General features: G+C 53.4%; 46 protein-coding genes, 12 tRNA genes, 2 rRNA genes, 1 pseudogene and 1 riboswitch (1 of these 62 running past the window's edge). Of the genes and pseudogenes, 10 read left to right on the top strand and 51 right to left on the bottom strand.

Going from position 1 to position 57,671, the window contains the following annotated elements; translation table 11 throughout:
• The 5 genes from FE783_RS24690 to FE783_RS24670 all read right to left on the bottom strand — a co-directional run.
• Positions 1-3, bottom strand: the 5' portion of a protein-coding gene (locus FE783_RS24690) for a hypothetical protein (protein WP_138882053.1). 585 nt of this gene lie to the left of the window's left edge; only the first 3 of its 588 coding nucleotides appear in the window; it begins with the start codon at positions 1-3; the stop codon falls past the left edge of the window.
• A 167-nt stretch (positions 4-170) separates the two neighbouring features.
• A complete protein-coding gene (locus tag FE783_RS24685) occupies positions 171-734 on the bottom strand; it encodes a hypothetical protein (RefSeq protein ID WP_138882052.1) in 564 nt (187 codons plus the stop codon).
• A 234-nt stretch (positions 735-968) separates the two neighbouring features.
• A complete protein-coding gene (locus FE783_RS24680; RefSeq protein ID WP_138882051.1) occupies positions 969-1,766 on the bottom strand; it encodes a DUF2935 domain-containing protein in 798 nt (265 codons plus the stop codon).
• A 94-nt stretch (positions 1,767-1,860) separates the two neighbouring features.
• Positions 1,861-3,114: an MFS transporter gene (locus tag FE783_RS24675; protein WP_138882050.1), complete on the bottom strand. Its 1,254-nt coding sequence runs from the start codon at positions 3,112-3,114 to the stop codon at positions 1,861-1,863.
• Positions 3,115-3,244: 130 nt separating this feature from the next.
• Positions 3,245-3,901 carry an ArsR/SmtB family transcription factor gene (locus tag FE783_RS24670; protein WP_138882049.1) on the bottom strand — a complete coding sequence of 219 codons (657 nt, stop codon included), beginning with the start codon at positions 3,899-3,901 and terminating at the stop codon, positions 3,245-3,247.
• A gap of 114 nt (positions 3,902-4,015) precedes the next feature.
• On the opposite strand from FE783_RS24670, the gene FE783_RS24665 reads away from it, so the two are divergent.
• Positions 4,016-4,555: an RDD family protein gene (locus tag FE783_RS24665; protein WP_238403246.1), complete on the top strand. Its 540-nt coding sequence runs from the start codon at positions 4,016-4,018 to the stop codon at positions 4,553-4,555.
• Positions 4,556-4,631: 76 nt separating this feature from the next.
• Here FE783_RS24665 and FE783_RS24660 read toward each other — a convergent pair whose 3' ends face one another.
• The 4 genes from FE783_RS24660 to FE783_RS24645 all read right to left on the bottom strand — a co-directional run bounded on the left by FE783_RS24660 (position 4,632) and on the right by FE783_RS24645 (position 10,449).
• The gene (locus FE783_RS24660; RefSeq protein WP_138882048.1) at positions 4,632-6,800 is read right to left on the bottom strand and encodes a hypothetical protein; all 2,169 of its coding nucleotides are present in this window, start codon (positions 6,798-6,800) and stop codon (positions 4,632-4,634) included.
• A 63-nt stretch (positions 6,801-6,863) separates the two neighbouring features.
• A complete protein-coding gene (locus tag FE783_RS24655; RefSeq protein ID WP_138882047.1) occupies positions 6,864-8,042 on the bottom strand; it encodes an ABC transporter permease in 1,179 nt (392 codons plus the stop codon).
• Positions 8,039-8,749, bottom strand: coding sequence for an ABC transporter ATP-binding protein (locus FE783_RS24650; RefSeq protein WP_138882046.1), 711 nt, complete (start codon positions 8,747-8,749; stop codon positions 8,039-8,041). Before FE783_RS24650 ends, FE783_RS24655 begins: the two co-directional genes overlap by 4 nt.
• A gap of 2 nt (positions 8,750-8,751) precedes the next feature.
• Positions 8,752-10,449 carry an efflux RND transporter periplasmic adaptor subunit gene (locus FE783_RS24645; protein WP_138882045.1) on the bottom strand — a complete coding sequence of 566 codons (1,698 nt, stop codon included), beginning with the start codon at positions 10,447-10,449 and terminating at the stop codon, positions 8,752-8,754.
• A 181-nt stretch (positions 10,450-10,630) separates the two neighbouring features.
• On the opposite strand from FE783_RS24645, the gene FE783_RS24640 reads away from it, so the two are divergent.
• Positions 10,631-11,083 carry a CPBP family intramembrane glutamic endopeptidase gene (locus FE783_RS24640; protein ID WP_138882044.1) on the top strand — a complete coding sequence of 151 codons (453 nt, stop codon included), beginning with the start codon at positions 10,631-10,633 and terminating at the stop codon, positions 11,081-11,083.
• A gap of 251 nt (positions 11,084-11,334) precedes the next feature.
• Positions 11,335-12,198 (top strand): helix-turn-helix transcriptional regulator, encoded by an 864-nt coding sequence (locus FE783_RS24635; RefSeq protein WP_138882043.1) that lies wholly within the window; start codon positions 11,335-11,337, stop codon positions 12,196-12,198.
• Between the two features lie 44 nt (positions 12,199-12,242).
• Here the strand turns inward: FE783_RS24635 and FE783_RS24630 are convergent, their stop codons facing one another.
• The gene (locus FE783_RS24630) at positions 12,243-13,559 is read right to left on the bottom strand and encodes an ABC transporter substrate-binding protein (RefSeq protein WP_138882042.1); all 1,317 of its coding nucleotides are present in this window, start codon (positions 13,557-13,559) and stop codon (positions 12,243-12,245) included.
• Positions 13,560-13,851: 292 nt separating this feature from the next.
• The gene (locus FE783_RS24625) at positions 13,852-14,766 is read right to left on the bottom strand and encodes a nucleoside hydrolase (protein WP_338015899.1); all 915 of its coding nucleotides are present in this window, start codon (positions 14,764-14,766) and stop codon (positions 13,852-13,854) included.
• A 151-nt stretch (positions 14,767-14,917) separates the two neighbouring features.
• On the opposite strand from FE783_RS24625, the gene FE783_RS24620 reads away from it, so the two are divergent.
• Positions 14,918-15,694, top strand: a complete 777-nt coding sequence (locus FE783_RS24620) for a helix-turn-helix transcriptional regulator (RefSeq protein ID WP_158302009.1) — start codon at positions 14,918-14,920, stop codon at positions 15,692-15,694.
• A 106-nt stretch (positions 15,695-15,800) separates the two neighbouring features.
• On the opposite strand, the gene FE783_RS24615 is transcribed toward FE783_RS24620, so the two are convergent.
• The 4 genes from FE783_RS24615 to FE783_RS24600 form a co-directional block, all read right to left on the bottom strand.
• A complete protein-coding gene (locus tag FE783_RS24615; RefSeq protein ID WP_138882040.1) occupies positions 15,801-16,583 on the bottom strand; it encodes a sugar phosphate isomerase/epimerase family protein in 783 nt (260 codons plus the stop codon).
• A gap of 26 nt (positions 16,584-16,609) precedes the next feature.
• Positions 16,610-17,272 (bottom strand): TetR/AcrR family transcriptional regulator, encoded by a 663-nt coding sequence (locus FE783_RS24610; protein WP_138882039.1) that lies wholly within the window; start codon positions 17,270-17,272, stop codon positions 16,610-16,612.
• A gap of 72 nt (positions 17,273-17,344) precedes the next feature.
• Positions 17,345-18,364, bottom strand: coding sequence for an ABC transporter permease (locus FE783_RS24605; RefSeq protein ID WP_138882038.1), 1,020 nt, complete (start codon positions 18,362-18,364; stop codon positions 17,345-17,347).
• Entirely contained in the window at positions 18,361-19,116 is a 756-nt protein-coding gene (locus FE783_RS24600) for an ABC transporter ATP-binding protein (protein WP_138882037.1), read from the bottom strand. The genes FE783_RS24605 and FE783_RS24600 overlap by 4 nt, the downstream gene beginning before the upstream one ends.
• Positions 19,117-19,282: 166 nt before the next feature.
• Here FE783_RS24600 and corA point away from each other — a divergent pair, with 166 nt between their 5' ends.
• Positions 19,283-20,233 (top strand): magnesium/cobalt transporter CorA, encoded by a 951-nt coding sequence (gene corA, locus FE783_RS24595; protein WP_138882036.1) that lies wholly within the window; start codon positions 19,283-19,285, stop codon positions 20,231-20,233.
• An 81-nt stretch (positions 20,234-20,314) separates the two neighbouring features.
• On the opposite strand, the gene FE783_RS24590 is transcribed toward corA, so the two are convergent.
• A complete protein-coding gene (locus FE783_RS24590) occupies positions 20,315-21,352 on the bottom strand; it encodes a BMP family protein (RefSeq protein ID WP_274381458.1) in 1,038 nt (345 codons plus the stop codon).
• A gap of 230 nt (positions 21,353-21,582) precedes the next feature.
• Positions 21,583-21,671: riboswitch (cyclic di-GMP riboswitch) on the top strand.
• A 90-nt stretch (positions 21,672-21,761) separates the two neighbouring features.
• Here FE783_RS24590 and FE783_RS24585 point away from each other — a divergent pair.
• On the top strand, positions 21,762-23,474 hold the full coding sequence (locus tag FE783_RS24585; protein ID WP_158302007.1) for a methyl-accepting chemotaxis protein: 1,713 nt from the start codon (positions 21,762-21,764) through the stop codon (positions 23,472-23,474).
• Between the two features lie 574 nt (positions 23,475-24,048).
• On the opposite strand, the gene FE783_RS37675 is transcribed toward FE783_RS24585, so the two are convergent.
• From FE783_RS37675 to FE783_RS24560, 6 genes are all read right to left on the bottom strand, one after another.
• Positions 24,049-24,198, bottom strand: a complete 150-nt coding sequence (locus FE783_RS37675) for a hypothetical protein (RefSeq protein ID WP_158302006.1) — start codon at positions 24,196-24,198, stop codon at positions 24,049-24,051.
• 24 nt (positions 24,199-24,222) lie between these two features.
• Positions 24,223-25,821, bottom strand: coding sequence for an NTTRR-F1 domain (locus FE783_RS24580; RefSeq protein WP_138882033.1), 1,599 nt, complete (start codon positions 25,819-25,821; stop codon positions 24,223-24,225).
• 227 nt (positions 25,822-26,048) lie between these two features.
• Positions 26,049-26,771: a hypothetical protein gene (locus tag FE783_RS24575; RefSeq protein ID WP_138882032.1), complete on the bottom strand. Its 723-nt coding sequence runs from the start codon at positions 26,769-26,771 to the stop codon at positions 26,049-26,051.
• Positions 26,768-27,481 carry a fluoroquinolone export ABC transporter permease subunit gene (locus FE783_RS24570; RefSeq protein ID WP_138882031.1) on the bottom strand — a complete coding sequence of 238 codons (714 nt, stop codon included), beginning with the start codon at positions 27,479-27,481 and terminating at the stop codon, positions 26,768-26,770. The genes FE783_RS24575 and FE783_RS24570 overlap by 4 nt, the downstream gene beginning before the upstream one ends.
• On the bottom strand, positions 27,478-28,332 hold the full coding sequence (locus tag FE783_RS24565) for an ABC transporter ATP-binding protein (protein WP_138882030.1): 855 nt from the start codon (positions 28,330-28,332) through the stop codon (positions 27,478-27,480). Before FE783_RS24565 ends, FE783_RS24570 begins: the two co-directional genes overlap by 4 nt.
• On the bottom strand, positions 28,329-28,955 hold the full coding sequence (locus FE783_RS24560) for a TetR/AcrR family transcriptional regulator (RefSeq protein ID WP_138882029.1): 627 nt from the start codon (positions 28,953-28,955) through the stop codon (positions 28,329-28,331). The genes FE783_RS24565 and FE783_RS24560 overlap by 4 nt, the downstream gene beginning before the upstream one ends.
• Positions 28,956-29,097: 142 nt before the next feature.
• Here FE783_RS24560 and FE783_RS24555 point away from each other — a divergent pair, with 142 nt between their 5' ends.
• Positions 29,098-29,784 (top strand): hypothetical protein, encoded by a 687-nt coding sequence (locus FE783_RS24555; RefSeq protein ID WP_138882028.1) that lies wholly within the window; start codon positions 29,098-29,100, stop codon positions 29,782-29,784.
• Positions 29,785-29,790: 6 nt separating this feature from the next.
• Here FE783_RS24555 and FE783_RS24550 read toward each other — a convergent pair whose 3' ends face one another.
• The 4 genes from FE783_RS24550 to FE783_RS24535 all read right to left on the bottom strand — a co-directional run bounded on the left by FE783_RS24550 (position 29,791) and on the right by FE783_RS24535 (position 33,323).
• Entirely contained in the window at positions 29,791-30,072 is a 282-nt protein-coding gene (locus tag FE783_RS24550) for a hypothetical protein (protein ID WP_138882027.1), read from the bottom strand.
• A gap of 22 nt (positions 30,073-30,094) precedes the next feature.
• Positions 30,095-31,375 (bottom strand): ArsB/NhaD family transporter, encoded by a 1,281-nt coding sequence (locus tag FE783_RS24545; protein ID WP_138882026.1) that lies wholly within the window; start codon positions 31,373-31,375, stop codon positions 30,095-30,097.
• 153 nt (positions 31,376-31,528) lie between these two features.
• Positions 31,529-31,861, bottom strand: coding sequence for a hypothetical protein (locus FE783_RS24540; protein WP_138882025.1), 333 nt, complete (start codon positions 31,859-31,861; stop codon positions 31,529-31,531).
• Positions 31,862-31,895: 34 nt separating this feature from the next.
• Entirely contained in the window at positions 31,896-33,323 is a 1,428-nt protein-coding gene (locus tag FE783_RS24535) for a hypothetical protein (RefSeq protein ID WP_138882024.1), read from the bottom strand.
• A gap of 234 nt (positions 33,324-33,557) precedes the next feature.
• On the opposite strand from FE783_RS24535, the gene FE783_RS24530 reads away from it, so the two are divergent.
• Both FE783_RS24530 and FE783_RS24525 read left to right on the top strand, forming a co-directional pair.
• Positions 33,558-33,896, top strand: a complete 339-nt coding sequence (locus FE783_RS24530; protein WP_138882023.1) for a DUF1801 domain-containing protein — start codon at positions 33,558-33,560, stop codon at positions 33,894-33,896.
• Between the two features lie 46 nt (positions 33,897-33,942).
• Positions 33,943-34,446: an SRPBCC family protein gene (locus FE783_RS24525; RefSeq protein ID WP_138882022.1), complete on the top strand. Its 504-nt coding sequence runs from the start codon at positions 33,943-33,945 to the stop codon at positions 34,444-34,446.
• 54 nt (positions 34,447-34,500) lie between these two features.
• On the opposite strand, the gene FE783_RS24520 is transcribed toward FE783_RS24525, so the two are convergent.
• Positions 34,501-34,827: a VOC family protein gene (locus tag FE783_RS24520; RefSeq protein WP_138882021.1), complete on the bottom strand. Its 327-nt coding sequence runs from the start codon at positions 34,825-34,827 to the stop codon at positions 34,501-34,503.
• 364 nt (positions 34,828-35,191) lie between these two features.
• Positions 35,192-42,928, bottom strand: coding sequence for an S-layer homology domain-containing protein (locus FE783_RS24515; protein WP_138882020.1), 7,737 nt, complete (start codon positions 42,926-42,928; stop codon positions 35,192-35,194).
• Positions 42,929-43,164: 236 nt separating this feature from the next.
• Between FE783_RS24515 and FE783_RS24510 the strand changes: the two are divergent.
• A pseudogene (locus tag FE783_RS24510) lies at positions 43,165-43,738 on the top strand (DUF1572 family protein).
• A gap of 197 nt (positions 43,739-43,935) precedes the next feature.
• Here the strand turns inward: FE783_RS24510 and FE783_RS24505 are convergent.
• The 23 genes from FE783_RS24505 to FE783_RS24395 all read right to left on the bottom strand — a co-directional run.
• Complete coding sequence (locus FE783_RS24505) at positions 43,936-44,376, bottom strand: type I restriction-modification enzyme R subunit C-terminal domain-containing protein (RefSeq protein WP_238403243.1); 441 nt, start codon at positions 44,374-44,376, stop codon at positions 43,936-43,938.
• A gap of 226 nt (positions 44,377-44,602) precedes the next feature.
• Positions 44,603-46,432, bottom strand: a complete 1,830-nt coding sequence (glmS, locus tag FE783_RS24500; protein ID WP_138882019.1) for a glutamine--fructose-6-phosphate transaminase (isomerizing) — start codon at positions 46,430-46,432, stop codon at positions 44,603-44,605.
• Positions 46,433-47,023: 591 nt separating this feature from the next.
• Positions 47,024-48,364: a phosphoglucosamine mutase gene (gene glmM / locus FE783_RS24495; protein ID WP_138882018.1), complete on the bottom strand. Its 1,341-nt coding sequence runs from the start codon at positions 48,362-48,364 to the stop codon at positions 47,024-47,026.
• A 50-nt stretch (positions 48,365-48,414) separates the two neighbouring features.
• Complete coding sequence (locus FE783_RS24490; protein ID WP_138882017.1) at positions 48,415-49,677, bottom strand: CdaR family protein; 1,263 nt, start codon at positions 49,675-49,677, stop codon at positions 48,415-48,417.
• Positions 49,670-50,491 (bottom strand): diadenylate cyclase CdaA, encoded by an 822-nt coding sequence (gene cdaA, locus FE783_RS24485; protein WP_138882016.1) that lies wholly within the window; start codon positions 50,489-50,491, stop codon positions 49,670-49,672. The genes FE783_RS24490 and cdaA overlap by 8 nt, the downstream gene beginning before the upstream one ends.
• Before the next feature lie 227 nt (positions 50,492-50,718).
• Positions 50,719-51,330: a zf-HC2 domain-containing protein gene (locus tag FE783_RS24480; protein WP_338015898.1), complete on the bottom strand. Its 612-nt coding sequence runs from the start codon at positions 51,328-51,330 to the stop codon at positions 50,719-50,721.
• A gap of 89 nt (positions 51,331-51,419) precedes the next feature.
• The gene (gene sigW / locus FE783_RS24475; protein ID WP_138882015.1) at positions 51,420-51,992 is read right to left on the bottom strand and encodes an RNA polymerase sigma factor SigW; all 573 of its coding nucleotides are present in this window, start codon (positions 51,990-51,992) and stop codon (positions 51,420-51,422) included.
• Positions 51,993-52,025: 33 nt separating this feature from the next.
• Entirely contained in the window at positions 52,026-52,937 is a 912-nt protein-coding gene (locus FE783_RS24470; protein ID WP_238403242.1) for a DMT family transporter, read from the bottom strand.
• Positions 52,938-53,068: 131 nt separating this feature from the next.
• On the bottom strand, positions 53,069-55,864 hold the full coding sequence (ppc, locus tag FE783_RS24465) for a phosphoenolpyruvate carboxylase (protein ID WP_138882014.1): 2,796 nt from the start codon (positions 55,862-55,864) through the stop codon (positions 53,069-53,071).
• Positions 55,865-56,195: 331 nt separating this feature from the next.
• Positions 56,196-56,266, bottom strand: a tRNA-Gly gene (locus FE783_RS24460).
• 3 nt (positions 56,267-56,269) lie between these two features.
• Positions 56,270-56,343, bottom strand: a tRNA-Pro gene (locus FE783_RS24455).
• A 20-nt stretch (positions 56,344-56,363) separates the two neighbouring features.
• Positions 56,364-56,440, bottom strand: a tRNA-Arg gene (locus tag FE783_RS24450).
• A gap of 9 nt (positions 56,441-56,449) precedes the next feature.
• Positions 56,450-56,524, bottom strand: a tRNA-Gly gene (locus FE783_RS24445).
• 12 nt (positions 56,525-56,536) lie between these two features.
• Positions 56,537-56,617 (bottom strand) — tRNA-Leu (locus FE783_RS24440).
• Positions 56,618-56,628: 11 nt separating this feature from the next.
• Positions 56,629-56,701, bottom strand: a tRNA-Lys gene (locus tag FE783_RS24435).
• Positions 56,702-56,717: 16 nt separating this feature from the next.
• Positions 56,718-56,789 (bottom strand) — tRNA-Gln (locus tag FE783_RS24430).
• Between the two features lie 12 nt (positions 56,790-56,801).
• Positions 56,802-56,877 (bottom strand) — tRNA-Thr (locus FE783_RS24425).
• A gap of 15 nt (positions 56,878-56,892) precedes the next feature.
• Positions 56,893-56,968: transfer RNA gene (locus tag FE783_RS24420), tRNA-Val, on the bottom strand.
• Positions 56,969-57,037: 69 nt separating this feature from the next.
• Positions 57,038-57,109, bottom strand: a tRNA-Glu gene (locus tag FE783_RS24415).
• Positions 57,110-57,134: 25 nt separating this feature from the next.
• Positions 57,135-57,207 (bottom strand) — tRNA-Thr (locus FE783_RS24410).
• 1 nt (position 57,208) lies between these two features.
• Positions 57,209-57,284 (bottom strand) — tRNA-Asn (locus FE783_RS24405).
• 10 nt (positions 57,285-57,294) lie between these two features.
• Positions 57,295-57,411: ribosomal RNA gene (gene rrf / locus FE783_RS24400) — 5S ribosomal RNA — on the bottom strand.
• A 131-nt stretch (positions 57,412-57,542) separates the two neighbouring features.
• Positions 57,543-57,671 (bottom strand): 23S ribosomal RNA (locus FE783_RS24395); the annotation flags it as partial.

Below are 57,671 nucleotides of genomic sequence, written 5' to 3'. Positions count from 1 at the left end.
CATCCGACACCTCCAATCTATATAGACGGACTATTGCTAGAAAATGTTTCCATATAGGCTATCGATCCGTCGGACAAGGGTATAGCAAAGCGACGTGGCCACAAGCCGCGCCGCTTCTGAGTAACACGTTTTCAGGTCCGGATTAATAAATTACCGTTCATTCTTAATGCTTATTCTTGCAGCGACGAGCCGATCACAAAGACCGCCGCGCAGAGCGCAAATACAATCAGCAATGCTTTCCACTTCTTAATTTCCGTCGTTCCGAAAAAGGTTGTTGCGCTTTCGCGGCACAAGTAGAACAGCAGGAAGCCGTTCCACAACACTCTTATCCCGTATTTGGCGTAAGTCATTCCGACTCCCTGCCTGGGTATTCCCCATTGTTCGGTTAAGCTTGCTATGGAAATCATCACATTAATGTTGCGCGCCACGGCATAGGCAAAGTAAAACAAAGTAAGCCACCAGCCCCATTTTTTCCCGAGCCACATTCCGACGGTCGCGGCTAAGCCGAGCAGACCTAAAAACCCGATTCCCCCTTGCAGCAGCATGGTCGACATTCCGAGCGTGGAGGATGCCTCGGTGAGCTTAGTGAAGACCAGCAGTTGGGAAATAAGCAAAGCTCCGCTTCCAAGCCCGGTCAAGATCGCTAGTAGGCTGACGCCGGCGGGGCGATCGTACGAACCGTTAATAATATCCTCTTTGGTCGTTTTCGCAATTATATCGGACATATTGGACAAGATAATTTCCTCCTCGTTGAATAGTAATTTCCAATATTATACATACATTCCTTTGCTCCTTCTACAAAAAGTTGATGCAAACATCAAAACAGCGTGGCCGCAGGCCACGCTTTCCTCTTCATTAACATACATTTTTATATTTCAGGCAGTGATTTTGGGGATTCGTACAAGCCGCCCGATAGCTGATCGTGGATATCAACCTTTACGCTTTGTTCTCCGCTCTTTTCACCTAACCTACGCCTCTATTCTCGGTTTGTCCGGATTGCAGTTCGGATCCGGAACCAGCCCGAGAGAAGCCAGCTTGGTGAGATAGTAACATTCCTCTCTCATCATATGGTCCGGCATAAGCGGATTGATCCGGTCGAGCACCTCGGCCGACAGTTCCATCTCTTCCAGCTCTTTCAGAAATGCGACAAATATCTTCATCTCGATATCGATGTCCGTATGGAACTTCCGGAATGCCGGAAAATCGCGCAGCTGCGTTCTCATATAACCGACCATCTCGACACTTTTTATATAAAATTGTTGGAAGTGGACCTCGAACTGCTGGCTCTTCTGAATCAGCCGTTTCTCTACCGCATCCAAATCCGCCGCTATCGCCGCCGCATGTCCGGCCGCATCCGAGAGCCATAACAGATCATGATGAAGAGCATGAAAACGGGGGACGGGCTTACCCGCCACCAGTTCCTTTAATATGCGCAGGTACTCCTCCAACTCATTGACCATATGATTCAGAAATGTAGGCGGCAGCCCGATCGCGATTTTCCCCAATAACGCCCTTTCCAGCAAATTTAGCTTGAATGTCCTAAGTTCGTTCGTGAGCGTATAGGCTTGATCATTTATTGATTTCAAGTCCGCTTCCGTATTCGCGTTTCGTGATAGCTGAAGCAGCCGATCGAATGCTTGGATAAACTGGTGTGCTATTTGAATATCGCGGTTTTCCTTCGGTGAAAGACTGTTATAAATAAATCGGCTGTGATCCCCCAAAATTTGCAGCCAAAACCGGTGTTCGAATAAGGCCGACTGGTCCATTGAAACCCATCCTCCTTCACTATCCTGCACTGAGCACGTGAAAGGATATGTCGGGAACGGCGATAATATAACGCAATTTTAGGGATTTTTTTCACTATACGGTTCTATTGTAAGGCTTAGCATCCGATACCACATTTTGATCCTTACGAGACCATATGACGACCGGAATCAGCAGAAGCGAGAGGAAGCCTCCGACTAGAGACAGGGTTGCGTAGCTGGAGTGAGCTACAACAATGCCGGAAAGCGCCCCGCCCGATGCTCCGGCCAAAGCGATCAGGACATCGATCGTTCCTTGCATGCGGGCTCGAGTTGCAGGAGTTGTCGCATCCACGATAAGAGCTGTTCCGCTAATTAAGCCGAAGTTCCAACCGAGTCCCAGCAGCGCGAGGGCGATAATGAGCAACGGCATGGAATCGGCGGGCGCAATGGCTGCGACAACACCGGCAGCAAGCAGAACACCGCCGGAGGCGACCGACATGGCAAACCGGCCGATCTTGTCGACTAGAATACCCGTAATGAGGGAGGGAAGATACATCGCGCCGATATGAATGCTTATGACTAATCCTACCTCGCCGAGACCATGTCCGTGGTGCTTCATATGTACCGGCGTCATCGTCATAATGGCGACCATAACGATTTGAGTCAGGATCATGACTGTAGCCCCGACAATGATTCCACGGTTGTTAGTTGTCCGCGCATTCGCTTGCACGTCCGGACGGCCGCTTCGGTCTTGCGCTTCGGCGATCGCTTTCGCGACAACGAACGGGTCCGGGCGGAGAAAGATCAAGAATACAAAACCGGCTAGGGTGAAAGCCGCGGCCCCCAGCATGAAAGGACCGGCCAGAGCCGGAACGCCGAGCGACACTGCGAATCCGCCCATTACATCCACCAAGTTCGGTCCTGCAACGGCTCCGAAAGTAGTAGAAACCATGGCAATACTGACTGCCTTCGCCCGCTGGGTCGGCTTTGCCAAATCCGAACCGGCATACCGTGCTTGCAAGTTCGTAGCCGTTCCGGCACCGTAGAGAAGCAGTGAAGCGAACAGAAGTACAATACTGTGGCTTACAGCAGCCAACACCACCCCTATCGCGCCGATGCCCCCTGCGAAGAATCCTATCGCGAGCCCCGAGCGACGTCCGTAACGCTGGGAAAGACGCCCGACCAGGAAGGCGGCCATTGCTGAACCAAGGGTCAATAACGCGGCAGGGACACCTGCAAAATTTTCATTTCCCAGCATATCTTGGGCAAGCAGCGCTCCAACCGTAACTCCTGCCGCAAGCCCCGCCCCGCCAAAAATTTGTGACAGGACTACGATAAGCAGCGTACGTTTATAAAGCCGTTGCTGCATATTCGGCGAATCCACGTATTTTCGCAAATGTCTTTCCTTTATACTGTAACTATGGGATTCATTCGTCACGCCAAGAACCACCTTTCCAGACTTGTTGGGTAAGCTTTAGAAGGTCACCGTCTATCATCCTTCATCGGTGAGCATGCATGGCGTAATGATGCCATTCGTGTACGCCCTCTTCCAGACGAGACGCTTGAATGCCTTTGCTTCTCAGGATTTGAACCGCCTGGGCGGACATGAGACAATAGGGGCCTCGGCAGTAAGCCACAATTTCCTTATGGACCGGTAAAGATGCCAGATGTTTCTCGAGTTCTTCAATAGGGATGGAAATCGCACCGGGAATATGGCCCATTGCGTACTCATCCTCCGGCCTTACGTCCAACAACAACACTTCGCCTTTTTCCATCCGTTCCATGAGCTCTTCCAAGGCGATACATTCCACGCTCTCGTGATGTCGCAAAATATCGGTCTTTAACCGTTGAATCTCGGCCAATTGTTTTTCACTCAGCCGATGCAAGGAAACCATAAAGTCGGCAACCGCCAATTCGGCGAGCTCATAAATCGCATAGTTTCCTTTTTTGGTGAATCGGACCAATCTGGACTCAAGCAGCGTTTGCAAATGCTGCGATACATTGGCGACACTCATGCCGGTACTCTTGGCCAGCTGGTCTACAGATTTAGGGGCTTGTGCCAGCAAGTCGATAAGCTCCAAACGTTTAGGGCTTGAAAGGCACTTGCCGATGCGGGCAAATTGCTCGTAAAGTTGATCTTTCCATTTGCGATCCAAGCTCAACACCTCAACTATTCAATTGTTTTATTGAATTGAATATATCTTACATCCACTTGATTGGAAGTGTCAAACCTTTTCTAGTGCCATATTTGAAGACGGGAGCTGATAACAGTGGACGACCGGTTACATAAACATCCGAGGAGCGTATCGCTTGGCACCCGCATAATCGCCTTTATGTGGGACTATATCCTCATCTTGGGCTACATCATCCTGCTGATCGGAGTCTCTTTTCCTGCACGGCCGCTGGTGACTCCGCTGTTTACGACAACTCCCTTGTTGGCGGAGCTCACCGGGTTTCTATTCATAACACTGCCGGTATATCTTTATTTTGCTTTGTGTGAGGGGTCGAAATCGCATGCAACATGGGGTAAACGTAAAATGGGGATTGTCGTGACCGGCACTAACGGTTTACCGATCGGACTCGTCCCCTCGCTTTTTCGGTCCGCCCTTAAATTCGTCCCTTGGGAGCTGGCTCATTTCACCATTTGGCACATGGTGCTTCCTTCCGACTACCCGGATTATTTCATTTATTCATTATTGGGAACGGTCTACGGTCTGGCGATCATTTACTTGATCAGTCCAATATGGGGCAAAAATAAACAAACGGTGTATGACTCTATCGCAGGGACTGTCGTAAGGTACAAGGATTAAGCCAGCGGCAAAAGCAATTTCGAGGCGCAGCACAATTAAACCGGCGTGGCCAAAGGCCACGCCGTTCCTCATCCGGTCACCGGATTTCTCCCAGTTTCCGTTTCACGATCCCGTTAGGAGTATCCACGACTTCGTACACATTCACGTAGTTGGTCGAGTTGAATTGATTCAGCTTCAAATTGGTAAACGTGATACTGTTGTCGCCTTCCAGCAGCTTGGTCGTCCCTTGGAACGGAAGCGTCTGGGTCGAAAGGACAAGCCCCGACGAATCTTCGATCTCGAATTGCAGCTTGGACACCGATGCATCCGTGACGATCTGGTCTCGGCGTTCCAGCGCGACATTGAAATTCAACGTATACGAGAATGTCGTACCCAACTGGCCGACCAGCAGATCGCCGCTGTTCACCGTAATCTTGTAAGGGTAAGCGTCCCATACGTCATCCGCCGTATTCTCCGGCTCGATGCCGAGCCTTACACTGTTCAGCGGTATCGAATCGGTGCCGTTATACAGCCGAAGCGCTACCGTCTGCCCCTCTTCCGCTTCCGGTATGATGAACGAATAGCTGACCATATAGCTGCTGTTGGTCGCGAGCTGCGAGATGACGTTCGCCTGGCGCGTCCCCGTGTACACGAGGCCGTTCTCTCTGACGATGTCCAGCGACAGTCCGGGGAGAGCAAAGGCGGAGTTGTCCAGATTGGTCAATTTCAGCTTCGCCACCGCCGTCTTGAATCCATAATTCTCATTGTCGTACAGCTTCAGCTCCGTTATGGCGGCATCCAGCTTCTTGTCGAGCGGCAGCTCGATCCGGTCGCCAAGCGAATAGTCCGTCCCGGTTCCTTGATTGTATATCTCGGCTTTGCCGAGCCCCGCGAGCAGAACCGGCACCTTATTGCCCGAAGCGGCGCCAGTCGACGAAGAACCGGACGATCCGCCAACCGCAGAAGAGCTCGCGCTCGAATTTCCGCTTGCCGCATTGCCCGTATTGCCGCTCGCGCTGCTGCCGCTTGTGCTACCGGTAGCGTTCCGCGTCTCGAACAGTGCCAATTGCAGCTCTTCGGCCGTCATCCCTTTCGGGAGCAGAGCGCTGAACGAGAACGTTTCCGTCTCTCCTTGGGACAAATACGCTGCATGCGTGTCCGAATCCGTGGCTGCAACCGTAACTCCCCCGGCGGCGGATTGGTACTTGGCCGACAAGCTCGGAACGGCTACGACGCGGCTTCCGTTGTTGCTTGCCGATATTCGGGTACGGATCCACTGTCCGTCCTCGCTTTGCGATACGATCGCGGATAAGACCTGAAGCGACACGATCTCTTGCCCTTGGCTGTCCGTCAAAGGGCGGGATTCGCCGATCGCCGTTACCGGAGAAACGGTACCTGCTCCCAGCTCCAGGCTGTCCAGCACGGCGGCTTTGTCGCCGTTCATGTAATAAAATTGCAGCGACCAGCCTTGGGCCGAATCGGAACCGGGAATGCCCGCCCGAACGGCTACCCGCTGCGGCTTGCCCGGGAGGAGCGATTTGTCGGCACCGTCGATGGCCGTTGCCGTCATCGTTTGCCCCCCGGCATTTTCCAGCCGCATCTTCAAGCCAGCCGGCAAAGTGGCGCCCGTATCGCCCAAATTGTCCGCGATCAGGTCGGCATAAATGTTCCATTCGCCGTCTTCGTAGACGGTATACTCGCTGCCGATGCGGAAGGCAACGCGGGAATCGGCGGGAAGCGAGCTGTCCATAGGCGACAGCGGGACCACCGCTTCCTGAACCGTTTCGGAGGATGCCTGCATAGCGTTTGCAACCGAGAACGATCCAAGGTCCGTCATCGCAATGCCGGAGCCGTAGCTCCACGTAAATACCGTTACGCGCAGCTTTTCCGGTTTAAGTCCCTTCAGCACCCGCGACTCGTACGCGAACTCCTGGTCTTTGCCGGGCTGCACCCGCGCGCTCTGTGTACCGCCAAGCTGTGCCGCATAGCCGAAGCCTTCATCGTCCGTCACGCGAATGCCGTAAAGGTTGTAATCGACGGACGTATTGCCGCCGTTGTGCAGCTTGACCGCGAATCGCAATATCGAATCGTCGGAGCCTTCGGACAGCCTCGCCTTATCCAATGTAAAGTAAACCGAATCGCTCAAATAAATCCCTTCTTGGCCCGCCTGCGCCGCTGCAGGAGCTAGCGCAAAGCACAGCAGGGCGACGATGAGAATTGCCGTTCGCATGTTGCGAAGCATGCCGCTTGTTCTTGTTGTTGTCATAGCACGAATGACCTCCATGTCCACGAAACGGCGATACAAGCGCAAACTTAGCGCCGCCGCTTCTTAATCAAATCGAAGCGCATCGATTGGCTTCAATCGCGATGCTTTGTTAGCGGGATACAGGCCGAAGATGACGCCCACCATTACGGAGAAGAGCAGAGCGTACAGGCCGAAATCGAGGGAAAGCTTCGTCGGCTGATCCGGATTCAGCATCGGCCAGCCGAGCGAGGCTCCGATCCCCAGCATCAGACCGAGCAAGCCTCCCAAACCGCTTATGACCGTTGCCTCCATCAGAAATTGGGTCAGGATGTGCCGGCGCTGGGCACCGATCGATTTGCGGATGCCGATTTCCCTCGTCCGCTCGCTGACCGTAACGAGCATAATGTTCATAATCCCGATTCCGCCTACGAGCAAGGAAATGAGCGCCACACTGATCAGCTGGTTGGTAAGCGAACTGGAAGCTTCCTTGCGCGCATTCATCAGCTCATCCTGGTTGGAGATGCGGAAGCCGTTGGCGCTCTTGAATTTGCTCGTCAAAAACTGCGTGATCGTTGTCTGGGCCGCCGCGAGCTGATCGACTTCCGGGGCTTCCAGGTAGGCAGTCCGAATTTGTCCCAGCTTGAACGTCCGGATTGCCGTCACGATCGGCACGATGACGGAGCTGTCCGGCGACGCGCCCCCGATACTGGAGCCTTTCGGCGCAAGCTTCCCGACAATCGTAAACATGATTCCGTCAATATTGATCTCCTGACCGACCGGATCGACCTTTCCGAACAGCGTCTCCGCTACCTCGCTGCCGACCACCGCCACTTGGTTGCGGAATTCGACATCGGCCTCGGCGATCGTTCTCCCCGATTCCATCTCGGTTTTCATCAGACTGAAATAACGGTCGTTCGTGCCGATTACGTTGTAGCTTTCCGCTTCGCGATCGTACTTGACGCTCGCATTGCTTTTCGTTACGGTCGGGGCGATCGATTCGATCTCGGGCAGCGTTTCCAGCTCCATCAGCTCGCTATAGTTGAGCTGCTGGGCGCGGCCGTTGCCGAGCAAGTTTACGACAAGCAGATTCGTGCCCAAGCTCTCGTACTGCTTCTCGATCTGCTCGGTCGTGCCTTGCCCGATCGATACGAGCGTAATGACGGACGCTACGCCGATGATGACCCCGAGCATCGTAAGAAGCGTGCGCATCGGCTTGGCCGTTATCGTACGGACGGCCATCGTCACGAGCTCCAATAGATTCATGCCCGCTGCACCTCCTTGACCAGAGGGCCGTTACGCTTGTCGTCCACAATCTCGCCGTCCCGGATCGATACGACCCGTTTGGCATTGTCCGCGATGAGCAGGTCGTGCGTGATGAGCACGATCGTATTCCCCTGCTCGTTCAGCTGGATCATCAGCTCCAGCACTTCCGTTCCGGTCTTGGAATCCAGCGCCCCCGTGGGCTCGTCTGCAAGGAGCAAGGACGGAGAGCCCGCAAGCGCCCGGGCGATGGCGACCCGCTGCTGCTGCCCCCCGGACAACTGGTTCGGCTTATGGTCGATCCGGGCCCCCATGCCGAGCGACTCCAGCATCCGCTTTGCCCGCTCCCTGCGCTCGCTTTTGCCGAGCCCTGCATAGATGAGCGGCAGCTCCACATTTTCCAAGGCGGTGAGACGCGGGAGCAGGTTGAACTGCTGGAAAATGAATCCGATCTTTTTATTGCGGACGCCGGCCATCTGACTGTCGTTCAGCTTCCCGGTAGCGACTCCGTCCAGCGTATACGTACCCGAAGTCGGCGTGTCCAGCAGACCAATCGTGTTCATCAACGTCGATTTCCCCGAACCGCTCGGTCCGACGATGGCGACGAAATCGCCCTCGGCCACGGTCATCGATACGTGCTTCAAAATCTGGATTTCTTCGGCACCCCGACCGTATGTTTTGCAAATATCGCTCAATTCGATCATATTCATCGTTATCGGCCACCTCCGCCAGCACCGCCTCCAGCACCTCCAGCGCCACCGCCGGCCCCGCCTCCGGGAAATCCTCCACCTCCCGCGCCGCCTCCCGGAAACCCTCCGCCTCCGGGGAAGCCTTGCATCATCTGCTGTTGCTGGTTCGTTGTCGAAGTAGTCCGGCTCTTCGGAAGAACGACGACGTCACCTTCATTTAAGCCGCCGGTTACTTCAATCGCCGTCTTGCTCTGGATTCCGGTCTGGATCGCCACGTTCTCTTCGTTCGTTCCGTCCGCCCGCTTCACGGTGACGGTCGTCGTTCCGCGCTGCCGCCGGACCGCCTCGATCGGGATCGTCAGCACATTTTGTTTATCTTGAATGATCACCTGCGCCGTTCCGGTCATTCCGTATTTCAGCTGCTGGTTTTTGTTATCTACAGCAATGACCGCATCGTAGTAAGTGACGCCGTTGGTCGTCGTCCCGACCGTCGACACCTGCAGCACTTCGCCTTGAAACGTTCTGCCCGCGATCGCATCGACCGTAATTTCCGCTTTCAAGCCGGGCTTGATGTTCGTCAAGTCCAATTCGTCGACTTGAATCGGCAGCGTCATGACGTCCAGACTGGCTACGGCGCCGAACAAATTGCCCGACGTCACCGTCGCCCCGACTGGATAATTGGCGAGTACGTTCGCCTTCTGGTTGGCAAAGTCGGTGGAGAATACGCCGTCAAACGGCGCTCTCAGAGTGAGATCGTCGATTTTTTGCTGCGCGGAATCAACCGTCCGCTGTTGGCGCTCGATGCCGGCCCGCTTGTCCGCAATCGAATCGTCCAGCGTATCGTTGACGACGACCGCGATCAGATCGCCCGCTTGGACGGTGTCGCCGTCCTTCTTCTTCATCTCCGATACGGTACCCGACGTTCCGGACAAAAGGACGACCGTCTGCAGCGCCTCCAGCTTGCCGCTTCCTTTTCCTTTGATCTCCCGGCCGTTCATGATAACCGTACCGGTGGCCTCCAAGTCCGCCGCCAGCGTCCCGTCATTGTCGACCGAGACAGTCACCTCCACAAGCCGGTTGCCGGAGGCGTCGGCCTTCACCGTCTGGCCCACCGATTGAACGGTGCCGGTCTTCGTTAGGGCGAAGCCCGCGAATGCGAGATCGACGCCGTCCCCGGCTTTGAATTGCGCCGCCTCTTCCAATAAGAAGGGCAGCTTGACCGTCAGCTTCGAAACGACGGAAACGGTGCCGAGCTTCCCCGACTTGCTGACCGAGGAGCCTATGTCCAAATTCCCCAGCGCAAGCTTGCCTGCCGCGGGAGCGACGATTCTCAAGTTCTGCTTCTGCTTGAGCAAATCGTCCAAATCCTGCTGCAGCGTATCCAGCGTAGTTTGCGCATCCTTCAAACTCGCCTCCAACGTGCTGTTCGAAATTTCCACCAAGATGTCGCCCTGCTTGACCGCTTGACTCCGGGTCAAATTCATCGTCTTGATCGTCCCGTCGGCGGTGGCCGCGATGTTTTGCAAATTTTGCGTGGAAAACTGTGAAGTGCCCGAGACGGAGAGCCGGATGTTCCCTTTCTGGACTTTCGCCGTCGATTCCACAGTTTGAGCCGCATTCGTCGTACGATCGGATTTGACGAAATAGTAAGTGCCTCCGCCGCCCAGAACGACGACCGCAGCGGCTGCGACAGCCCATTTGACAACACGTTTCATTGCCATGCTCCTCTTCCTTCCCCAAGCGTTGACGTTTGTTCTGCCTCTTCCTTAACTATAAAGCCCGATGCCCGGAGCGTCCTTAACAGGGCCTGAGCGTTACCTGAAAGTTTGCTGAAAGGGAAAGGATGACTTTTATGGATACACGAAAGAAGGGTGGAAAAGACTCGGTCTCCACAAGCTTGGCTTGAAAGGCTGGACTTATGCCCTTGTCGTCCCGATCATTCCGCTTGCCGCCGGTTTCGGGCTCGTGTGGCTCGCTGGGTTATCCTCGCTCGTCGTCGGCGGCGACTTTCAAGGCTACAGTTGGGCCATATTCCCTTTCGTTACCGCGGTCTCTTACATTCAAGCCGTACTTACGCAGTCCATGGGCGAAGAACTGGGGTGGCGCGGCTACTTGCTGCCGGTCATGATGGGGTGCATGAGCAAGAAGAAGGCGATGCTGCTGAACGGACTTATTCACGGCGTATGGCATTTTCCGATTATACCTGAATACCGAAGCGTATCATGCCGACGAGGACGTATGGCTGCTGCTGCCTCTGACCTTGGCGAGCACCGTCTTCCTCGCTCCCGTAATCGGCGAACTGCGTCTGCGTACCGGAAGCGTCTGGACTTCCTCGATGCTGCATACGACCCATAACACACGTCTGGATGATTTTGGCGAGCCTTTCCGTTCATCAGACCGAGGCGGCGAAGTACATCGCCGGCGATATGAGCATTGTAGTTGTGCTTTTCTACGCGGGATTGACAGGGTACATCTGGAGCAGAAAGAAAAGAGGCTAGTTTTTTGTGGAGGGACCGTGTGAGGGTGTGATATGGTAATTGTTAGAAAACAGTAGTCTTGCTCATAGGGGGCAGGATTCACTGCGCCTGACGAAAGGAGGTCCCCTCATGCCTTCCATTTCCATGAAAATGCCTGTCCGCTTTGCTTATAGGTTCGACACCCCGTACAAAATGCAGTTCCATACGCATAGGGAATACGAGGTTTATTACTTTCACCAGGGGTACTGTACGTACATCATAGGCGGCCACATCCACGTGCTGCGTCCCGGGGACCTTATTCTGATGGACGGCATGACGCTGCATAGCCCCAATCCGGACCCTCAAAACTACTTGCGAACCAACATGCATTTCGACCCCGTTTATTTGCGCGGAGTCCTTAACGATTCCATCTTTACGAGCGCTTTCGAGACAATCGGACTGCTCGGCAATCATATTATTCATCTGAAGGGCGAAGCGCGGAACGAGGTAGAGCGACAGCTTTATAAAATGAACGACCTGTACAGACGCAACGATCCGGTCTCCTTCCGCCGTTTTTTGCTCGCCCTGCTCGACTTGCTGTACTACATTCAGCAGTTCTGCCCCTCTCCCGGCCAGTCGATGCGCAAAATGACCGAAAAAGAGCTCCATGTGCAGCGGATGCTTACCTACTTGGAGGCGCATTATACCGAGGATCTGCACATGGAGCTGCTGGAAAGCGAGCTGTATTTGAACAAAACGTACTTGGCCAAAATATTCAAAGAAGTGACTGGCATGACGATCTTCATCTATTTGAAAATGCGCCGATTGAATCAAGCCAAAATCATGTTCATGATGGACAAGGGCATCTCCGTATCCGACGTTTGCTACGGGGTAGGCTACAAGCACTTGTCGCATTTCAGCCGCTTGTTCAAGCAGGAATTCGGGTGTACGCCCGAACAGTTTCAACGGATCGCACATCATGACATTCCGCTCATGACAGCCCCTCGGCGGTAATGCGCGGCATCCGTCCGGCATTCGGCACATGGCCGACCGCCCAGCTATTTCTTCAACTTGTTTTTCAAATCCTCGATCGCTTTGTTGCCCTCTTCCTCCATATTCCGGAAGGCGGTGTTGATGTCTATCGTCCCTCCCGCGATGTCCTTGTAATATTTGCCGTATATCGGGAACACGACATCGTCATATATCGTTTTGGGCATAATGGCCGAGCTCTTGGCGTAGTAAACCGACTTCAAGTTTTTGTTGGCATGCCGCGTATCTTGTCCGAACGCTTTCCGAATCGTTTCGTTTTTCACTACGGGCATGTTGCCGAGCTTCGACAGCGACATCTGATTTTCGTCCGAAGTCAGGAATTTGATCACTTCCATCGCGGCCTCTTTATGCTTACTTGTCGACGTAATCGAGAAATAGGTCGGGTAGTTTTGCGGGGCCAGGTCGGGAGCCTCCTTAAACTTCGGAAACGATGTCATATCCCAATTCAGCGTGGATACGTCCTGTGTAAATACAAGCGAAGTCAGGAAGCCGTACATCGCCAAATTTTTTGTTTTCACAAACTCATTCGTTTGGGGTACCGCCTTCTTGCTCACTACTTCCTCCTTGTAGCCCGGCGCTTCCGCAGGGCGCACAAAGACGTTTTGGTAGATCGATTTCCACTTTTCGTTGTTGACGGCTATTTTGTTCGTGGCGGGATCGACGAGCGGCAGCGACAGCGGGTTCAGCCGGATAATATGACCGTACGATACGGCGAGCCCCATGTACTGCACGGAAGCTTCATAACGGGTAAGCTTCTTGTTCATCTCCAGCGCTTCGTCCCACATCATGCCGTCCTTCGGATAAGACACCCCGAACTTGTCGAACAAGTCCTTGTTGTAAAAGAAGGACAACGTATTGGTCACGACCGGCAATCCGTACAATTTGCCTCCCGACATTTGCTTCATCGCATCGATGTCGCTTGCTTCGAAACGGCTCATATCCAATTTCGATTTGCCGATCAGCTCGGTCATGTCGTACTGCATGCCGGATTCCTGTATTCCGCCTACGAAGTAACCGACCGAATCCCAATAAATATCGATCGGCTGCCCGGCGGATATCAAATTCTGAAACGTGTTCGTCTTGTCTTTCTGCAAATATTTGATCGTGAAATTCGGAAACTTCTTGCGAATCGCATTCCCGAACCGTTCGTCGAAGCTTTCTACCGAATCGGCGCTGTTGGAAAAGAAAACCAACTCCAACGATTCCTTCGTAATATCCGCTTGCTGCTTCACCTCGGTATTGGCCTCTTGCTTGCCGGCGCATCCCGTAGTAATCACAAGGACGATCGCGGATGTTGCTGCAATCGCTTTCATTTGTTTTAACATGACTACCCCTCCGTATCGAAAATTCCGTATAAGCGGCTTTCATTATTCACCCTGTTAACGTTTCATGATGTTAACGCTTCCAATATGCCGGTTTCGATCCTCCCTTCCATACATGCGTTCCCATTCATTGTATCAATCTTTCCGTTTTTCATTTTGCATGCCATTCTGCTTTTGCGGCCCGGCATTTAACTGTCGTTCTACTGTTCACGGGTACCCGAAAAAAAACAAAAACCCCCGTACGCCTTCTCAATGGCGTACGAGGGTTTGCACTGCGGCGCTTGAAGCGGAACGCCTATCCCAGCTTGCGAAACAAATCTTGGAAAACCTTATCCCTTTGAATATAATGAACGTAGCGGATAAAGTGACGCGACGCGTCGAAGCTCCAACGGAAATCTTCGGACAGCAGCGGGCTGTGCACGAGCTCGTTCGGCAGCCATGCTCCTTCGATCAAATAAGCGATCGCGGACATGTCCCAGATGACCCGGGAATAGCCTGCATGATCCTTGGCGCAGTTTTCGAACGTTTCGTACAAATAAGCGCCGACCGATCCTTTATCCTTGACGTAATCTCTCACTTCAGACAACGTCGTCAGCAGATGCGACGATACGCCCAAGCAAGGGATCAGCACGAGCGGGACGCCGCTGTTCAAGACGATGCGGGAGGCGTGCAAATCCTGGAACAGATTGAACTCCTTCGCCGTCGGCCAGTTCAGGGCATGCCCTCCGAGCCATACGACGACGATTTTCCCGATAATCCGCGGCTCCATCAATATCGCGGAGGCTACATTCGTAATCGCTCCGATCGCCACGACATACAGCGGATCATCATCGGGACTGGCCATAGCCCGCTCTACGAGGTTACGGGCCGCTTCGCTGTCCGCCGGTGTTTCAGGCCCCGGCAAGTAGCTTTCCGAGCCGCGATAAATCGGGACACCGGACATTTCCGGGAGATGGGAGCGGATCTTCAGCAGCTCCTCATAGCTTTTCTCCATACCGTCCTTCGGCCCCGTCGACAGCTTGTTATGGAAAGGCGCCGCGTAGAACGCTTCGACCTGCAGCTGCTCCGGCGATTTCATCGCGTACACGACAGCGAACTGATCGTCGATTTCGTTAAACGTGTCGGTGTCGAGCACCATGCGCACTTTGCGCTTCGGATGGGTCAGCCGCTGCAGCAGCTTCTCTTGGGTCAACTTCGGGAAATCGATCACGGTACTATTCCTCCTAGAATGGCTTCATCTGCCCATGCTCTTGAAACTCACATTCATCTTACACCTACAAAGCCGCCGCATATTTTCACGATTCGGCGATGTATTTATACGATTTGGCTATCCTCGTACGGATGGAGAGGGGGACCGTTCGATGCTCGCTTCTATGGATTTCATCTTTCACGGTTTGCGGCCGATTCACACGTACATGCCGATTCACCGCCATCGCTGCTACGAGCTTGTTTATTATGTGACTGGAGCGGGTTCTACCCGGCTTGGCGATGTCGAATACCGATATGAACCGCATACCTATACGGTCATCCCTCCCGGTATGCCGCACGACGAGAGGCGGGCTCTGGATACCGAAGTTATATTCATTGGCTTCAGTCTCGCCAGCCGCGAGCTGCCGCCGCTGCAGCAAGGCTTGTTTCAGGATTCGTCCGCTTCCCCCATTCTTGGCTTGCTCCAGAGCATGAGAACGGAAATGCAAGAGAAGCATGTCTTCTTCGCCCAGAAGCTCAATATGCGGATCAGTGAAATTATGATCGAGCATCTGCGCTCCGTCACGACCGGAGAGTCGAGCCGTCCGGACGACAACCTGCTGTATGCCCGCACGTTCATGGACGAGAACTACAATCAGAAAATATCGGTCGAAGAGCTTGCCGATATGGCGGGTTACAGTTACCACCATTTCCGCCACCTGTTCAAGAAGAAGTTCGGCGTCTCCCCGATTCATTATTTGATGGAGAGGCGGTTGGAGAAAGCGCGCAGCCTGCTGCGCTATACCGAGCTGTCCATCACCTCGATCGCAATGGAGTGCGGGTTCTCCAACGACGCGCAGTTTTGCACGATTTTCAAGAGAGAGATCGGCGAGACGCCCCGCTCGTTCAGGCACAACGGTTACCGTTCGACGCTCCAAAGCCAGGTGTAACTGCTGCCGTATCGGGTCCGAACAGACCCGACCTATTCCACGCCAAAACACCCCCGCTCCGCATTCGGATCGAGGGTGTTCTTCGTTGATAGACTGCACTCTTCTATTATCCAGACCGATTGACCGATTCGAGCAGCCCGTTCAAAGCCGCCGCATCCCGCAGAAATTGCTCGGGCTCGTTGTTCCGCACGAATTCGAGCAAGACGGCTCTTCTTTGCCTGAGCGGCCGCATGATGTCCAGGTAGCTTCTCCATTCGTCCACGCCTTCCTGCAAAAGCAGCCGTTCTCTTGCAACCATGTGGAACACATGAACGGTCGACAGCCACGGCAGTATGCGCCGCAGCCCTTCGGACCGTATCTCCGGCGTCTCATCCAACGCCGCTTGCCAGCAGCTGCGGACATGGGGAGAAGCGATCTGCTCCATCAGCTGCACGGTTGAATCGACCGTATCCGTCAACGTGTTGTTGTGGAATTCGAAATCGACGGTGAGCCCGTGCGCCGCCGCCCGTTCGGCAATACGCCGCGCATCCTCGACCGTACGGCCGCGAAGCTCCTCGTCCGCTTGTGCGGAGCCTACTCGGCCCGCCCATACCCGGATGGACGGCGCCCCGAGGTGCAGAGCGCTCTCCAATACCCGGTCGAATTCTCCCTCAGGTTCGTCCCCGACCCGGTAATAAGAAGCGTAGCCGGATACTTGCAGTCCGGCCTCCGCCGTCATCCGCGCCGTGTCGCGGGCAATGCCGCTTTCCCCCGGAGGCACGTGGACGTCGCTGCCCCACTCGATAAGCCGCAAGCCCGCCTTGGCGGTCAGCTCCACAATTTCCTTTACCTGCAGTTGCCGGAACGTTACCGACAGCATGCCGCCGACAAACAACTGTTCGCCGCTCATAGCCGCACTCCCCTCCCCATAGGCAATCAAGGCGTCAAGCCTTTCATGACAAAAGCGATCGTCGCCTCCAGCTCCCGCTCGTCTTCCCACCGCGCGCCTTCCCGCATCCCGTAAAACTCGCGGGTCAGCACATACCCCATAATCGCGGAACCGCTAAGACGCATAATCGTCGTCGCCGGCAAATCGATCAGCTTGCCGTCGGCTTTGAATTTATCGATGACCCGCCCGAGCCGGTCTAGAACCTGCGACAAGACGACCGTCTTGAACTGCTCCTGCAGATCGGGATGAAACGGAATTTCCTGCACAACGATTTTAAGCAGGCTCCTGTTTTTTTGCAAAAACGCAATCCGGTTCTCGATCATCGCCCGCAGAAATTGGTCGTAGCTGTCGTACTCCTTCTTGAGCACCTCGCCGAACTCCCTCAGCACGAACGGCGCGATCAGCTTCACCATCGCCGGCGTCACGATGGACAGCAGCAGCTCTTTTTTCGTTTTGTAGTGGCGGAATATCGTCCCTTCGGCCACCCCGGCGCGCTGGGCGATCTCGCTCGTCGAAGAAGCGGCGAAGCCTTTCTCCGCGAACACCTCGATGGCCGATTCGAATATCCGCTTCTGCTTCTCGGTCATTTTATTCCCGGCCGTTCCGGCTTGCAGCAGCTCTTCCATCCACGGCTCGATTTCGCTATTCATTTGTGCCAACTCCCTTGCGGACTTGCCTTTGCGACCATTTCCCTCGATCATACCACAGTTCCGTCCGGGTTGTTAAATCGCCCGCTGCTTCTTCAGGGCAATGACGTTCAGCAGCGCGAACGCGACGGAGAATCCGAGCAATATATAGATGTCGAGCTGGATGTCGGCGAAGCCTTCCCCTCTGATCATAATGCCGCGCATTGCGTCAGCGCCGTAATAGAGCGGCATTACGTAGCTCAGCTTCTGCAGCCATGGCTGCATCGCCTCCAGGTTGAACAGCCCGGAGAAGAACACCTGCGGGACGATGACAATCGGAATGAACTGAATGATCTGAAATTCGCTGCCCGCATAAGAGGACAGCAAAGTGCCGAGCGTCAATGCCGTCAATGTAAGCAGCAAGTTCATGAGCAGAACGAGCCAGATGGACCCTTCCATATACAACCCGAGCACACCGATCGAATACCACGCGATCAGGGCGGCTTGCAGCAAAGTAAACAAGCCGAAGCCGGCCAAATACCCCAATACGACCTCGTACCGGCGGATCGGAGTGGCGAGCAGCCGCTCCAGCGTTCCGGTCGTCCGCTCGCGCAGAAACGCTACTCCCGCGAGCAGGAAGACGAAGAAGAAGGAGAAGAAGCCGATCAGCACCGGGCCGAACGAATCGAACGAGGACATCGACTCTTTGCCGTGCAAATAAGTGACCGTCGGCTGCACGGCCGGCATATCGGCCTGCATCGCCCGCTGCAGCACGAGCATGACCGCCCTATTGATCGAAGGATCGCTGCCTTCGAGCGCAATGGCGGGCTTGCCGCCGTCGATCGACAGTACCGCGTCCAGATCTCCCTGCTCCAACGCCTGCTTAGCCTGAACCGCATCCGCATACGAAGTCACGTTCGCTTCCGTGTTCTTCAGCCGTTCCGCCAGTTGCAGAGGGATGGATACCGTCCCGATATCCAATTTGACCGCCTGGCCGTCGAACACGAAGTGCATTAAAGTCAGCACAAGCAGCGGTGCCAGGAACAGAAGCGCCAAAGTCCGCTTGTCGCGTACAAACTGCCGAATAATCCGGATGGCGAGCGCTCGGATTCTCATCTTCCGCCACCTCCCCCAAGCGCGATGAACGCGTCTTCGATGTTCGTTGTCCCGCTCTTTTCCTTGAGCGCGCCAGGACTGTCTACCGCAGTCAAACGTCCCTCCCGGATGAGCGCGATCCGGTCGCATTTGTCCGCTTCATCCATAACATGAGTCGTCAAAATGATGGTCGTCCCCCGCTCGCGCAGAGCGAGCAGCTCTCTCCAGATCGATTGCCGGAGAACCGGATCGATGCCGACGGTCGGTTCGTCCAGCACGAGCAGCTCCGGCTCGTGCAGCAAGGCGATGGCGAGCGACAACCGTCGCTTCATGCCGCCCGAATAAGCGGCAACCGGCTTGTTCAGATGATCGAGCAGATCGACGACGGCCATCGCCGCCTGAATCCGCTCGTTCCGGCGAGCTCCCGCCAATCCGTACAGGGAGGCGAAGAACAGCAGGTTTTCCTTCGCCGTCAGCTCGTTATACAGCGCATCCGACTGCGCCATATACCCGAGCCGCTGCAGCATCTGAAGCTTCGGCATCGGTTCGCCGAGCAGCCTTACCGTGCCACCGTCGGCTTTGTCGATACCGGTAATCAGCTTGACCAGCGTCGTTTTGCCGGAACCCGAAGGACCGAGCAGGCCGAACAGCTCGCCGCGTTCGACATGCATAGTAATCCCGTTCAATACGGGACGATTGCCGAATGTTCTCGTAAGATCGCGAAGATCGACCGCAGGAGAACGGGAAGATTCGTTAGCCGTCGTAATGGACATTCGAGCGCACGCTCCTTTTTGTGAGTAATCACTCACTCATTTATCAAAGCCATTATACTTGGCGGATCCGCTTCTTGTAAAGTGAGTAATCACTTATTTTGTCCGATTGGGAAAGTTGTCTTCGGCAAGGTATACTAGGGGAAATGCAGTTTGTGAGGGATGTCCTTTGCTCCGTATATTCGCCGTTACCCGACAATTAACCCCGATACCCGATATTACACTGGATCAACTGAACGGGCCCGACGTCATGTGGTATTGGGTCGACTTCAACGCGCCTACGGAAGAGGAAGCGCGGAATTTGGAACAACATTTTCATTTCCACCCTTTGGCCATCGAGGATTGCTTCCATTTGCTGCAACGGCCGAAGCTGGATCATTACGAGAACGTTCATTTTTTCGTGCTGCACGCTCTCGACCAGACGAATTTGTCTGCGCAGGAAGTCGACCTGTTCGTCGGAAGCCATTTCCTGGTCACCTTCCACCACAAGGAGCTGAAGGAGCTGGACGATGCGTGGCTGCGCATTACGACCCAGAATAACGTGTGGGGGCGGGGGCCTTTGTATGCGATGTATGCCGTTATGGACAATCTTGTGGACGAATATTTCCCCGCCGTCTACCAGATCGAAGATCAATTGCTCGAGATCGAAACGGGCGGCGGACGCAACATGAGCCCCACCTTGATGAATGATGTGTTCGAAATCCGCTCGAAGCTGCTGAAATTGCGCAAAACGATATTCCCGATGCGCGATTTGCTGTACCGGGTCGTTAGCTCCGATCGGGTCGAAGGTTTGAAGGAACAGCTGGTATACTACACCGATATTTACGACCATCTGCTGAAGCTGTCCGAGCTGATCGACGCGAATCGCGAGATGACCGCGGACTTGAGAGACAACTACATCTCGCTCAGCTCCAACCGGATGAATACGATTATGAAAACATTGACCGTCATCACGACTATATTCATGCCGCTTACGTTTATTGCCGGCATCTACGGAATGAATTTCAATTTTATGCCCGAACTCCAGTGGCATTGGGGCTATTTTGCCGTGCTCGGGACCATGTTCATGATCGGCTTCGGGATGTATGCCTGGTTTCGGAAGAAGGGCTGGTTTGATTGACGACCCGGCTTGCTTCGGCAAATGCACATAAAGGAGCCAAGTCCGCACAACGGCGACCTGGCTCCTTTTCGGCTGCAGCCATTACTTTACTTCAAATTCAGGACCGTCATACGTCAAATTGATCTTGATTTCGCCGGAGGCGAGTTTTTTGGACAACTCTGCGATTTTGTCCGCTACCTCTTGAGGAACGGTAGGAGCGAGAGCCAAACGAACGGCGTCCGGATTGTCAATGCCGATCTTCTTGATCACGCCGCCCTCCCAATCTTTCCCTACGAGATCGCTGATCGCGGAATAGACCGTTTGGCTGGAATCGGCGATAGCCGATGCGATGAATACGTCCGGAGCGTCGGCGTACCAATCCCGCACATTGCCGATTTGGAATACGCCGTTCTCGCGGCACGCCTCGATGGCACCGATTCTTCCGGCATTCAGCATAGTGAAAATAATGTCGGCGCCTGCCGCGATTTCCGCTTCCGCAGCTTTTCTTGCCACGGCCGGATCGTCTTGATTGCCGTTAAAGGTGGTCAAGAAGGTGGCAGTCGGGTTCGTATATTTCAAGCCGTCGGCGAAAGCGGCTCTGCCGAGCAATCCCGGCGTTACGCGAACGCCCGAAATATGGCCGACGATGTTCGTTTTGGTCAACATGCCGGCTGCCGCTCCGGCAAGCCATGCCGACTCCTCTTGCAGCACTTGATAGCTGGACAAGTTTTTGCCGGTGACGCTTCCTTGCGTAACGACAAATTTAATATTCGGGAATTCCTTGGCAACGGTTTGGGCGGCCGCATTGGCTTGTCCGCCATGGGAAACGATCAAATCGGGCTTTCCTTCGGCCAATTCCCGCAACGCTTCCGTGATCGCCCCCGTCTCCGGTTTGATTTGCTCCACGTAAGAGATTTCGACTCCCAATTGGTCTCTCGCTTTCAGCAGTCCGTTCAATCCCGCCTCCATAAAACCGCCGTCTCGAGCTTTTCCAGGAAACAACGCGGCAACCTTATACGGTTTTTTGCCTTTGGGCTGATTCTTCTTTTCGCTGGTAAGTTGTGAGGAAAATCCTGATGAAACTAGCAAAATAACGATGATCAAACTAAATAATGACAGCTTTGAACAAAGACGTTTCATGATGCACATCCTTCCGCATGGTTGTTTTTGGATTTCGGATACAGCATATAAGCTTTCGAAAAACTTGTCAATAATTGTATAGAAATTCACATAATTCGACATGTACTCCGGGCATTTGCAGCTATTCGACAAAAATCAATATATTTTTTTAAAAAAAACAGCTTGAAATGGGAAAGTGGTATCATATACACTTGCATTGGAATTAATGACCAAAACCATAATACTCCAAATTGTGACAATAGCAAACTTTTCGAAAGAAGAGGACGCAAAGCCATTGGGCCTAAAGAATGATTCATTCTATGGCAGCCAGGTTGCCGGAAATTGGGATCGTAATCCATCCCCGTTTTTGGGGATGGATTTTTTGTGGGAACATAGCCGCGGGCAAGACTTTAGCAGGAGGCGTTTAGTCATGCATTATATTAAAAATTTGAAAATCAGAACGAAAATTTTCAGCATGCTTGGATTGGCGATCCTTTTCTTATTTGCGATCGGGACCATCGGGACGGTCGCCATGCAATCGATGGGGAACAATGCCCGTGCCATGTATGAGAAGAAGCTGATCCCGAACGGCATGATCGACAAGCTGTTATTCGGCAATTCGCAGATCGACCTTTACCAGACGGAGCTGCTCGTGACGAAGGATGAGAATTTAATCAAGCAGATCCAGAAGCAGATCGCGGATGCAAAGGCGACGAACCAGGCAACGCGCAAAGAGCTGGAGCAGATTGAATTGTCGGAGCGGGCACAAGCGGAGTACAAGAAATTTTTGGATCTGATTCCGAAGAGCAATGAAGCGAGGAAAAAAGTCGATGACCTGGTAGCCGCAAACAACATAGCGGCGGCTTATGAAGCGTACGCCGTTTCGTTCAAGCCGGTACGAGCGGAAATGATCGACGCTCTGGGGCTAGTGGTCAAGTATAACGAGGAAGACGCGAAATCGTTTTATGAAAACAGTATCGCAAGCTTCCGAAACGCCACGACGGTGATCATTCTCATCGCAGTATCGGCTATTGTCGTGTGCTCCGCTGCCGGATATTTGATTACCAGCTTCATCACTCGCCCGGTTCACCACATCCAACAATTGATGGCAAGGGCGCAGGAAGGAGATTTAACGGTAAGAGGCAGCTATCGATCGAAGGATGAGATCGGGCTTCTTACGACGGACTTTAATCAAATGATCGACGGGCTGAGGGAAGTTATTGTGAAGATCAGCCTAGAATCCCAAAGCCTTTCGGCAAGCTCGGAGCAGTTGTTGGCCAGCTCGGAGCAGTCCAATCAAACCATTAACCAAGTCGTATCGGCTATTCAGGCCATAGCAAGCGGTGCGGATGCGCAGCTGCAATCGACCGAAGAGAGTGCCAGAGCGATGGAGGAAATGGCGGAAGGAATCAAACGGATTGCCGACTCCGCAAGCGAGGTTTCGGAAACTTCGGTCGAGGCGTCGAAGCAAGCGAACGACGGAAATATAGCGATTCAAAAAGCGATCGATCAAATGGATTTGATTCGCGCGTCGGTTAGCGACTCCGCTCAAGTGGTCAAACAATTGGGTGCACGCTCCCGCGAAATCGGACAAATCGTCGATGCCATCACGGATATATCGGCGCAAACGAACTTATTGGCGTTGAATGCGGCGATCGAGGCGGCGAGAGCCGGCGAGCACGGACGCGGCTTCGCGGTCGTAGCCGATCAAGTCAGGAAGCTCGCCGAACAGTCCAGGCAATCGGCGGAGCAGATCGTAACGATTATTCGCCAAGTCCAGATCGAAACCGATCACGCGATCGTTACTATGGACAGAGGCGATCAGGAAGTCCGGAACGGTACCGTAGTCATGCACGAGGCGGGGGAGGCTTTCCGCAAAATTTTACACGCCGTGCAGGAGGTAGCCGATCAAATCCAGGAGGTTTCCGCCGCCTCCGAACAAATGTCGGCCAGCACGCAGCAGGTTGCCGCATCGCTGCAAAATATGAAGAGCATCGCGAATGTAGCCTTTTCCAACACGGAGAGTGTAGCGGCATCATCGGAAGAACAATTGGCTACGATGGAGGAAATTTCCTCGGCCGTTGATGCTTTGACCAAAATGTCTCAAGATCTGTTCGATATTACACAACGGTTTAAAAGCTAGGCATCGTTTATATAAGTTGAACTATTTATTGGCAGCCGTTCCATTCCGAAAGGGATTACCTTGCAGCTTCAGACAGGTTGTTTTGAGTTTCTCGGAATTAGGGGGCTCCCCCAAAAGTACTTGGAATATGCAACGAAGGCAAACTTCACTTTTGGGGGACCATGTATTGGCCTTCGGATAGTAGAAACTCAAAGCCAAAACTCGCTTACAAGGTAATTCCCTTTCTCCATTGCACTTGCTTTCTCATGGTAGCTTTAGTTCAACTTAAATAGCATGCCTTACGGCACTACCTGTTCAGCCCCAGCATTGCCTGGGGCTGAACAGGGACCGGGTGTCCGGTCAGAACGACTCGCCGGTCCCGGCAGCCGCTTGCCGGCTCGAAGGGTCGTAATCGGCCACGACCAGCAAATCGATATGCCGGGCGGAACGATGACGTCGTTCGCGCCCTTCACACCGCCTTCGGGCTCGACTCGAACGAGCCTGCTTTCGTAGGAGGCCCGGCAGAGAGGCGCTAAACGAATTTAAGCAGCCGGCCCCCATCCTTCGGGCGGCCGGCTGCTTCCGCAATCGATCCTTACCTCATGACGTTTTTTGCCAGCCTGCTTCTAACTATTTCAACGGTGTAGAAGGGAATTCCGTATTTTTTGGATATCTCGATGCTTGTTACCTGCGGATTTTCCTCTACTTCTTTTTGAATCAAAGCGATGACGTCTTCTTTTTTCATCGGGATTGGCTCCCCTCCTTTGATTTAAATCGTGAGCGGCGTAATCGCGACCCCTACAGGAAAAAATCCAACCGGGATCGGAGCACCGATGACCGAGTTGGTAGCGATATCGATCACCGAGACGTTATTATCGAAGAAATTCGCGACATAAGCCCGGCTCCCGTCGGGCGTAATCGCGATCCCTATAGGGTTATCCCCGACGATAGCTGCAAGAGGAAAGACGCGCAATTGGGTGGACGTATCGAACATGGAGACCCTATCGTCACCGGCATTTGTGACAAGAGCGAATTTCCCATCGGGCGTAATCGCTACCCCTTGAGGATTATCCAGAGTCGAAACTGTGGCGATGACCGTGTTGGAGGCGATATCGATCACCGAGATCGTATCGCTTTCGGCATTTGCGACATAAGCCCGCGCCCCGTTAGACATAATCGCGATTCCTTGAGGACCGTCCCCGACCATAATCGGATCGCCGACGACCGTGTTGGTGGAGGTATCGATCACCGTGACCGAATCGCTATTACGATTAGTCACATAAGCTCGTGCCCCATTCGGCGTAATCGCTATCTCCGAAGGGCCGTCCCCAACCGGAATCGTGGTGATGACCGAGTTGGAGGCTGTATCAATCACCGAGACAATATCATTGCCGACAATGGCAATATAAGCCCGCGACCCGTTAGGCGTAATTGCGACCCCTTGAGGAAGAAATCCGACCGGAATCGCAATGATGGCCGTGTTGGTGGCGGTATCAATGACCGAGACAGTGCCGCTAAGATTATTGGTGACATAAGCCCGCGACCCATCGGGCGTAATTGCTACCTTTGCCGGAATATCCCCAACCGGGACCAAAGCGATGACCGTGTTGTTGGCGGTATTAATGACCGCGACTGTATCATCGGCAGAAACGGCGACATAAGCAAACGGCCCGAAATCGATGGAACTGATCGAACAAATCGGAATAATGCGCGTTCCTAAGGTCCCGACCAGAATCATTTTTCCATCGTCGACTCGGAAAACGCGCCCGAACAGACTATCCTCGCAACAACCCGAGAGCGTGACCGAAATTAACTTCCCTTGAAGCTGCTGCAGCGTCGTCCTCATATCTTGGAAGCAAGGGTCGGGTGATGGTGTTGGTGTTGACGACCCTTCGAACAATAAGAGCGAAACGTCATCCACCAAAACATCGGCGCTGCCAGCCGAAGCCGATTTGAAGACGGTTATTTGCCCTATGGCAGCATTGGCAGGAGCAGACGCAGTAATTTGAATGATTTCGCTCCAATCTTCCTCGTTATTATCGGGAAGACGACCGGCAGGAATGAACGTATTCAAGCCGATTCCTAGGAACGACAAGGCTGCGTTATAATAGAGAACAGAAATACCGACCGGAGGACTTGACGCCGGCCCGAGCCTTGCCAGCGCAACGGTTGCTTCGAAATTTTCGCCGGGGTTAATGGAGAAAGTTTGCGAGACGAAAGCGTCTACTGCCCCGCCCGTCAATCGTGCGCTAAAATTTCCCGAATGGCTGTTGGTAGAATCGATCGTTGCGTTGCTGACGGTCCAGTTGGCAAACGTTCCGGTTTCAAAGCCCGGATTTTGGATTTTATTAATGATACTAATAGCCAAACAGATCTCCTCCTTCCAAGGATAACTAATCCTACTATATGTAAGTTCATTTATTCTGGAAGGGACAAGAGACGAGCTTCAGTAGCACAAAAAGTGCTAGCAAGATAGATTTCCGGCAAAAGCTTTGTCCGAGTACGCTCGCTCACCGGACGGGTAATCGAAGCTTCCCTACATGCCGGCAACGATCCGATTGGCACTTGCTCCGATCAATGTACCGTTGCAAGCCACTAGTCCATCCGTCTCAAGAAAGCGCGAACGGCAAGCTTGAGCAGCGCCGTATGATAGAGAAAGCCGGCTATAAACACGATGGACGAGAGAACGGTCTCGTTCGAGATTCCTAGCATATAGCTCTTGGCGGGCCAGTATGTAGGGATTACGATTCCCAAGTACTGCCACGGCTCCGGGACGAAAGAAACGACAACCGGGCCTGCGAATAGAAGTCCGCACAGCTTGGATAGCGCAAGCCCTTCTACTTTATTGGCGGCGACGGCGGCAAGCAATAAAGCGATCCAAGGCGCCTCCAATGCGAACAGCAGGAGCGCATACCCGCTTTCCGTCCGAAGCTCGGCCATTCCCGACAGCAGGAGAAACAATCCGGTCAAAAGCAATGCCATTAAGCTCGGCAGAAATAGACGATAGCTGTAATATCCTTTTCGCGTAAGCGGAGTTACTCCGTAGTAGGCGACCATATTCTCGTCGCGTTCATCCAGCATCAACAGCCCCGCCATCGTTCCGGGCAGCAGCGGAACCGTAGTCAGCAGGAAGCTGACGGCAAAGCCGGTATAGTCCGTCAAATCAAACGCATACCGCCCCTCCACCCAAGCCGCAAGCGGCGGAAATCCGAATCTCGCGAAGGCGATAACGGCCAACGGGCCAAGCAAGCTGGCCATGAGCATCGGATCTTTCATCATTTGTTTGCCGTCGTTCACGAGCAGAGCCCGGTATTTCATCCTTTCGCCCCTCCTTCGCCTATGCGCAGCAATATTTTCCGTTCAAACGATCGATGCGCCCAGAGATAAAACGACGCGTTTCCAACGATTAATAAGGCCGTTGCGTACAACGTCTCTGCAACCGTGACAGAGCGGTAAGCGGCTTCCAGCAAAACGAGCGAGCCTTCCGTAGGAAAGATGCGGTATAGGACGTCCGGCCCGATGCCGAAGAAGCCAAGCAGCGGAAGGGCAAGCGGCAGTGAATACATCTGGGACAGCAGTATAAATCCGTTAATGCTCTGTGTGCGCGCCACTACTCCGATCGACAAAAAGGTGAACATGCTTGAAGTAAGCAGCACACCTATAGAAAAACGGAAGGGAGCCGCGGGCATTCCCGTCGAGAACATATGAATCGCCCAAGCCGCGAACAACGATATGACCGATATAGAGAACGCCTTCGCCAATAAGTACTCCCGCAGCCGCAGCGGGGTGACGAACAGGCTGTCGTGAACGCCTTGGTCCTTCTCGAGCAGCACGATGCCTCCGGCCAAAATCAATCCTAGCGCGCCAGGGTCCGAGAAGGTCAATAACAGCGCAACCTTCTCCTTATAGCTTTGCGGCAGAAAACGCAGCAGCAGCACATATATGGCACACACGAGCGCATAGACGCCATAAAACCCGTGCTTGATTTGAAACCGGATATCATAAGCAACCGCCGTCATCGTTCTCATAGCAAGCTTCTCCCCGTTGTCCGGATAAAGATTTGCTCCAGCGTTGCCTCTTGGGAATGCATCGTTTCTATCGGATACCGGCCGATCAGCCTCAGAAAACGCTCATTTTCCCCGATACGATCGAGCGGAAACTCCTCCGCCGCTTTTTGCTGTCCATCGCGGTATTCGACCCGAACCCGCTTGCTGCCTTGGCGCAGCTTCAGCTCCCTAGGCGAATCGATCAGCTTGATTTGGCCGTCGACGATGAACGCTACGCGGTCGCAAAGCTCTTCCGCCGCCTGCATGTTATGAGTCGTGAGCAGCACGGTCGTTCCGCTTGCTTTCTTCTTCAGGATCAAATCCTTCATGATCTTGGCGTTGACGGGATCAAGTCCTGACGTAGGTTCGTCGAGAAATAAAATATCCGGGTTATGGAGGATCGCCCTGCAAAAGTTAAGCCGCATTTTCATCCCTTTGGAAAGCTGAGACACTTTTAATCTTGCGGCATCCTGAAGCCCTACTTGGCCGAGCAGCTCCATCGGGTCCTCCGTCCGGACGGAATACAGCGACCGGAACATGTTCAGATTGTCCAGAACGGTAAACTTGTTATAGAAATTGGGGAATTCAAAAGCTACGCCGATGCGCTCATAGTAATCGGGCCCGATCCCGCGTATTTCTTTCCCTAACACCTGCACCCGCCCGTCATACTGCTTCAAAACGCCGATGAGAATTTTTTGCGTCGTGCTTTTCCCGGCTCCGGAAGGGCCGAGAAATCCGAATATTTCACCGCGTCCGATCGCGAAACTAAGACCGCGCAAGGTTTGATCCGCCGCTCCCGGATACGTAAATTGCAGCCGCTCGACCTCGATCATAGGGGATTGCCCTCCTTCGTGACGTTAACGAACAATCCTTCCGCCAGCACATTCACCAGCAAGGCTATCGTATCCGAATAAACGGCTTCGCCGATTTCCTTCTTGTGCAGCGACAACAGCACAAGCGCGCGAAACATGCTGACGATCAGCTCCGGCCGGGTTTCCTTAAGAATGCCTGCCTTCTGCCATTTTCGGACAACGTGCATCATGGCGTCCTGATCCTCCGTGAAATTTCGTTCAAGCAGCTCCTTCGGCAGCTTGCGGACGAGCTGCTCCAGTTCCCCTTCGAAAAACATATTCCGAATCAAGGCATTCTCGGACATAAGACGAAACGATTCCATAATAAACCGCCGGATGCTCTCCTTCGTAACGGCTTGATCCTCGCCGATCGATTGCAGCAGCTTATCCCGAATGACCGCTTCCTCTGTCAGCAGGAGCTCGTAGAACAGTTCCTCCTTCGAGCCGAAGAACATGTAGAAGGAGCCTTGGGCGATCCCCGATGCTTTGGTCAAATCTTCCACACTCGTTTTTCGGAGCCCGAAAGCTTCGAAGCTCCGTTTGCCTTCCTCCAGCAGCTTTTGTCGTATCCATTGCTTTTCCTGCTCGTTAAATTTTTTCGGCATAGGAATCCTCAGCTCTAAATGATCTTGTGAATCATTTTATTTTATATTCACAAAAATACACCTTATTCTCCAAACTGTCAATCATGCAGGAATAAAAACATCGCTTTCAGGCCCAAAATGTAATAGCTGGGAGGCGATGTCCGTGAATGTGAATAAATGGCTGCTAATGTTTGCTTTGACTTGGATGCATCCGGCTTTAGAGGATGTTTTGGCGCATACCGACCCGTTGAAGCCCGCCAGAAAAGTAATGGAGCAAATAGATGCGGCAAGCGGCGGAACTATGCGAGTCGAATGGAACGAAAAGACAAAAACACCCGCTATATGGAGCGGGCAATTGACTAAGCCGTCCAACCATACTCCCGAGTGGATCTCGTTCGAGTTTTTGAAGAAGGTCAAATCGGTTTACGGATTGAAGCGGGTAGACGAGAATATGAAGGTGACCTACGTCGATCGGGACCGCTCCGACAAAACCATCGTTGTCATGCAGCGCCAATTGTACGGAAAGCCGGTGTGCGGGGACGGGCTGATCGTGGAGATGGACAAGTCCGGCGTAATCCGCCGGGTTGAAGGGACGGTTCATGCCGGTCTGGAGCAAAAAAGGTTGAACCGCCCCATGTATCCGGCGGTCTCCGGAGACGAGGCGGCAGCTGTAGCTTCCCGTTACGTTCATGGCTTGTATCGGGCCGAGGAGGCCACTGTACATGCGTGCTATCTCCCGAACCGGGAAGGAGTCCCTCTCATTTACGTCGTCTCCTTCAACCGTACGGCGGATGGCGGACCTGCAAGCTTAATCCGGGTACACTCGCTCACCGGACGGGTAATCGAATAAGCTTGCTTAGTTCCACTCCAGCGACCGCAGCAAACGATGCTTTAACAATTCCAGCAGAAAATCATTGTAATAGTCTTTGCGGACGATGACCCGGTACTTATGACCGGGATACAAGTAGAACAGGACATCCGTGTGTACCTGGTTGTCTTCGAAAAATTGCTGCACGCGCCTCATCGCCGCCGCATACGGCTGATCCTGCACCAGTTCAATCTGAAATTCCGTATCGTCCCCGTTCCCGCTCTCTTGAATGCGGACAATACCCGCATCCCAATCATAGCTCAGCTTCATCGAAGCACCTCCCTAGTTTTCGTTACATCAAGTATCGCAAATAAATATATCCGCTCGAGATGACGATAGACAAAATCATAAGAGGGAAAGCGTACTTCATGAAGGATACGAATCGGATCGGATATCCTTCCTTGCCCGACATGCCGGCAACGATCAGATTGGCGCTTGCTCCGATCAAAGTACCGTTGCCGCCCAAGCACGCCCCGAGCGCCAAGCTCCACCAGAGTGGCTCCAAGTTCGCAACCCCCATATTCCCCATTTCCTGTATCATCGGGATCATCGTCGCGACAAACGGAATATTGTCGAGGAAAGCGGAAGCGATAGCGCTTAGCCATAAAATGAGCATGGAAGTCGCGACCGGCTCGCCTCCGGTCAAGTTGATCGCCTGCTCGGCGAGCTTGGATATGACGCCTGTTTCGACAAGCCCGGACACCAAGACGAACAAGCCGACAAAGAAAAAGATCGTCGTCCATTCCACCTTCGTCAGCGCCGCTTCCATCGCGTGCTCCCCGGTCAACAGCAGCAGCAGGAAAGCTCCGGCCAATGCCACCGTCGCCGACTCCAGATGGAACAACTGATGCAGGAAGAAGCCCAATATCGTAAGCCCCATAATCGTGAGGCTCTTGATTAATAAAGTACGGTCCGTAATAATTTCTTTCTCGTCCATCTGCATGACGCTTTGCTTCAGCTCTTCCGTTGTTTGGATCCGTCCCCGGAACAGCCATACGAAAAGAGGCACATACACCGCCAAGATGATGACCGCGATCGGGCCGAGGTTCGTAATGAACGCCATAAAGGTCAGTTCTTTGACCGCGCTGCCGATCATAATATTCGGCGGATCGCCGATCAACGTAGCGGTTCCCCCTACATTGCAAGCCAATATTTGCGTAATAAGGAACGGGACGGGGTTTACCCGCAGCTGCCGGGTTATGCTGAAAGTGACGGGAACCATGAGCAGCACCGTAGTCACATTATCGAGGAAAGCCGACCCGAACGCCGTGATCAGCGCGAGCGCCAGCATGATCCGCACCGGGTCTCCCTTCGCTTTTTTGGCGGAAAGGATCGCGATGTATTTGAACAGACCGGTTTCCGCCGTAATGCTTACAATAATCATCATGCCGACCAGCAGACCCAGCGTATTGAAGTCGATATGGTGAATCGCCGATTCTTGATCCACGATGCCCAGTATGACCATCAATACGCCGCCGAGCATTGCGAGAATCGTGCGGTGTATTTTCTCCGCGATGATCAAACCGTATGTGACTAGAAAGATGCCGATAGCGAGTATCGCTTGCTGATCCATAATTCCTCCCGTTACTTGACAAGTCGTGTATAGATTGCCCTATTTCCCGAAAACGACAAAAAGAGCCCCCAAGTGGCAGGCTCCTCCTAGTGGTTCCGGTATTGAATTCGGACTTAATTATATAGGCTTACCTCGGACTTGTAAAGACTCTCTTTACATCAAATACCGGGCGGCCAGCTCCGCATAAGCCTCGCAGTGAAACTTTTTCTTTGCTTCCGCGATCTCCTGCGACAATGTCCGGTATACTTTGGCGACCGTCTTGCTCCTGCAGCGGTCCGCCTCTTTGTTTAACGCAAACGATATCATAACCATTTCTTGGCCGTCCAAACCGATGCAGCGTTCCACGGACATTATTTTTTTTGCGAGCCAAGCGTACATCTCCGCTTCGTAATGGTTGTGAATATTCCGGGCCAATAAAATAAGCGATTTGGCAATGACCCGTTTCTGATGATCCGTCAGTTGAATGAAAGACTTGGAGCTTTGCATACCGCATGACACTCCTTTTCCCGATTGGATTCGTTCACGAAGCTCGAGAAAAGGATGCTTTGGGCGGATGACCCGGCGGAGCATTGGACCATTTTTTATACAATTCGATCGATCGGACCCATAACAGAATACGGCACTTCAAACCGGATTGCACATCGTCAATCAGGATCCCGAAGACGGAGGAACTAGAAGCGGGGCCCGATATTTTACTATAATTCGGGCACGACTGCGCACTTTGTAAGACAGCCGGCGGATTTTCCGTGATGGGAGCAGCCGGATTCGAACCGCTCAGCGGCTTGCGCTCCTCGATCTTTCGCGAGGATTGAGCCGGCTGTTCAACGACAGGTGCTGCAGTTTCGGAGCTCGTAATTCCCTGTTTCTGCGGATGGAGAGCTGTAAAGTCATTGATGGTGGGCGTATCCGTTCCCTGCACTTCGACTTCAGGTAGGGTTGAGTCTGGAGTCTCTTCCCTGTCACCGACCGCCGGAGGCGTTATGAGCGTATGCGGTTGAGGCACTTTTTTTTCTAAACGTACGACTTGAGTCGTAACTGTTGATGCAGGTACTGCTGCGGACGGACTCTCGACTACGTCATTCGTCAGCGGTGCTTCCGGATCGCTTGTAGGTGATAGCTCCTCAACTGCACCCGGGGACGAAGACGGGAATTGCGGCTGCAACGAAAAAGGGGTCTCTTTTACCCGCTCCGCATAGGCAGATACATTATGATCCGCAGCCTTCTCGTCCTTTATTGGCTTATCAGGTGTGGGTTGGACGTATGGTTGAATCGATACCGAAGATGGAGCTGTAGGCTCCACCGGCGTTTCGGCGGTCGGCTTTACTGCTTTCCATATACTATTTTCCACTGTATCCGTAACTGGAGCTACTGTTTCAACCAGCGTACTGACGACCGGCTCTACTGTTTTCACTGCCGTATGAACTATTTCTTGAATCGGAGCTGTCACATCTTGCAAAGTATCGGCAACCGGCTCCAACACTTTCACGACAGTCTCGACCGTTTCTTTGAGCGGAGCTACCGCTTCGGGCAGTTTGCTTGTTACAGGCTCCACCACTTTCACGGCCGTCTCGACCGTCTCTTTGAGCGGAGCTACCGCTTCGGGAAGTTTGTTTGTTACCGGCTCTACCACTTTCACGACAGTCTCGACCGTTTCTTTGAGCGGAGCTGCCGCCTCGGGCAGTTTGCTTGTTACCGGCTCTACCACTTTCGCGGCCGTCTCGACCGTTTCTTTGAGCGGAGCTGCCACCTCGGGCAGTTTGCTTGTTACCGGCTCCACCACTTTCACGGCCGTCTCGACCGTTTCTTTGAGCGGAGCTGATACTTCTGTAACGTTGTTCAATATTCCACCCAGCGACATCAAGTACTGAGGCTGCTGCTTAGCTGAACAATCCGATGCGATAAACAATGCAATAATGAATGTGGAAATCGAGGTAACAAATAGCTTCATGATGTTCACCTCCTTCCATAAAATCCTCTTATTACTATGACACCCCAAATATTTAAAAAGTTGCAATGTCCCTCTTATGGGAGTAAATCGGAACATTGTTTTTTATAAATCGGGTCTCCACACCATAAATTCCTTTACAGGAATATTCCCAATATGGTATATTAAGCTCATGAAACCGAGGCATCCAGTATTGCAATACAAATAAATCCATTTACGGAAGGAGAAGAGCGATCCATGAATCAGGAAGTCACCGCCTTTATCGAAAGCATCAATCAACCCTGGCAGGTTGAAGTATGCAATCGTCTTCGTCAGATGGTCCATCAATCCATACCGGACGTAGAAGAACGCGTTCAATACAAGAAGCCGCATTTTCTGAAAAACGGGAAGTACGCCGCGGTAATCTCGCCTGCCAAGGATGCGATCAGCTTTATGATCTTTAACGTCGCCGATCTCGAATTGCCGAAAGGGTTCGAAGGCCCTCCCGAAAGAAAGTGGGTCAAAATTCGCGACGGGCAATCGGCCGATTATGACATGCTGGCCAACATTCTTGTCCAAGCATCCAGCTCTCTTTAAACTTTTGGTTATATTAAGAATTACCCATAATGAGGAGGAATTAATAATGTCCGAATTCGATACAACCAACGGATTGGTAATCACCCGTGTGTTCAACGCTCCCCGCGAGCTCGTATTCAAAGCGTGGACGGAACCGGAACGTCTGGCACAGTGGTGGGGACCGAAAGGCTTTGCATTGGAAATTTCCAAGCTGGATCTCCGTCCGGGCGGCATGTTCCTTGGCAGCCAGCGCTCCCCTGAAGGATTCGTCATGTGGGGCAAATTTGTTTATCAGGAAATTACACCGCCGGAGAAGCTTGTCTTCATCCAATCGTTTTCCGACGAGGAAGGCAACACGGTCCGTGCGCCATTCAGCCCCGTCTGGCCTTTGGAGATCATCAATGAATTAACGTTAACCGAGCACGAAGGCAAAACGACGCTTACCCTCCGAGGCGGCCCAATCAACGCGACGGAAGACGAACTGAAGGCCTTCGAGGGTATGAAGCCTATGGTTCAGCAAGGATTCGTCGGAACGTTCGATCAGCTCGAAGCCTTCTTGGCGCAAAGCTGAAAACAAAAACCATCGCGATTGTCGCGATGGTTTTTGCGTTTGAATATTTTCCGTTTATCTCCGTTTTTTGGGTTCGTTTGCCCAGAAACGGTTTCCGTAGGGGTCGTAAAACATCATCAGTCTATCGCCTACAACGCCAACGGTAATCTCACCAACCGACACGCCGCTGCGTATTAAATCGGATCGCAACTGCTCGATGTTATCTGTAATAAGTTGAATGCTATAATGGGGGTTCTGTTTAATATTCCCTGTATACCACAAACTGTTTTCATCGTCTTCCTCGCCAAAAAGCAAAATCTCTTGTCCGGATGCCAGTTTGAGACTGGCAATTCCCATCTTCCAAACCAGCTCAAATCCTAAAACGTTTACATACCATTCAATGGCCTTTCATATTCATCGGAGTTCCCCGATTTTGTGACCGGAATGCCTAATACAAGTTCTTTCACACCGACAACCATAAGATGACCTCCGATTTTATGAATTTAAACTTTGATAATGTTTTATAAGCTCTTCAACCGGTATGCCATTATCTTCATCCCTTTTAGTACAATCATTGATTTCGCACCTGTGCTCTTTATTCATTTTTCTTCTCCTCCTTTAACGTCCTCTTATAACTTGATGCCAAACGCCTTGGTTTTCTGTCTAGTTTTAATAAAATCGCAGTATTTCCATCGAAGCGCGTCAGCAAAAAGTCCCGCAAGCAGCCGTCAAAATAGCGGCTGCCGCGGGGCTTTTGCTCGTATTCCTATTTCGTTGACTGCAACAGCCGCTTTACGATTACGGCAGTTTGCGCTCTAGTCGCCTTACCGTGCGGATCGAAGGCGCCCGTGTCCGTTCCCTGAATGAGACCCGATTCGTAAGACAAGGCGATGGCCTGAGCGGCCCATTCGCTTATGCTCTCACGATCCACGAACCGGTGCAGTTGATCAGGCTTCGCTTCTCTCCCTTTTACCGCATGGAGGTATGTATACGCCCGCCAAATCATGACTGCCATCTGCTCCCTCGTCATCAGCGCATCGGGTTCGAATCGATCCGGCGCCACCCCGTCGATCAGTCCCGCTTCGGCCGCCGCCCCCACGTCATCATAATACCACGCTTCCTTGCGCACATCGGCAAAACGGTGATGTATTGCAGCTTCAGACGAAGCGTTCAATCCGAGCGCCCTTACGAGCAATGTGGAGAATTCTGCGCGCGTTACCGGCTGATCCGGCTTGAACGATCCGGGAGCAACCCCGTTCACGAGAAGCCGCCGTCCCATCCAATCCAAATCCTCCGCCGCCCAATGGCCCACAGTATCCGTAAAAGGATTCGCATACGCCAATGCCGCTAAAGTACCGGTAGACAAAACTTCAATCGCGGACCTGCCGTTATGGCTTGCGTTGCTCTGGCTCCATGCGTATGTCCACCGGTTACCCGTACCGTCAAGGCGGTACACGGCTTCCTGTCGTGCGGAATTTACAGGCAACTCTACGATCATCGGATAAGCGGACCCAAGCGTGAATGCGGAGACTTCCTGGCCGATTACGGCTTCAAGCCTCACATGGACCGGTTTCCCGGCCGGCTTCAAAGCATTCCCGCTCTGCCGGGCCGCTGCCTCTAGAGCCGCTTTCTCCTCCGTGTCCGACATTGCGCCGAAGCCGATTTGCAGGGAAGCTCCCGCCGGAAGCTCTACCTTCTGAAAGACGGCTGCCGGTAGTAAGACTTGCAGCATCGTTGTTCTGAAGATGATTTCCGCCTTGTGCTTGTTTAACTCGTCACGCGCGTTGGCCGGAAGCAATAGCACATATTCGTCGGCTTGCTTCTCCACCTCGACGGTCAACTGCTTTTTCCCGTCTGTGTTCGTTTCAAGAGCTTTCGCAATCGCGTCGCTTTGCAGCGTTACGCGCAGTCCCGATCCGCCGTTGCTGCCGGTGAACGACTCGACTTTAGTTAGAATAGGCTCTACCGGCCAGCCGGAAGTCGAGCCAGGGGTTGTCGTGCGATTTATTCGAATCGAGTATTCCCGAACGGCCGCGCCGTCCGGAGCGGTTACTCGCACGGCGATATTGCCGTTATCCGGAATCATGACCGCCTTCGGCTTGCTGCTTACCGCCTCGGCGCCGTCGATTATGAGTCTAGCCCTTGGATCATACACCGTTGCGGTTACGTGGAGCTGTTCTGCCGTTGGCGGTACCGCTACGGTGTACGCCAATGTAGACGGGTGGAAGGCAGGCGACAATACGCCTTCTTCTACCGTAAGCGAAGCCAATTGCGCCTCGCTCGTCGATACGGTTCTTGCGACCTGCAGCAACTTTTGCACCGAACCGTTGCCGGCGGCGTCGAATACGGCTCCGGTTCCTACTGTCAATTGCCCGGACGAGTTGGTGGCCAGCGGCTCGCTTAAGGTTAGGAGGATCGTCCTGTCTTCGCTCGCACCCAAAGCTTTCACAGCGGAAGCAATCAGATCCCCGCTGCCATTCAACGCGAATTTCGATGAATCGACCAACGCAACTTTCTCGTCAAACGTCAGCCGCACGATCATACCTTCCGCTTCGACGCTCGCGTTGACAGCCTCCGGCCCTCTCTCGTCACGCACACTGACCGGGAATGCGCCTGCATATCCTTCATTCATCCATGCGCCCGAGTAGCTCTGGAAATATCCAGCGCTCACCTTGACGCGATTGCCGTCGCCCGCAGAGAGGGCAGCCTTCGGCGTAAACCTGACGACTCGCGACAATTTCTCCCCGCCCGGGTCGGCGGGATTGTCGGTTGGCTGCACGAAAGCAAGCGCCCCTTCCACTGTACGGCCGTCAGCTCCCGTCACCGTTACCGCCCGCTCAGAAAGGGCCGAGGCCGTTGCTTTCACATACTTGCTCAACCCGATGTCCACATGGCTGCCTCCGGAATAGGTCACACCCGTAACGGTCAGCACCTTGGGAGCCTCCCATGACACCATCCCGGCATTTACCTCGGTGTGCGGCGGCGGGACATCCAACTCCGCGCTCGTCACCGTTGCATAGCCGGCCTTCTCCCAGACGACCTTCCACTTGCCCTCCGGCACGTCCCATCCGTACTTGCCTTGATCGTCGGTAGGATGCGGATTCACCTGCCCATACGGACGCGCATCCCACACCGTCCATTCCTTGCCGACCGGGTCTTGATAGAGCACCGTCGCCTTTACATCGGACAGCCGGTTCTCCGGCACTGCTTCATAGACATAACCGCTTGGATCGTATATCCAGCGCGGACGTGCGATTTTATACCGTTTGCGCTTCTTGGAATCCACGTCTTCATTTAAACATTGATTGTAGCCGGTACCGATCTGGTCGATCTGTTCGTCGACGTAGTTATCGATCTTCGCTCCGACCACCGCCGAGGTGCCGGCAGCCGCCACCGCTCCCGCTCCCGACAGCCCCATCGCCGCCGTCCATACGCCCAGCCCGAATTTGGCTACTTCCCCGCCGACAAGCGCGACCGTCGCTTTGCCCGCTTGCTTGACGGTTCTCGGCAGCTCCGCGAGGCAATCCAGTCCGCTCGCCTGAACCTTGTACGTGATTTTGTTGATCTTACCGGCAAATCCTGTCATGCCGTCGTACTGGCTTTTGATCGAATTAAACGTACCGAACTCCGATCCGCCTGGACCAAACTGCACGTACGACTCTGTTACCACAGCCGCAAAGGCCGGATCGGCGTCAAGAGCGGTTACCTCGCGCGACGATTGCGAACCTTTCAACTCCGTAGGAACGCCTTGCGGAAAAAGTACGCTCATCGGCATATAACCTTTCGAGACGGACTTGAACCCGTCCTCGGTTTCTGTCAGCCCGAAGGAGCTGTTGTACATCGGTACCCCTGAACGTTCGACCTGACCGATCTCCTCGGCCGTCGCCGAATACCTGACATTCGGTTCCAGTGCAAGGGTAACGGTTACCGTCATGTTGTCCAGTTGCGGGAACGTCATTTTTACAGTTCCCGAATAGGTTCCGTTTTTCAGTTCGAACGGAGAAACCACCTCAACCTTAAAGTCGCGCATCGTCAGAGGCAGCGAGGCTCGGACCTCATCCATGGCTGGGAACTTGCCGCTCAGTTCGATAGGCTCCGGCTTCGTATCGTAGTCGACATAAATATCGCCGAGCGCTCCTTTATTCGTTGGCGTCAACGCGCGGAAAATGCCTCCGTCCCTTACCGCCTTGACCGGTTCGCCGGCCTGACCGTCCAAGTAAATGTACACGTTGTCGACCTTGTCCGGCTTATCGAACTTCAGCTCGAACTGGAAGGGGTTCCCCGGTACGACGGTGTATGGCGGATTAGAAATGCCCTGACGGATGTCCATTGTTACCCATTTGCCCTCCGGAGCTTGGGCCATGGCCATTTCCAGCAGCCGCGGCTTCTTCGTGTCGTAGCTGACATAAGAGACCGGGGACTGCAGCTTCACCCCGTTCGATTCCGTCTCGGCACGAATCGCATGCGTTCCCGGATCGCCAAGATCGGGGAGTTCCACCCGCAGCGTCCAAAATCCGGTGCTTGATGCCGCTGCACTACCCAGCAGCTCATTGCCGTCGTATACTTTAACCGCGCTTTGCTTCGGAGCGATCCCGCTAAGTTCCAAGGTCGGACCGAACACACGGTCTGGCGCTTCCAACGTCACTAGCGGCGCATCCAGCAGCACGCTGCCAATCGTTTCCTCTACCTGCACTCCGCCAATCATGGCGTGGATGCGTGCGGAAGATTTCACTTCGCTCTTGTTGAATGCCGGGTCGGCCTTAATCTGGAAGCCGATCGTCCCGGACTGCTTCTTCGCAATCGTCCCGATCGGAATGATCAGCGTCCGACCGTCGAGTACCGCCTCGCCTGCTGCCGGGAGCCCGGTGACGACTATGCGGCCCGCTGCATCTTTAACCGGCGCCGTCCCTTCCGGAATGTCGACGAGCAGTTTGGCGTCGTTCGCGTCCGACTCGCCCCCGTTCTTATAGCCGGCTCTGAACGATACCGTTGCTCCCGGTGCAATGCGGCTGTTCATCGCATCATAATAATTGCCGTTATAAGGGGAGAACACTTTTTTGCCGCTGAAGGAAACCGTACCGATCGGCAAAATTTGCTTGTCAGCTACTGTAAACTGAACCGTCGCATACTCGTACCGGACGGGGCTGCCTTCAAGCCGTCGGGTCAGCTCCATAACATAGGAGCCGGCCTCCGGCACATTTATGCTGAATGCTCCGTCCGGCGTAAAATCGTTTTCACCGATATAAGCGGACGACGACGATCTATAGCCTTTGTCCATCAGCTTGTATAGCGCGCCCGATACCGTCCCCCGGCTCACCTCGGACAGCTTCCCTTGGATTCGGGCACCCTTCTCTTCCAAATACAGCTTGGCAGTCGCGTTCGCATTCGAATCGAGCGTTACTTCCGTGCAGGAGGTCATGTAAGCGGGAATCGTGCCTGTCACGCACACGGAAACCGGATCGCCCGGCGCTCCTTGGAAATGATACGCATTGTGAAAATATCCGGACATCCAGCCCGTTTTCGATTGTACCCGCGTATAGAATCCCATTTGCTCCATATTGACAGGCTCGCCAAAGTCGGTATCCTCGAGATATTTAAGCCGTACCTCCAGATTGACGACTCCCCTGTTCGGCTGATAGACGGGAATGTCCATCTCCGTAGTTTGGCCTTCCGTCACCTGTGCCGCGATGCCGCCATTCGTACTGTACTCGTAAGATGACTCGTATACTTCGATCATGGCCTCGCCCTTCAGCAGCGACATCCGGTACGCGCCTTCCAGATTGGTCCGCGCTTTGCGGACGACCTGCTGGCCCCGGTAGGTTTGGACCGACGTGACGAGCGCATTGGGGACGACTTGCCCGTTCTGCGACTTGACGTAGCCTTGCAGAATGCCTTCGCCCGGCGCCTTCAGCCTGATGACCTCTTCGTTCGGTCCGGGCTTCAGCTCTATCTTTTGACTCGGAACCGGCTCCATCAGCATCTCGCCGATGTCGAACTTGGCAACGACCGTTTCCCCGGCCTTCATGTTATCAAGCCACCCGCTCCAGCCATCAGCGCCGATGTAGAAGGAATCGATGAATTCCTGCTTCAGGTCGAACAGCTCCAGCCGAACGCCGTATGCCGGCATTCCCGTCGGATTGAGCAGTTGGAATCTGATCTTTGCCGGCTGCTCGATCTGCATGCTTACAACTTTGCGTTTCCCTGCCACTGCCTGCACCTGTCCCAGCGTCCCCCATGTATGGCGGAAATCCGGTGATCGAAGAACCAACGAATAGTCCTCGCCCGGATACATGCCGCTTATCGTAAAGGAGCCCGATCCGGTCAAGACCGAAACTTGTTCCCCGTATTGACTATTCAGCATGGACAGCACGCTGCCCGCCAGATTGACGCCGTCCGCGTTTTGAAACGCGAGCTCGACAATCCCCGCTGCTTGAATCGGAAATCCTTGTGCCGGCTTCTCCTGCACCGTACCCGGCTTAGCCGGATCCGTCAGCAACACATTCAGGGAGACGATTTGGCTGACGCCCTCCGCCAGTCTCCACTGGGCGTCGTAAGTGCCGGGAGATGCGGCGCGTTCCGCTAGCGTCAGCGGCGTCTTGCGCGTCTCCTGCGAGACATCGTCCTTCCATACGGCGTATTCCAGTTCGGCCGTAACGCGCTTCCCCGGTTCGCCGTAAGCGGTCACGCTCAGCTTGCTACCGGGAATAGCCATCCCGTTCCGCATATCGTCGATATCCCACGTCAGGCGCAGGTCACCGGCCGGATTCTCGCCCCCGCCCTTTCCCAGTTTATAGGTCGGACCGCCGTAGCTCTCCAGATACGCCGTATTGACCGCTTCGATCTGAAAAACAGGCTCCGCTCCAGGCAGAAGTCCTGCTGCGATATACGTGTTGCCGCCGCTGCTTCCGAACGGAACGTAGCCGATATTCCTGCCATCCTGGTAAACGTGGTAACCGAGGATGCCGGTCGCATCCGTTGCATCCGTCCATACGAGCCGCACGCTATCAGCCGTCCGATTCGCCGCTTCCAGCTTTCCGCCTGCCGGCCATACGGGTGCCGCTCCCTGCGCCGCGATAAAGATGCCCGGAAGCTGAAGATCCTCCGCCATGCCTCCAAAATTTTCGATATATTCCGAACTGTAGACGACCAGCTTTCCTCCGTCTCCGACAACCGGGGACAAGCTCGGATTCACGAGCCGGTAAGGCGACATTCCTGCCGTTACCCGATAAGCCGTTTGCGCCGCAACATCCGCGACGTATGCTTCCTCCGGAATATCATTCTCTTTATCGTTGCCGGGGTCGTTGTCCGTATCAGACACCCATGCATAATCCAAATGGAATCCAACGTAATGACCGTCATCACTAATCGATGGATGGAGGCTATCGCGATTGAAAGGGAGCCCTCCCGGGCCCCTCGAGACAAGAGCGGTAGCGGCGGTCGTCCGGTTATAGACGAAGATGTCTTTCTTCCCGTTCAAGTCTCCGGCAACCAAGTTATCCGCATCCGATTCATACGCGATCACCTGACCGTCGGCGCTAATCGACGGAAGGACGCTTTCACCGTTCGCCTCCGCCCCGCTCATTCCGACACTCACCCGCTCGAACGGCGCACCGCTGCTCTTTTGACGGTCGTATACGTAAATGTCGCGCTGCCCTCCATCGTCATCCGCAAGACTCGCATACGTGTGAAAGGCGACATAACGGCCGTCGGCGCTGATCGAAGGCGCTTCGCTGTCGCCGTAATCGTCCTCTTCCATACCGGCCCGCGCACTGATCCGCGCAAGCGATCCATTCTCCCGGTTATAGACGAATACATCGCGATAATCGTTGGTATCTTCCGGCACCAGTCCTTTCGCATTCGAATCAAATGCGACATATTGACCCTCCGCACTGATCGACACGCGGTCGCTGTCATCCGAATCCGCTGTTCCGGTTATGCTCGTTATCGCTTTCAACTCGCGGGACACCCGGTCGAACAAATACACTCGCGTCGTCCGGTCGATAAGACCGGACGCATACGAGAAGGCCACATATCGCGCATCGCTGCTCATATCGTAATGAAGCATATCGTCCGTTTGTGCGGCATCCGGAAATTTGATGGTGTCCGTGGCGCCGGTCACACGGTCGTATACGGCAATGACCGGGTACACCTGAACCGGGTTCAGCGTAACGTCCATCCGTTTATACGCCACATATCGACCGTCGCCGCTGAGATTCAGCTCCTGCTGATCCGGTTGATAAATCGCAGGAACGAGATTTCGATCCAGCTTCGTCAAATGGTTCCATGACAACGGCACCCCCGGCGTTCCAACCGCCTGGCCGGAAGGATTACCTGACTTAACGCCATATACGGCGTTCATCACCGCATTCGCCACCAGCTTGCCGAATACGTCCCGCTCCTCCGTCTTTGCGGCCGATACGACCCCAAGCTCCGGCAATAGTAACGTAATTGCCGACAGTACCGCAATTGCTTGTTTCCATACTTTCCTGCCAAAACGGTTCATCGATTCGCAGCTCCCTATCCAGATACAGTATGCATCCATTATTTGATACATTTAGTATCATTATATAGAAGACAGGCTGCTGGACATAGTGACTTTAGTCCCGTCCATGCTTATTGCTTTTTACTTTTGCCAAGGACTTTAGAAGTCATTTGATTGGGGCTCTCTTCCAGAAGGGGCGCGTCTTTACAGGTGCAACTTGTTCCATTAAGATGGAGCAAACAAAGGGAGGGATTCGAATGGACAGCAACCAAATTTACTTGGACAGCGTCAGGAAGCAATTTCTGTACTACAAAACGCTTGGGGAGAAAGCGATGGACCAAGTGGAGGAACAGCAATTATTCGTGTCTCTGAATGACGATTCCAACAGCATCGTAACGATCGTCAAGCATTTGTGGGGCAATATGCTCTAGGTGGACCGATTTCCTGACATCCGACGGAGAGAAATCATGGCGCGATCGGGACGCCGAATTCGAAAACGACATTTCCAATAAAGAAGAGCTGCTGAAAAAATGGAATGAAGGCTGGACCTGCTTCTTCCAAGCGCTCGATTCCATCCGCCCCGATCAATTAACGCAAATCATTTATATCCGCAATGAAGGCCATACCGTCATGGAGGCGATCAACCGGCAGCTGGCCCATTACCCGTATCACATCGGGCAAATGATTTATGCCGCCAAATTACTGAAGAAAACCGATTGGGAGAGCCTGTCCATCCCGAAAAACAAGTCCAAATCCTACAACACGGATAAATTTTCGAAGGACAAAGCCGTCAGAAACTTTACGGATGAAGAATTGAAGAGGCTTCAATGACAAGCCGGTAGTAAATGGGATTACGTCAAATAGATACGACCTGCCGATAATTAGGCAGGTCGTCTTGCTTGATGTCATTTATCCCACAATCTTCACAGCGTTCTCTTTAATCTGCGTGACCACTTCGACGAGTTGCCTTTGCTTGAAACCGTCGAACAGCTTGATAAAGCTCTGCGGCTTGTCGAAGGGCGGATTTGTCAGTTCGGATACATTCTCAATGTAACCGTTCTGTGCAATGTAATCGATGGGACAAAGACGATCTGTCCCTGCGTAAGCGACTGGTCGCTGATGAATGCGGAAAATGCCGCCATTGCCGCGTCATACTCCAACTTCGCAACCTTGCGCACCAACAACCCGAAAGGAGTATCTTTGAACTCCCGCTGATAGTCTTCCACCGTACCCAATTCTCCCGTGAATATCCGTTCCAGACTTTCGTAATCGGAAGCGGTAAGCGGAATATTGTTGCGCAGCTTATGAATCGCCAGATGATCCCGATGGTTCTCGATATAGCGGTTGACCTTCAACTTGTAATCCTCAAAGTCATAGGCCTGATAGATCGCTTGACCTTCCTTTACCCCCACGACCTCATCCTTCAGATTCGTATACACGGGGCTCGTTCCAACTTCGTCTACGATCAATTTGATCAGATGCCTGCCAGCGAATATACGTTCGCACTATAAAAATTTCCATCACGAACCGATGAGGATTATCCTTAAAACGACTAATGGCTCCGCCCTATAACAAAGGGCGAAGCCATTAGATTTAATTGTTTGCTATAATCCTTGATAGCTTTAATACCCTATTACCGTGGGTAGCTGATAATTAAACATCTAGACAACGTCGTCGTGTCCGCCTTCCCAACCCTCACTCCACCGTAACCGACTTCGCCAAATTCCGCGGCTTGTCGACATCATTCCCGCGAGCGAGCGAGGCGTAGTACGCCAGCAGCTGTAGCGGAATGACCGACAGTGCCGGGGCGAGCAAAGAAACGGTACGCGGAATTTCGAAGACGAGATCGACCGACTTGGCAATCTCATGATTGCCTTCAAGGGCGATCGCGAACACTTCGGCTCCCCGTGCCTTTACTTCCTTGATATTGCTCACGGTTTTCTCGAGCAGGTGCTCCTGGGTCGCCAGCGCGATAACCGGAATGCCGTCCTCGATCAGCGCGAGCGTGCCGTGCTTCAATTCTCCGGCTGCATAAGCTTCGGAATGGATGTACGATATTTCTTTCAGCTTGAGCGATCCTTCCTGAGCCACCGCGTAATCCGATCCGCGTCCGATAAAGAACAAATCGTCGTGCTCGGCGATTTGTTCGGCATACTGCTTGATGTCTTCCGCGTGGGTTAAGATTTGCTCGACCTGCTCCGGCAGCTTCTGCAGCGCTTGGATCGTCTCGCGGATATACGCCGCATCTTGCGTACCGAGCGTCTGGGCAAGGTGAAGCCCTAGCAAGTAGAAGGAAATCAATTGCGACGTGTATGCCTTCGTCGAAGCTACCGCGATCTCCGGGCCTGCCCAAGTGACGATGACATCGTCCGCCTCGCGGGCAACGGAGCTGCCCACTACGTTCGTTATGGCGATGACGCGTGCACCGCATCTTCTCGCCTCCCGAAGAGCGGCCAGCGTGTCGGCCGTTTCCCCGGATTGGCTGACGACGATTACGAGCGTGTTCGGAGTGATGATCGGAGCCCGGTAGCGGTATTCCGAAGCTACGTCCGTTTCCACCGGAATGCGCGCCAGCTGCTCGATGACCGACTTTCCGACGAGCCCCGCGTGATAGGCTGTTCCGCAAGCGACAATATGAATGTTATGAATGTCCCAAATCTGCTGCGGCGTCAGCTTCACTTCGCCCAGGACAACCCGCTCCCCGGAAGCCTCGATCCGGCTGCCCATCGTATCCCGGTAAGCTTTCGGCTGTTCATATATTTCTTTCAGCATAAAGTGATCGAATCCGGCTTTTTCCGCCGTCATCAAATCCCAATCGACATAAAACGTTTCCCGGGAAATAAAATTCCCCTCGATCGTACGCAAATCGACACCGTTCTGTGTCAAAACGGCCATTTCGCCGTCGTTCAAAATGTATACGTTGCGCGTATACTCAAGAATCGCCGGAATGTCCGATCCGATAAAGTTCTCCCCGTCCCCGACTCCGATAATAAGCGGGCTCGCAAGCCGGACGGCAACGAGCTTCTCCGGCTCATATTCGGTCAACACGCCGAGCGCGAACGCTCCGGTCATCTTTTTGACCGCTTGCTGTACCGCCTTTACGATATCTCCCTCGTACAGATCGGCGATCAGATGGGAAATGACTTCGGTATCCGTCTCCGAGACGAACCGGTGTCCTTTGGCCGTCAATTCTTCTTTCAATGTCATATAGTTCTCGATGATCCCGTTATGCACGACCGAGAACTTCATCGAATTGTCCGTATGCGGATGGGAATTCACGTCCGACGGTTTCCCGTGCGTCGCCCACCGGGTATGTCCGATTCCGATCGTGCCGTCGAGCGGCTCCTGCTCCAGCTTGGATTCCAATACGGCGAGTCGTCCCTGCGCCTTCTTCACGGCCAGGCCGCTGCTCGTAAATACGGCCAAACCGGCCGAATCGTATCCTCGATACTCCAGCTTCTTCAATCCGTCCAACAAAATCCGCTGCGAATTCCGCTTTCCCACATAACCTACAATCCCGCACATAGTTCATAACCTCCGATAATTTGGATGAATTTGAACTTGTGCGCTCTCGTACGAAAACTGAAGCTGCGCATGGCAAAACAAACGTACGATCGTACGATTTTTTCGTGTGCTATTCCGTTTTCAAAGAACGCAGCAAGTTCACCGTGTATATACTCAAGTGACCGGATTGAACAGAACCCTCTTCGTTTCCGTGTCGAAAGGGAATGCCGCTCCGAGTTCGTCTATATTCATACCTTTGCATCCCGCGGAAATCTTGTCAGCCCGGTTGCCCGAACCTTTTGCCTTTCCGCTTTCGGCCAGATGCATTTGCCGAGAGGTCCCCGCCGATTGTTCCGAACACCTCTACCTCGTCCGCTCGCTGTTGATCCGGCACGCCCTTATCCGATCCGGCGGCCGCAAGCAAGCGCAGGCGCTTCGCTTACGTAACCTCTGTCCACCTTTCCATTCCAAAGTGATAGTACCATCATATTCAAAAATGGCGTTCAGTGCAACTTGCAAATATCATGAAAGGATGCCGCAAAACGGCAAAAATCCCCCGGAAGCTCATCCGGAGGACTTGTTTTTGATACATTTCGTATCTAGGCTTTACTCTTACACCAGCTGCAGCTTCACTACATCGACAATTTCCGCGACATACGCTTCAACTGTAGACTTATCCGGCCCTTCGGCCATAACTCGCACGAGCGACTCCGTACCGGACGGACGAACGAGCACGCGCCCATTCCCGGCAAAACGCTGCTCCACATCCCGGATGACGTTCTCGATCACGGTGTTGCCCTTCAGCTTGCTTTTGTCCGCTACCCGTACGTTAACGAGCACCTGCGGATATTTCTGCATCAAGCCTTTCAGCTCGCTAAGCTTCCTGCCGGACTCCACGACCGTCCGGACAAGCTGCAGTGCGCTCAAAATGCCGTCTCCGGTCGTATTGTAATCGAGGAAAATAACGTGGCCGGATTGCTCTCCGCCAAGATTGTAGCCGCCCTTGCGCATTTCCTCCATCACGTACCGGTCGCCTACCGCCGTCTGCAGAGCGTTGATGCCGAGCTTCTCCGCACCTTTAAAGAAACCGAGGTTGGCCATGACCGTCGTTACGATCGTATCCTGCTTCAGCGTTCCTTCCCGTTTCATGGCGTCGCCGCAAATGCTCAATATATAATCGCCGTCTACCTCGGCACCCGTATCGTCAATGGCAATGAGCCGGTCTGCATCTCCGTCGAACGAAAGCCCCAAATCCGCGCCCAGGCGCACGACTTCTTCCTTCAGCTTCTCCGGATGCGTCGATCCGCAATGATCGTTGATATTGCGGCCGTTCGGCTCCGCCCCGATCACGTGGACTTCGGCCCCAAGCTCGCGGAACACCTTGGGAGCCAGCTCGTATGCAGCCCCATGCGCGCAGTCGAGCACGATTCGGAGCCCTTGGAAGGAACGGTTGACTGTAGTTTTCAAAAATTCGGCATAACGGAATTTGGCCTCCGCATCGTCACGGACCGTCCCCAAATCTCCTCCTACCGGGCGCGGCAGCTCATCGACCGGAGCATCGAGCAGACGCTCGATTTCCAGCTCCGTCTCGTCGAACAGCTTGAACCCGTCGCTGCCGAAAAACTTGATCCCGTTGTCCTCCACCGGATTGTGCGAAGCGGAAATCATCACTCCCGCATCGGCCCCGGACGTCCGTGTCAAATAAGCGACTCCCGGCGTCGAGATGACGCCCAGGCGGACGACATCGGCTCCGATCGACAACAGCCCGGCTACGAGCGCCGCCTCCAGCATAGGACCGGATAGGCGCGTGTCGCGTCCGATCAGAACGACCGGCTTCTCCGCATGCTGGGTCAGCACGTACCCCCCGCACCGTCCGATTTTATAGGCAAGCTCCGGAGTCAACTCCTTGTTAGCTACTCCGCGAACTCCGTCAGTACCGAAATATTTCCCCATTCTGTATCTTCTCTCCTTTGAATGTTCCCATCGTGCGAATCCTGTTTCGTTTACGGCCGCCTATTCCCTTGAGCTTGAACATTCGCATTCTCAAGCGTCTTCGGAGTGATTTCCACTATAGCCTTCGTTTCCGTATCTACTTTTTTGACGAATTGGGGCAAATTCACGTTTACATTGACCGTATGCTCCCCTGGCGGCAAATTGCTGACGTCCATAATCGCTTGAACGTCCTGCGGCTTCAGCTTCTGCAGCGTAGCCGGCGCTCCCTCTACGGTTACGTTCATCGTGCCGTTCTCGGGCGACTTGATCTTGGTGTCGAAATTATTGTTCTGACCGATTATCGTGATCGGGATCTGCGTAAACGTCCTTCTATCCGACGGTACGACTTGCACCTTCACTTCGACCTTAGGCGGGTCGACGGACGTGATCCTCGTCTTGAGCGGAATATCGAGCGTATACACTTGATCCGCCTTCAGTCCCGTCAAATCGATCTGCGGTCCCTCGTAGAAATCGAGCGTGTTCAGCAGCTCCTGCGGCCCGTATACGGTAATTTGATCGACGGAAGGCTGGAACAGCGATACGCTGTATCCGGCTGCCGGCTCCCCGACTACTTTCAACTGAAGCGGCATTTTTTTGAACGGCTGCGTAATCGGCACCTCTACATCGACGACGGTAGGGTTAATGGAAACCGCCAGCTCTTTGCCATTCTTATCGAGCGCCACCAGCTTCACCTGCTTCGTAATGGCAGCCTGGGCGTTATCGATATTGACATCGGCCTTTACCGTAATCGCTTCGTCCATAAGCCCGCTCGGTACCGTGAGCAGCGCTTTATTCGGCTTCGCTACCGGCTGACCGGCCTTGAAGCCGTTGGCGGGGTTGCCGATCAGGTTGACCTGCACGGGCACTTCCTTCGTCTGCTTCTCCTCGAGCACTACTTTGGCATAGGGCGGGAATATCGACACCTTAACCCCGCTCGGAAAATCTTTGGCGATGAGCGAGAGCGTATTCTCCCCGATCTTCGCGCCGGTCAAGTCGAGTACGATCTGATAATGGTCGGTCCTTATTTTTTTCAAAGCCGATTCTTTGCCTTCCATCCGGATCATGACCTCGGTCGGGTCCATGGAGGCGATATGGAACTTGTTCACATCGTAAACCGGCGTAACCTTCACGTTGTAGATCGTTTGCTCCTGCTTGGTGGAGAAGCCGCTTCCCATCGTCGAGGTTTCGTCCAGATGGACGACCGCCCATAACAATATGCCCAGCATCAATGCGATAACCTTGACCACATTCGGGTTGCTCAGCCACTTATCCATTGTTCGGCTCTCCTCCTTTCCGCTTCCAGAAAGGGGTCTTTTCCTTCGCATTCGCCTTCGGGCGCAGTTCCTCGAACAGCTTCGAGACGAGCGATTCTTCCTTGATATCGCGGACGATCTGGCCGTTGATCGCAAGCGAAACTTGTCCCGTTTCTTCCGAGACGACGACGCAGATCGCATCGCACACTTCGCTCAAGCCGATTGCCGCCCGATGCCGGGTGCCGAGCTCCTTGCTGATGAACGGATTCTCGGACAACGGCAAGTAGCAGCCGGCCGCCATGATCTGGTGTTTGCGAATAATGACGGCTCCGTCGTGCAGAGGGGTGTTCGGGATGAAGATGTTGATCAGCAGCTCCGACGTGATGTGAGCCTCGAGCGGAATGCCCGATTCTAAGTAGTCGTTCAACCCGGTTTCCCGCTCGAACACGATGAGCGCGCCGATTTTGCGTTTGGACAAATGATTGACCGACTTCAAAATATGCGAAATGCGGTTCGTTACGTCCTGCTCTTCATCGGATGAAGAGCCCCGGAACAGCTTCCCCCGCCCCAACTGCTCGAGCGCCCGGCGAAGCTCCGGCTGGAAAATGATAATGACCGCAAGCACCCCGAACGTGAACATCTGGTTCATCATCCACTGCAGCGTATTCAGATTGAACCATATGCTGAGCGCCCAGGCCAGAACGACGACGACGATGCCCTTCAACAATTGGATGGCACGGGTTCCGCGTACGAGCAGAATCAGTTGATAAATGACATAGCTGACGATCAGAATATCGATAATATCTTTAATTCGGATTTCGGTCAAAAGTTCCATGCCTGTTCCCCCATTGCCCATCGGAGCCTTCTCTGTCTGTTCTACAATCATACCATATTTCCCGAAAAAAACCTCGCTTTGCCTAAATGTTGATGGGCGGATTCTTTCTACGAATTCCGACAAAATCTTCGATGTGCAACGTACCGTCCAAACGCCTCGATACTTCGTTTCACAAAAAAAAGACCGCATGCGAGCAGCGAACCTTAGTCCGCTCAAGCACCCGGATTTTATTTGACGAACATCGATACAAATTGGTTCAGCTTAAACCAAATCCACTCGACCGCCTGGTTCACGCTCGTAATGTCTCCGGATATTTGCGCGGTCGAAGCGAGCGCATAGTTGCCGTCGATCACGACCAGGTTGCCGTTGATTTTGCCGCTTACTTCGATTTGTCCGTTCTCCACGATCAGATTGCCCTGCACCGTGTGGCCTTCGGGCACTACAACCGTATTTCCTTTAATGACGACCTGTTCGAGATCGGAACCGTGCACGACTAGCTGCGTGTCTTCATTCCACATCGTCAGGAAGCTGCCCAGCATGACCATGAAGAAAATCGCCGCTACCGATGCCGCGGGATGACGGCGGGGCCACTTCATCCAGGCCGATCGCTTGGCAGGTGCCGGAAGGCTTTGCATAATAGCCGCGGTCGTCATGTGGCTGGGCGCAGTAACCGGCTTTAAGGAAGAGACGAGAGCTCCCGCCTTCTCCAGCTTCGAATAATGCTCCTGGCAGCTCGGGCATCCGATCAGATGCTTCTTCAGCTGTGCCGCCTCCGGTCCCGTCAAGTCTCCGTCCAAATAATCGTGCATTAAAAGGATGGCTTCTTTGCAGTTCATCATTCGTGCCACTCCTTTCCTTGCTTTCCTTCGCATAGTATATCGTAATGTACAATACGTGCAAGCTCGGGAAACGTTTCAACTTTTCCGGCTTACAGGATAGATTCTTTCTCCAGCCGTTCGCGCAAATATTCCCGTCCGCGGTGAACCCGCGTCTTGACGGTAGTGACCGGCATATCGAGCACTTCGCTAATTTCCTGCAGCGACATATCATGCAAATATCTTAAAATAACGGCGGATTTATACTTCTCCGGCAGCGAATCGATCGCCTTCCGCACTTGCTCCTGCGTCTCGGACAAGAGCAATTCCCCTTCCGGGGTTCGTTCGTTGCTTGCCAGCATCGAGTACCAGTCGCTTCCTTCGCTGTCATTCACTTCGGCGTCCAAGGAATAGGATGCTTTCCGCTTGCGGAGGCGATCGATACACAGGTTCGTGCCGATACGATAAATCCATGTGGAAAATTTTTGCGCATCGTCATACCGGTTCAAATTCGTATAGACGCGCAGAAATGTTTCCTGCACCACATCCTCCGCTTCCTGCACATTGTGCAGCATCCGGTAAGCGAGGTGGTATATTTTATCCTTATACAAGTCGACCAGCTCGCTGAACGCACGACGGTCGCCGTTACGGGCCAGCTTGGCCAGCCTCGTTTCCACAAAATTCACCGACATTCCTCCCATCCCGGCATCGTATCCTCGTCATCCGCCCCCACCCGGCCGTACAGATGCGGACGTACGGATTTCCGACACGACGATACCGAGAAGTATCAACACCATTCCCGCCCACTGCGAAGGCAGCACGCGCTCACCCAGTATGAACAACGCCCCCGTCAACGCCACCGGAAGCTCCATGGAAGCGAGCATGGCGGAAAGAGAGCTCCCGATTGCCGGAATCCCTATATTGAAGAAGAGAGTCGGCAGCACCGATCCGAGGAGCCCGAGCAGGATTCCCCATCCGAGCAGCGTCCCGGCATTCGCGGAAAAAATCGTATGCGGCGGGTACACGATATATAGCACTGGCAGCGCTGCAGTAAGCATGATCGCAGACTTCATGCTAGCATGCAGCGTTGTCTTTACTTTCCCTGCCGCAAACAAAAATAAACTATATGTACAAGCGGACATTAGCCCCAAGAGCACTCCGAGCGGCTGTACCGCCCTCATAGCGCCCGACGACAAGTTGACCGCAAGCAAAGTACCCGCCAATACGAACACGACCGCAATGACTTGATTCCGCGACGGCTTCGTTCGTGTGTAGAGACATTCCATCACAATCGTAATCCATGTGAATTGAAACAGAAGCACGATCGACAAAGAAGCGTCCAACCTGGATAACGTATTGTTGTAGAAAAAAGTAGTAAGCGCGAGTCCGAATATCCCGATCAGCGCCATGCGGATCCAAGGCTGACGAAACGGATTCGCCCACGCCTTCCGGTTGACCAGCACCATGAACCATAATATCGCGGTTCCCATCGTGATTTGGCTCGCACTGACCTGCACATCATTGAAGCCCCGGTCGTACGCCATCTTGATAAACGGAGACAGCATGCCGTAGCTGGTCGCACCGAGCAGTACCAGCATGACGGCGAGCCAACGGGAAGCCTTCGCTTTCAAAATTTGTTCACTCTCCCGTATGGATAGCCTTCTCTTAAGATTACATTTTTTTACGAAAAAAGTCGAGAACCGTTCTCCACTGGAATCGGCTCCCGACTTTATGTGATTCATCGTATGAACTGGCGAGAAGATCAGCCCGTATTGCGCAAACCGGCCGCTATGCCATTGATCGTGAGCAGCACTTCCCTCAGCAGGTTCGCACCGTTTTCGGAATCTCCATCGAGCGATCTGAGCTCGCTGAGAAGCTGCACTTGCAAATAGCTCAGCGGATCGACATACGGATTGCGAAGCTTGATCGACTCTTGGATGACCGACTGGTTATCCAAGATTTCTTTCTGGCCCGTAATTTGCAAGATGAGCTGTGATGTCAATTCATATTCTTTGCGGATTTGTTCGAAAATACGCTTGCCTGCTTCGGTATTTTTCGCCATTTGCGAATATTCTTGAGCGATCAGCATGTCCGCTTTACCAAGCGCCATCTGCAAGTTGTCTATCGTAGAGCTGAAGAATGACCAAGATTCGTACATTTCTTTCAGCTTCTGCAACTTATCCGGGTTTCCTTGGTAATAAGTCTGAAGACCGGACCCTGCAGCGTACCAGGCGGGAAGCAAGTACCGACTTTGCGTCCAGGCGAACACCCACGGAATGGCGCGCAAGTCTTCGAAACGGTCGCTGCCTTTACGTTTGGACGGACGGGAGCCGATATTCAGCTCGCCGATTTCCGGCAGCGGTGTCGATTCCTTGAAGAACCGGTAAAAATCCGGGTCGCGGAAAATGAGATCCTGGTATTTCGTCTGCGATTGCTCCGATATCGACTTCATGATCGCTTCGTACTCATGCTCGTCGGCCGTATCGAGCGGCTTCTTCGCCAAATAAGCGCTTGTGATCAAAGCGGAAGTGGCTTGCTCCAAGCTGCGGTAAGCGATCCCCTTAAGCGCGTAACGGGAGGAGAGCACCTCGCCCTGTTCCGTAATCTTGATCCCGCCGCCGATCGTCTCGGGAGGCTGGGCCAGAATGCTCCGGTTGAGCGGCATGCCGCCGCGTCCGAGCGCACCGCCGCGACCGTGGAAAAACTTCAGCTTCACTTGATGGCTCTTGGCCACTTTCGTAATGTCTTTCAGCGCTACGCGCAGTTCCCAGTTCGCCGTAAGGACGCCGCCGTCCTTATTGCTGTCCGAGTAGCCGAGCATGATTTCCTGAATATTGTTGAAATCCGGTATGCTGTCGCGGTAAGCCGGAATATTGAACACGGTGTCCATAATGCCGGGAGCGGCATGCAAATCTTCGATCGTCTCGAAAAGCGGCGCAGGCTGAAGCGTGCAGCGAACCGTTCCGTCCGACTCGCGTCGGTACAGGCCGACTTCTTTTCCAAGTACCATCACTTCCAGCAGGTCGCTGGCGCCTTGCGTCATACTGATCAAATATGTCGTGATACACTTCTGCCCGAACTCGGCTTGTGCCGCCTTAATGGCTTTGTACACGCTGATGACTTCCATCGTCGATTCCGAGTATTCCAAGTAAGGGGACATCAACGGACGCGGATCGTTAAGCAAACGGCTGAGCAAGGCGATCTTCTCTTCCTCGGAAAGAATCGAGTAGTTGCCCGCAATGTTCATTCTCGCCAATATTTCGTTCATAGCCGCTTCATGCTCTTTGCTGTGCTGTCGAACGTCCAACCCGGCCAAGTGGAATCCGAACAGCTCTACTTGACGGATCAGCTTACGGATATAAATATTTGCGGTGTAATCGGCATAATGGTTGCGAAGGCTTCTGTCGATCAATTGGAGATCGTCAAGCAGTTCTTCGGGAGCCGAATACTTCGCCTTCGTGTTTTTGAAGCCGTGGTTCTGGGTGTTGGCGATTTTCTCGACCATATACGTCAGCTTGATCCGGTATGGCTCGTTATCGTTGCGCCAGACGTCCTCGGATTTAAGCCGGATATTTTGCTTGTCCAATTCGATGGAGGCAAGCAGCTCCGGCGTTACCTTCACAATGTTCGTACTGAAGCTCAAATGGTTCATCAGTTGGACAAGCTGTTGTTCATATTTTTGGAGTGCCAACTGGCGGTGCAGCGTGAGCGTCTCCCACGTAATTTGCGCCGTAACCGAAGGGTTGCCGTCCCGATCGCCGCCGATCCAAGATCCGAAACGCAAAAAGGTCGGAATAGCCCAGTCCGAGTCCGGATAATATTTATTCAGACAGCGTTCCAGCTCCTGATATACTTCCGGAAGCACGTCGAATAACGTCTCGTCGAAATAATACAAGCCGTTGCGTACTTCGTCCAATACGGTCGGTTTCCGGTCGCGCAGCTCATCGGTTTGCCAAAGCGTAAGTACCTCGCTTACAAGCTTCTCGCGCAGCTGCTCCCTCTCCCGGTTCGTCAAGGACGGATTATCCAATTTCATTACGTCTTCCGCGATACGCTGATGGATTTCCAGAACTACGCGTCTCGTCGCTTCCGTCGGATGCGCCGTCATGACGAGCTCCAGCGAGATGTGCTGCAGCATATCCTGCAGTTCGTCGGCAGGCACGTCTTGTTTACTCAATTCAGAAATCGTGTTCTCGATCGAACCCGGCTGGATTTTCTCGCCGGACGATCGGTCATAGTCCCGTTTGCGGCGAATACGATGATTCTGTTCGGCAATGTTGACCAACTGGAAATAAATCGCAAAAGCCCGGACGACGTTATGCCGATCTTCCGGACTGAGCGAGCGGATTACATTTTTGAAATCCTGCAGCAGAGCCGGGTCCGAAGAAGCCCGCAATGTCTTGCTCATCTCGCGAATTTGCTCCTCCAAATTAAGCAGTTCCTGTCCGCCTTGATGAATGAGCACTTCCCCAAGAATGTTTCCTAGAAATCGAACGTCACGGCGCAGCAGCTGATTGCTGGAATTGCCTTGCGTCGCATCTATTGTTGCTTCAGTCATAGTAACTCCCTCCATATCCTTAACACATTCGACAAATTTTACGGCATTCCTGCTTTAACGCGATAAATAATCCAATTCAAGCTCATATATACACAAAAAAGACCTTATCGGCCTCTTCTTCCACGAAAGCGATTACCGAATGCCTTCATTCATAATGGCCTAGGGCAAAGTATGTCCTTTCTATCTTAGTAGGAACCCCGCCATAATTCAAGTGCAAAAATGTCCAGTCCTTACATCCTGTCCCAGATGATCTATACCGCATGGCGAATATCGGTTTGCGTATCAACAAAAAAGACGGAAACCGATATTCGGCTTTCCGTCTCTTCTTTGAAGCGGGTGATGGGAATCGAACCCACGCTACCAGCTTGGAAGGCTGGAGTTCTACCATTGAACTACACCCGCAAATCGGGACGACACGATTTGAACATGCGACCCCCTGGTCCCAAACCAGGTGCTCTACCAAGCTGAGCTACGTCCCGACAATGTGAAATTTGAAAAATGGCGTGCCCTGAGAGATTCGAACTCCCGACCTTTTGATTCGTAGTCAAACGCTCTATCCGGCTGAGCTAAGGGCACAACTTATATTGGAGCGGACGACGAGATTCGAACTCGCGACCCTCGCCTTGGCAAGGCGATGCTCTACCACTGAGCCACGTCCGCATTTGAAGATGATGCGCGTGGAGGGACTTGAACCCCCACGCCGAAGGCGCCAGATCCTAAGTCTGGTGCGTCTGCCAATTCCGCCACACGCGCTTCAGGGAATGTGAGCCATGTAGGACTCGAACCTACGACACCCTGATTAAAAGTCAGGTGCTCTACCAACTGAGCTAATGGCTCATGCTTAAAGAAAAAACTGGGGATCTAGGATTCGAACCTAGGCATGACGGAGTCAAAGTCCGTTGCCTTACCGCTTGGCTAATCCCCAATAATTCGTTCATGGTGCCGCCGAGAGGACTTGAACCCCCAACCTACTGATTACAAGTCAGTTGCTCTACCAGTTGAGCTACAGCGGCACATAGTTATGGATATGGTGGACGCTGACGGGATCGAACCGCCGACCCTCTGCTTGTAAGGCAGATGCTCTCCCGGCTGAGCTAAGCGTCCGCATCAATATGGTTTCCCATAAGAAGCAAACTATGTATGTCAGTGATCAAATGCTGCTTATGGAAAAAATGACCCGTAGGGGATTCGAACCCCTGTTACCTCCGTGAAAGGGAGGTGTCTTAACCCCTTGACCAACGGGCCGCGAGTATCCGCAGCTTTGCGGAGAAGCTTCCAACCGGGATCGAACCGGTGACCTCATCCTTACCATGGATGCACTCTACCTACTGAGCTATGGAAGCATGGCTCCCCGAACAGGACTCGAACCTGTGACAACTCGGTTAACAGCCGAGTGCTCTACCAACTGAGCTATCAGGGAATGGTCGATCGCTTGGCAACGTCCTACTCTCCCAGGACCCTGCGGTCCAAGTACCATCGGCGCTGGAGGGCTTAACGGTCGTGTTCGGGATGGGAACGCGTGGGTCACCTCCGCCATCATCACCAAACGATTGTGCTCAAGGTTTATTCCTTGAAAACTGAATGCGAAACGAATCGAGTTGAAGCTGGAATCGAGTGCCCCGGGGGTTTACCGGGACCAAGTTATTGCTTCCGAAGTAGCTTTCCTCCGGAAAGCTTTTAGGATAAGCCCTCGACCGATTAGTATTCGTCAGCTGCACGCGTTGCCGCGCTTCCACCCCGAACCTATCAACCTGGTCGTCTACCAGGGGTCTTACGAATTGGGAAATCTCATCTTGAGGGGGGCTTC

Origin of the sequence: Paenibacillus mesophilus, assembly GCF_005938385.1 — a bacterium.
Taxonomy (GTDB): Bacteria; Bacillota; Bacilli; order Paenibacillales; family NBRC-103111; genus Paenibacillus_AB; species Paenibacillus_AB mesophilus.
This window is presented reverse-complemented; position numbering and strand designations above follow the sequence as displayed.

Coding starts and splice junctions, on each gene's coding strand:
- FE783_RS24565 (WP_138882030.1), bottom strand. CDS start 28,332: ATGATCGAGGTCGAGCGGCTGCAATTTACGTATCCGGGAGCGGCGGAT.
- FE783_RS24560 (WP_138882029.1), bottom strand. CDS start 28,955: ATGCCGAAAAAATTTAACGAGCAGGAAAAGCAATGGATACGACAAAAG.
- FE783_RS24525 (WP_138882022.1), top strand. CDS start 33,943: ATGTCCGAATTCGATACAACCAACGGATTGGTAATCACCCGTGTGTTC.
- FE783_RS24480 (WP_338015898.1), bottom strand. CDS start 51,330: ATGATGAACTGCAAAGAAGCCATCCTTTTAATGCACGATTATTTGGAC.
- ppc (WP_138882014.1), bottom strand. CDS start 55,864: ATGACTGAAGCAACAATAGATGCGACGCAAGGCAATTCCAGCAATCAG.
- FE783_RS24550 (WP_138882027.1), bottom strand. CDS start 30,072: ATGAAGCTGAGCTATGATTGGGATGCGGGTATTGTCCGCATTCAAGAG.
- FE783_RS24675 (WP_138882050.1), bottom strand. CDS start 3,114: ATGCAGCAACGGCTTTATAAACGTACGCTGCTTATCGTAGTCCTGTCA.
- FE783_RS24605 (WP_138882038.1), bottom strand. CDS start 18,364: ATGAGAATCCGAGCGCTCGCCATCCGGATTATTCGGCAGTTTGTACGC.
- FE783_RS24570 (WP_138882031.1), bottom strand. CDS start 27,481: ATGAGAACGATGACGGCGGTTGCTTATGATATCCGGTTTCAAATCAAG.
- FE783_RS24540 (WP_138882025.1), bottom strand. CDS start 31,861: ATGCAAAGCTCCAAGTCTTTCATTCAACTGACGGATCATCAGAAACGG.
- FE783_RS24585 (WP_158302007.1), top strand. CDS start 21,762: ATGCATTATATTAAAAATTTGAAAATCAGAACGAAAATTTTCAGCATG.
- FE783_RS24660 (WP_138882048.1), bottom strand. CDS start 6,800: ATGACAACAACAAGAACAAGCGGCATGCTTCGCAACATGCGAACGGCA.
- cdaA (WP_138882016.1), bottom strand. CDS start 50,491: ATGGAACTTTTGACCGAAATCCGAATTAAAGATATTATCGATATTCTG.
- FE783_RS24600 (WP_138882037.1), bottom strand. CDS start 19,116: ATGTCCATTACGACGGCTAACGAATCTTCCCGTTCTCCTGCGGTCGAT.
- FE783_RS24655 (WP_138882047.1), bottom strand. CDS start 8,042: ATGAATCTATTGGAGCTCGTGACGATGGCCGTCCGTACGATAACGGCC.
- FE783_RS24645 (WP_138882045.1), bottom strand. CDS start 10,449: ATGGCAATGAAACGTGTTGTCAAATGGGCTGTCGCAGCCGCTGCGGTC.
- FE783_RS24650 (WP_138882046.1), bottom strand. CDS start 8,749: ATGAATATGATCGAATTGAGCGATATTTGCAAAACATACGGTCGGGGT.
- FE783_RS24575 (WP_138882032.1), bottom strand. CDS start 26,771: ATGAAATACCGGGCTCTGCTCGTGAACGACGGCAAACAAATGATGAAA.
- glmM (WP_138882018.1), bottom strand. CDS start 48,364: ATGGGGAAATATTTCGGTACTGACGGAGTTCGCGGAGTAGCTAACAAG.
- FE783_RS24630 (WP_138882042.1), bottom strand. CDS start 13,559: ATGTTAAAACAAATGAAAGCGATTGCAGCAACATCCGCGATCGTCCTT.
- FE783_RS24680 (WP_138882051.1), bottom strand. CDS start 1,766: ATGGACCAGTCGGCCTTATTCGAACACCGGTTTTGGCTGCAAATTTTG.
- FE783_RS24535 (WP_138882024.1), bottom strand. CDS start 33,323: ATGAAGCTATTTGTTACCTCGATTTCCACATTCATTATTGCATTGTTT.
- FE783_RS24620 (WP_158302009.1), top strand. CDS start 14,918: ATGCTCGCTTCTATGGATTTCATCTTTCACGGTTTGCGGCCGATTCAC.
- FE783_RS24530 (WP_138882023.1), top strand. CDS start 33,558: ATGAATCAGGAAGTCACCGCCTTTATCGAAAGCATCAATCAACCCTGG.
- FE783_RS24490 (WP_138882017.1), bottom strand. CDS start 49,677: ATGGATAAGTGGCTGAGCAACCCGAATGTGGTCAAGGTTATCGCATTG.
- FE783_RS24590 (WP_274381458.1), bottom strand. CDS start 21,352: ATGAAACGTCTTTGTTCAAAGCTGTCATTATTTAGTTTGATCATCGTT.
- FE783_RS24615 (WP_138882040.1), bottom strand. CDS start 16,583: ATGAGCGGCGAACAGTTGTTTGTCGGCGGCATGCTGTCGGTAACGTTC.
- FE783_RS24515 (WP_138882020.1), bottom strand. CDS start 42,928: ATGAACCGTTTTGGCAGGAAAGTATGGAAACAAGCAATTGCGGTACTG.
- FE783_RS24635 (WP_138882043.1), top strand. CDS start 11,335: ATGCCTTCCATTTCCATGAAAATGCCTGTCCGCTTTGCTTATAGGTTC.
- FE783_RS37675 (WP_158302006.1), bottom strand. CDS start 24,198: ATGAAAAAAGAAGACGTCATCGCTTTGATTCAAAAAGAAGTAGAGGAA.
- FE783_RS24545 (WP_138882026.1), bottom strand. CDS start 31,375: ATGGATCAGCAAGCGATACTCGCTATCGGCATCTTTCTAGTCACATAC.
- glmS (WP_138882019.1), bottom strand. CDS start 46,432: ATGTGCGGGATTGTAGGTTATGTGGGAAAGCGGAATTCGCAGCGGATT.
- FE783_RS24610 (WP_138882039.1), bottom strand. CDS start 17,272: ATGAATAGCGAAATCGAGCCGTGGATGGAAGAGCTGCTGCAAGCCGGA.